Below are 57671 nucleotides of genomic sequence, written 5' to 3'. Positions count from 1 at the left end.
CAGGCTCGGGGTTGCCGCGTCCGTACCGCCCGGCGCGCTCGCGTCCGTACCGCCCGGCGTCTCCAGTACGTCGAGAAGCTCCACCCCGTCGGCGCCGGAGTCCGGCACCGCCAGGCACAGCGGTCCCAGCTCCCTGGCCACCCGGCGGCTCGTCTGGGGCGGCTGCACGGTGACGTCCCAGGTCTGCGGCCGGTACCAGGTGCTCGGCGCCGACTGGCCGAAGCGCAGCAGGAACCGCCAGGCGAGTTCGGGCACGGAGGTCCCGCTGCCCGAGAAGTAGGCCGCGTTGGTCAGATCCGTGTAGTCGAACAGGGTGCCGCGCCCGGGGTCCCGCACGTGCGGCAGGTCCGACGCCGCGAGCGGCGCCAGTCGGTCGGCCGCGATGCCCAGATGGACCGCGGCGTCCTCAAGGTCGGTGTCGTAGCTGGCCAGGTCCCCGGGAACGGGGCGAAAGCCCGTGCCCGTCAGCGTCCCGGCTGCCCGTGTGGCGGCCATGGCTGTCAGCCCTCCACCGGCTGGACGATATTGCGGGCCAGCTCGCGTGCCGTACCCGATTCGTACAGGACCTCGTCCGGCACCGCGATGCCGCACACCTCCTCGACCCGCACTACGACGCGCAGCAGCTTGACGGACTCCATGCCCGGCAGCCCCTTCAGCGGTGCCTCGACGTCGATGTCCGCGGTTTCGACGCCCAGCACCTCGGCCAGGGCGGTGACCACGGCCTGCTCGACCTCCGTGAGCCGGCCGGTGTCCGTCCGATCGGTCTGTGGGTTCATGCCTGTGCTCCTTCGATGCCCGCACGCTGAGGACCTGTGATCTGGCTTTGCACGTACATCTGCCGGGCCTGCTGCCGCTTCACCTTTCCGGAGCTGGTGAACGGGATGGACCGGGGAGCGACGGGGACGACCTCGATGTTGTCGAAGCCCAGCCGGTCCACGATCTCCGTCCGGATCCGGGCCACCAGCTGTGCGGCCTCGTCCGTGTCGAGGGACGTCTCGAACATGACGGCGATCCGCTCGTCGCCCTCGCCCGCTCCGGTCAGACCGAGGGCCGCGCAGTGCCTGCGGTCGACGCCGGGGATCTGCCGGACGATCTCCTCGACGTCCTCCGGGTAGTAGTTCTGACCGCGGATGACGATCATGTCCTTGAGCCGGCCGACGATGTAGAACTCGTCGTCCAGGGCGAACGCGAGGTCACCGGTGCGCAGCCATCCGTCGCCGGTGAACGGTTGCTCCGCCTCAGGCAGGTTGAGGTATCCCCGCATGACCGCGGGACCGTGCAGCTGGATCTCTCCGACGACCCCGTCGGCCAGCGGCAGGTCACCGTCGCCGACCCGGACCTCCAGGCCCGGGACCGCCTTCCCGACGCACACCACCGGGCGCGCCTCTGCAGCCTGTGCGGCGACCGGCCTGACCGTCTCGCCGAGACCGAGCGCGTACCGGTCGACCCGCAGGGTCCTGGGGCGGCTGTGCAGGTCCGCGTAGGTGGCCACCAGCGTCGCCTCGGCCATCCCGTACGCGGGAAGCATGGTCTGCGGCCGGAAACCGAAGGGCGTGAACGCCGCCTCGAACCGGTCGACGGTGCGCTGCTGGACCGGCTCGGCCGCGTTGTACGCCACCCGCCACTTCGACAGGTCAAGACCTTCGGGCGCCCCCTCGGCAACGGCGTCGACCATGTAGTCGAACGCGAAGTTGGGAGCGGGCATCGCGGTGGCCGCCGACGCCGAGAAGCTGACCAGCCACTTCCTGGTGTCGCGTACGAAGTCCGAGGGACGCCACAGACAGACGGACGAGCCCCGGGCGAACGCGCTCAGCATGAGGAACAGACCCATGTCGTGGAAGAGCGGAACCCACTGGCCCATCACGTCGTCCTCGGTGCTCCAGTCGACGCCGTCCGCCAGCGACGCCAGGCCCGCCCGCACGTTGGCGTGGGACAGCGCCACGCCCTTCGGCGCGGACGTACTGCCCGAGGTGTACTGGATCACCGCGAGGTCACCGCTGTCACCGGAGTCCCCGAGGTCCCGGGGCACCGGGCCGGTGGGCCGTTCGGTGATGTTCACGAACGGCAGCGCGGGCAACGCGGCCTGCAGCCGAGTGGCGATGCGGGCCGTGGTGTCGTCCACCAGGACGGCGTCGAGGGCGGCGTCGTCGGCGATCCGGCGGATGTGCGCCTGATAGGTGTCGAAACCCGGGAAGGCCACCGGCAGCGCGATGGGCACGGCCGCACCGCCCAGCCGTGCGGCGGCCAGCAGGCCGCGGACCCACGGCTCACCGTTGGCCATGAGCAGGCCGATCCGGGGTCTGACCGGCTGCCGCAGCGCGCTCAGCAGAGTGCCTGCCGTGCGTTCCGCGTCGCCGAGCACCCGCTCGAAGGGATGGTGGGTGGCGTCGCGGAGCGGAGTGTGCAGCACGGTCTCCGGCCGCACCACTCCGGTCAGATCGGTCCACAACGACTGTGTCATGACGGCTCCAACTCCGTGTTCTCCCTGAATTCGATCCGGGTTCCGACGCTCAGACCCAGTTCCGTGGCGGTCAGTTGCCGCCCGGCGGCGATGAGAACGTTGTAGTGATTGGGCGCGTGGCATTCGTCGAAGCCGACGACGGTGCCGACGACCCGGCCGTCCACGCAGAACGCGTCGCCCCGTTCGATGACGCCGGGCTCGTCGAAGGCCGCGAAGCCCAGGAACCCGACCCGGTCCACCTTCTCGCCGGTCCGCCGCGGTGACTCGAAAGTGGTCACGAGCTCGTGGACGGCCCCGGCGGAGACACAGCGCGAACCCCACGGGGACAGGTGCATCCCGCGGTCGTCGCGCGAGTGGTACATCAGCTTGACCATCCGCCCGGCGAACGGGCCCTTGCTCGGGTCCGCCATGCGCGGACGCTTCTCCTTGCGGCGGGCCGTGCGGTACGCCTCCTCGACGAGGGCGACGATCGCGCTCCCGTCGTCCCCGTGCGCTCCGCCGCGAGCGACGGAGCTCCGGAACTCCCGGAGGATCCCCCGGTATTCGTGGGACAGGGAGGACTTGAACGCGGTGTAGCCCGCCAGCATGTCCGCGGAGAGCACGCCGCCGTCCTTCAGACGCACCGTGACGTCCTTGGTCTCGCCCTCGGGCAGGGCCCAGTCGAGCTCCACGGTCACGGGCACACCGCCGTCGACGGCACGCAGCCGGAGGTCCCCCCAGTACTCCACACCGGAACGCAGGTTCCCGATGGTGGCGTCCTCCAGGACCAGGTCGCCGAGGAGGAAGCGGGCGGTGTCGAGCGCGTTGGGGCCGTTGTCGATGACGCTGCCGCCACCGCAGCGGGCGACGTCCAGGTACCACTGGTCGGAGCCCATGTGCTCCTCGATCTTCTCGTGGTACCGCAGCCGCACCGACGCGATGTGCGAGGCCGACGGCAACTGCTCCCGGAGGTCGCGGACATGGCGGTTGTAGCGGCGGTGGAAGGCGGTGAAGAGGGCCGCACCGGTACGCCGGGAAACCTGCTGAAGCCTGCGGGCGTCAGCGAGGGCGACGGTGAGCGGCTTCTCGCAGCACACGTGCACGCGCCGCTCCAGCGCCGCCTCGATGACGGGCGCGTGGAGATCGTTCGGCAGGGTGATGACCACCGCGTCGACAGTCCCGGAGTCCAGCAGTTCCTCGTACGAGGTGTGCACGCCCACGCCCCGCTCGGCGAACGCTGCCAGCTTGTCCCGGTCGAGGTCGCACACAGCCGTGAGGTCCCAGGCGGCGTCGGCCGCCACCGCCTCCAGGAAGAAGGGGGCGATGCTGCCGAGACCGATCACGCCCAGACGCATGGAGGTCATCCCCGGCCACCCGGGGAGGTACGGAAGGGCAGCGCCGCGAGGGACAACTCCCCGGTGATCTGCGCCAGTTCGGTGACGATGCCCTCCGCGACGGCGACGCCGTCCGCCTCGGCGGCGGTGGCGCGCTCGGCCTCGGGCAGGCCGGGGTAGGCCACACGGTCCACATAGCCGGCCGGCGGGCAGGCGAGAACCGTGCCGAGCAGTTCGTCCACACGGTTCTCGAAATCGGCACGGACGCCGAACGCCTCCGGGGACACCGCGATGAGCACATGGCCGATGTCGTCGTCGTCCTGCGGCCCGTCGAAGGCCGCCGGGTGCGGCCCGTGCCCCGCACCGGCGAGCGGACCGCACAGCAGGTCCACCAGCAGCCCGAGCCCGAAGCCCTTGGCGCCTCCGGTCCCGTGCAGGCCGCCGAGCCACAGCACGTCGGCGGTGCCCTGCGCGTACTCCTCGGGGTGGGTGGTGGAGGTTCCGTCCGGCCGTATCAGCCATCCCGGCGGAACCTGCTCACCCCGCTTGCGGGCCTGGTTGACCTTGCCCGTGGCCGCGACCGTGGTGCTCATGTCCAGCACGAAGGGGGCCCGTTCACCTCCGGGCACCGCCGCCCCCAGCGGGTTGGTGCCGAGCATCCTGACCGTGCCGCCCAACGGCGGAACCACGCCCTGACGGCCGCAGTTGGTCATCGCCAGGCCGATCATTCCGGCCTGGGCAGCCCGATGGGCGTACGCCCCGGTGGCTCCGAAGTGAGTGCTGTTGCGTACGGTCACGAAACCCACGCCCGACTCGGCGGCGATCTCGCACGCGAGGTCCATCGCCTCGGCGGCGCCGACCAGACCGAGGCCGCGGTTGCCGTCCGCGGCCACCGCCACGCCGGTGCGCCGGACCACCTCAAGCTTGGCCGACGGGTCGATGCGCCCGCTGCGCAGGCCAGGGACGTAGGAGTTGACGAGCTGGTTCAGACCGTGCGTCGGATACCCGCGGGTCTCCGCGTACACCAGGATGTCGGCTGCGGTCGATGCGGCTGACTCGGTCAGTCCGCAGGCCCGCAGGATCGACTCACAGCCGGCGTGCAGTTGCTGCACACCGATGAGGGCAGTCATCACTTTCTCCTTCAGGAGGACGTGTGGCTTGGCGGGTGGGCGGTGTCGGCGAACCGCAGGACGGTGCGGCACACGGCTTCGGCATAGGAATCGAGGTCGGCGAGCGACACGAACTCGCGGTCCGTGTGCGCCCCGTTGCGGTCCAGCCGTCCGGGACCGCAGACCGCGACGTAGCGGTCCGGTCCGCCGGCCCAGATCGCGTCGCAGGTGAACGGCGCCCCGTCGGTGTGCGGGGAGTGCCTGCGCAGCCCCGCGTCCCGCAGGACGGCCTCCATCGCCGGATCCCGGTTGGCCAGCGTCGGCAGGCCCTGCTTGAGCCAGTCGGTGCGTACGACGCGGTCCCAGTCGTCCGCCAGCCGCCGTGTCAGCGGATTGGCTCCGTGCCCGGCACGGAACGCCGCCCGCGCGGCGGCGAGCACCTCGCCGACCCGCCGCTGCATCCGGGCACCGGTGGCCGCGTCCGGGTAGGCGATGTTGAGCAGCAGCCGGCCGGAGCCGTAGACGCGGTTGTGCGCGGTGCCGGTGTGCAGCCCCGCGATCGTCACCCGGGCGCCGTCGGCGGCGGAACCTCCGCCCAGATCCTCGGCCAGACGAGTGGCGAGGAAGCCGAGCGCGACGGTGGCGTTGTGCCCCTGTTCCGGGTGGTCGTCCGTCGAGTCCTCGCCGTCCACGGTGACGCACAGCGTCATCGTGGCGGTCGAGGAGTCCAGGAACGTCCGGCCGGTGGGCTCGGCGAACAGCATCAGCCGCCCCACGTGCCCGAGCGAGGTCAGCCAGCGGGTGCCGAAGGAGCCCATGGCCCCGCCCTCCTCACCGGGGACCGAGCACACCCGCACCTCGACGGAGTCGGCGAGAGCGGGTTCCTGCGCGAAGGCGGCGGCCACCCCGGCCAGCGCGGCGACCCCGGGGCCCTTGTCGTCGACGGCCCCGCGCCCGTACAGCACGCCGTCCGCCAGCCGGGGCGGCACGTGCGGTCCGACGGTGTCCATGTGGAAGTTGATGACGATGCGCCGCTCCGCGGGGGCCCGCACCGCGCCCGCCGCGACGACCACGGAGGGCTGGGTGGCCAGCAGACCCGGCTTCTCTCCGAAGAACTCCCTTACCGCACAAGGGACTTGAGTCCCCTCAAGGACCTCGGTGCCGGGTGCGTCGGCGAGCAGCAGCCGAAAGCCACGAGCCTGCGCCTCGCGGGCGAAGAGCTCCTGGGCCAGCACCGTCTGCTTCGGTTCGCCGCCCTCCAGCGGCGAGACCGAGGGAATGTCCATCAGGCGGTGCAGCAGGTCGAGGTCCGCAGCACCGAACGTGCCGGTGAGCGCCGTCATCCGCGCACCTCCAACTGCCCGGCAAGGCGCGGCCACGCCGCGCGCAGGCCGGACACATAGGCGCGGTAGGAGGACTCCAGGGCCGCGCTGTCACCGGTGACGGCGAGATGAGGCATGTGGACCAGGTGCGGTTCGACGCTGTACCACCCGTCGTACCCGTGCGCCGTCAGGTACGCGATGCTGTCCCCGAGCCCGGCCGCTCCCGCCCCCGGCTCCGTGGCGGCCACCTCGCCGTCCGACCCCCGTACGGCATCCTTGATGTGTACGTGATCCACGTGGGGCAGCACCTGGCGGACCAGGTCGGCGCCCTCGTAGCCGTACCAGACACCGTTGCCCGCGTCGAAGAGCAGGCGCAGGTGGTCGCTGGCCACATGGTCCAGCATCCGCAGAACCCGCTCGGTACTCCGCGAGGCCCAGCCGTGGCAGTTCTCGTGCAGCAGCGTGACGCCCAGCAGCCCGGCCTCCCGAGCCAGCGCGCGCATCCGGTCCAGGGCCGCGCGCCGCCATTCCGGGTCGCCGCGCCCGTCGTTCGGGTAGGACATGACACGCAGTCGGGAGCAGCCGAGGCGCAGCGCCCGCGCGGCGGAGACCTCCAGCACCTTCAGCTCGTCCGCGAAGGGCGTGGCGACAGTGGTCGACCAGCCCCCCAGCGGGGTGTCCACCACGGGGACGGTCAACCCCGCGGCGCGCAACGCGACCCCGGCGCGGTCCACGGCGGCCCCGTCCCACTGGTGGATCCAGCGGCCGTCGACCGTACGCAACTCCAGTCCCGTCAGGCCGAGTTCACGATGGATGCGCACCTGGTCGTCGAGCCCGCCCGCCGCCTCGTCCCCGATGCCGCACAGCTTCTGCGGCACGGTGCTCGCGGCGCTCACGCGGTGCCCCCGTAGAAACGGGTGATCTCGGCCGCGATGCGATCCACCGTCTCCAGATCCATCTCCTCGTGGAGCGGCAGCGCCACCACGCTCCGCGCCAGCCGGTCGGCCACGGGGAAGTCGCCACGGGCGTGGCCCAGATGCCGGAAGGCGGGCTGGAGCGGCAGCGGCAGCGGGTAGTGGACCATCGTCTCCACGCCCCGCCCCAGCAGGTGGGCCCGCAGCGCGTCCCGGTCCTCGGCCCGTACCGCGTACGTGTACACGCTGCGCTCGCCGAACCCGTCCGGCGGTGTCCGCAGGGCGGGTGCCAAGGGGCGCAGCCGCTCCTGATAGCGCTGCGCCAGTTCGCGCCGGCGCCGCAGCACACCGGCGAACCGGTCCAGGCGCCGCAGCAGGAAGGCGGCGGTCACCTCGTCCATACGGGAGTTGACACCGAGCCGGTGGTAGAGGAAGCGCACCGCACGGTCCTGGCCGTGGTTGCGCAGTTCCCGCACCCGGCCGGCCACCTCCTCGTCGTCGGTGAGGACGATGCCGCCGTCCCCGATGCCGCCCAGCGGCTTGCCGGGGAAGAAGGAGTAGACACCGAGGTCGCCGACGCTGCCGGCCGGGCGGCCGTCGATCGTCGCCCCCAGGGCCACCGCACTGTCCTCGATCAGCAGGGTCCCGTGCTCCGTCGCCAGCGCACGGAGCGCCCGCATGTCCGCGAGGTTGCAGAACAGATGCGCGGGCAGCAGGGCGCGCACCGGCCGACCGCCCCCACGCAGGGCGGCCGCGACCGACTCCGGTGCGAGCGTCGCCGTTTCCTCGTCCACGTCGGCGAACACCGGCTCCGCGCCGGCCAGCGCGATGGTGCTGGCGGACGCGATGAACGAGTACGCGGGCGTGACCACCCGGTCACCGGGACCGATCCCGTGCGCGAGCAGCCCCAGCTGCAGCGCACCGGTTCCGCTGGCACAGGCGATCGCATGCCGTACCCCCGCCTCGGCGGCGATCCGTTCCTCCAGCCGTGCCACGTTGTCCTTGAGGATGAACGAGTCGCTCCGGCTGACTTCCGCCACCACGTCGAGCACATCACCGCGCCACGAACGCGTGCGCTCCGACCAACCGTGGTACGGCACTCGGACGTCCTGGCTCATGACGACGCTCCCCTGTAGAACGCGCGCACCGCGTCGACGACATGGTCGACCTGCGCCTCGGTGAGATCCGGATACATCGGCAGTCCGACGGCACGCCGCGCGCTCGCCTCCGCCACCGGAACCGGATGGCGTACGCCAGGACGTCCGGCCAGGACGGGCTGCTGGGTGAGCGGGCGGGGGTAGTAGACCTCGGTCCCCACTCCGCGCGTCTCCAGGAACTCGACCAGTTCGTCGCGGCGTTGGCACTCGGCGAGGTACACGTACCAGACCTGGTTTCCGGGCTGGACGGTGGGACGCAGCCAGGGCACCTGGACCTCGTCGATCCCCGACAGCCCCTCGGTGTAGCGCGCGGCGAGCACGGCCCGGCGTTCGATCTCCTCCTCCAGACGCTCCAGCCGGGTCAGCAGCACGCAGGCCTGGATCTCGTCCAACCGGCTGTTCCAGCCGATGAGTTCGTGTGCGCGAGTGCCGTCGGGGCTACGGCCGTGCACGGTCAGCATGCGGGCACTCCGCGCCAACTCCTCGTCGTCGGTGAGGAGCATGCCCGCGTCCCCGAGGGCGCCCAGGGTCTTGGTCGGAAAGAAGGAGAGGACACCGGCACGCCCCCAGAGCCCCGCATGGCGGCCCTGCACCCGCATGCCGATGGCCTCCGCGCTGTCCTCCAGGACGGTCAGGCCGTGGTCGGCGGCGACCTTGGTGAGGGCGACCATGTCGGCCATCTGACTGAACAGATGTACGGGCATGATGGCCCGGGTGCGCGAGGTGATCGCCCGCTCGACCGCCTCCGGATCCAGGGCGTACGAGCCGGGCTGGATGTCGACCAGCACCGGTTCGGCTCCCACGTGGATGACCGAGGAGGCCGAGGAGAAGAAGGTGTACGCGGGGACGATCACTTCGTCACCCGGCCCGATGCCCGCCGCCCGGAGCATGATCGCCAACGCGTCGCTGCCGTTGTTGCAGCCCACGGCGAAGCCGGCCCCGGTGTACCGGGCGATTCCCTCCTCAAGTTCGGCGACCGCCTGCCCCGCGGTGAACTCACCTCGGTGCAAGACGGATTCGAGCCGTTTCTCCAGACGGGGCCAGTCGCGTCGTGCGGCCCGCGCCCAGCTGTAGAACGGGACAGTCGTCTCACTGCTCACGCAATGGCCTCCTCATGCGCTTCGGACGTGGTCATCGGTGCAGGGGGTGCGTCGTCGATGCCTGCCGTACGTGCGGCGAGCGCCAGTACGGCGGTCGCGTGGACATGGAGATCGAGGTCCGTACCGGCGGGCGGGGTACCGGTGTCGCCCGCGAGGTAGCGATAGGTATCGGCCAGGAAGCGGGTCAGCGGCCGGTCGGGCAGCGCCACGGCGGACCGTTGCCGGGACGACTCGAACACGCCCTCCCGTGCGTCGGCACTGAGGGGGTAGTCGCCCCTGGCCCAGCCGTGGGAGGCCAGGGCCGTCAGACTCCGGCGCCGGTGGGAAACGGTGAAGTCCGAGACCAGCTCGCTCACGACACCGGAGCGGTGACGTACGACCAGCCGGGCGCCACCGAGCCGGGCCACGGCCGGGTCACCGCCCGGATACGGCTCCGTCTGCGCAGCGAGGACGTCCGAGACCGGCCCGGCGAGGTGCAGCGCCAGCAGCAGCTGATGCGGCATTTCGATGTCGAACGCACTGCGGTGGCCGACGCCCCCGTCACCGGCACGCGGGGGACGCGGCTTGCTCTGTTCCATGACCAGCCGCTGAAGAACGCCGAGCTCGCCGATCTCGCCGAGCTCCCTGCTCAACCGGTGGGTGACCGTGCTGGACGGCCACACCGCCACGGGCACGAGATGCGCACCGGCCGATGCGGCGGCCGCCCTCATCGCCAGTGCCTCGGAGCGGGTGGCCGCGAACGGCTTCTCCACCACGACGGCGCGAGCGCCGAGGTCCAACAGGGCGCGCAGGACGGGCAGTCGGGAGCCCGGCGGGGTGGCCAGGTGAAAGACGGTCCGGTCCATGTCGGCCGCGGGGTGCCGCGCGAGTTCCCGCACGTCTGCCAGCCAGTGGGTACGTTCCGGCAGCGAGGCGGGCCGACGGGGGTCCACCGCGATCACGTCGGGGGAGTGCAGACCGGCCGAGGCCGTGGTGGCCGCCTCGTTCATCGCCACATGGTGCAGTTCTCGACCGGCCCGCCCGTACCCCACGATGACGGTGCGCAGGGGGCCGCCGGCCAGTGGCCGGATCTGTCGGCAGGTCCCCATCGGCCGAGACGAGTCGTCGGCGCACATGCGAACGAATCCCCCCCCGTTATGAAAGGGCGCCTGGCGGTGCCCTGTTGAAAGATGAACCTCGGTGAGGTCGGCCACAAGGTATGAGGGAACAGGAGGTACGTGTCCATGCCTCATTGGAGGTATCGCCCCTTCCCTGGAGGGCACTGAATGCAGCCAAAGAGGCAGGAAAGGGGGCGCAGTCGGGAGGCGGGGGAGGGCAGGAGTACTTCCATCGGGTGCGCGGATCCCCGCCGGGAGACATGGAGTGCCTCCGTCCGCAGCGGGGCCGCACCCCCTTCCGTGCGTACGCCGAACCGCCCTGGAGGTACAACTGCCGTGCCACACGGGGCAGATGGGCACGGCGCCCGCTGGATCACTCGGTCCTGGATGTGTAATATCCAGAACATGCAGATGAGTGAGGGTGTCGAGTGGGCGCTTCACAGCTGCCTGAGCCTGACCTGGGCCGAGCAGGGGGAAGCGGTCACCGCGGCCAAGCTCGCCGCGCTCTACGAGCTGCCGACGGCCTACCTCAACAAGCAGCTCCAGGCCCTGGTCCGCGCCGGGATCCTCATATCCAGCTCCGGCCCGCGAGGCGGGTTCAAGCTCGCGTGCGACCCGGGCCAAGTCACCGTGCTCGACGTGGTGACCGCGATCGAGGGCCGACAAGAAGCCTTCCGCTGCCAGGAGATCGCCAGAAAGGGGCCGGGCGGGCGTGCGAACGTCAACTACCGCGAAGCCTGCGTCGCCTCGCAAGCCATGCGCCGGGCGGAGATGGCCTGGCGCCGGGAGCTTGCCGCCCAGACACTCGCCGACCTCAAGGGCCAGGTCGAGAGCAGACAGCCTCGAACACCCGAGCTGACCAGGCAACAGCTCGCGAAGCCGTAGCGCTCCCCGCGCACCACGTGGGGACAAGTCGCGATCAAATTCTAGCTATTTACTGTCTTGAATGTGGAGGACCTGATGCAGGCTCGAATGGCAAACGTGTACCGGCTGGCACCCGGTGGCTACCGGGCCCTGGCCGCGATGGAACGCTTCCTGGACGACAGCGGCGTTCCCCCGCACATCCTGGAACTCGTCAGACTGCGCACCGGCCAGATCAACGGGTGCGGGACCTGCGTGGATCTGCACGCGTACCGGGCCGACAAGGCGGGCGAAACCACCGAACGACTGTGGGCCGTCGCGGCCTGGCGCGACGCGCCGTTCTTCACACCTCAGGAACGGGCTGCCCTGGCCCTGGCAGAGGCAGCCACGCGCATCGCCGACAACCCCGACGGGGTGCCGGATGAGATCTGGCGCCAAGCCGCCGAACACTTCGACGAGTCGAGCCTGGCGGCCCTGGTGATGGCCATCGCCTCAGCCAATGCGTGGAACCGCATCAACGTGGCCACCAAGCAGGTGGCCGGCTCCTTCCGCTGACCGTGCGGACGGCGCCCCTCCTCGACCGAACCGGCCGCCGCCTTGAACACCGCGTCCACCAACTCACCCAGGAGCACCGCAAGCCCTAGCAATCTCCAGCAATCTCCTGCAACACCACCGCCAACACCCAACGACCCCGCTCCGGTGAAAACTCACTCACCGCCGGCAAGGCTGCCCGACACTGGTTGCTTCGACCTCTTCACCTGCATCGTTCACGACGCGAGGCTGCCATGATCCTGGCTGAGCAAGATCCCGACCCCGAGAATTTCTGGATCGCACTGACCGTGCTGACCAGTCTCCTCACCGGCTTCCTCGGAGGCTGGGCGACCCTGAGGGCCGCGAACCCCAGACGTCAGCTGGCCTACTGGATGCCCGCAGCCACGCGCTTGCTGCACACATCAGACGTCGTCGGAGACCTCGTAGTGACACGAGGGGGACAGACCTTGCGACATCCCCATGTCCTCGACGTCAGACTGATGAACCGCGGCCGCCGGGACGTGGCCAGCAGTCACTTCGACAACGGCATGCCCATCCGGCTCGATGTCGGGGCCCCCATCGTCGAAATCCTGGGCGTCACCTCCGAACCAGACTCGCTGCACACCCCCACGTCCGCCGTGGAAGGCACCGCAGTCACCATCACACCGAGCCTCATCGCCAAAGGACAGACGATCTGCTTCTCGGTCCTTGCCGACGGGCCGACCCCCCGCCTCACCTGCCAAGCATCCCTCATTGATGTCACGGTCCAAGAGAGGCGGGACCCCAACCGGCAGCATGGACGGGACATCAGTACGGGCATCGCCATTGGGGCGTCCTTCGGCCTGGCGGGCGTGGTGTTTCTGCTCTACCTGACGACCTTCGTCTCGCTGGGCCCAGTGGAGGAACTCTTCGAACTCAGTATCCCGCTGATCACTCTTCTGGCCGGCGGAGCCTTCCTCATGTGGTTGCGCCGACGGCGGCCCACGAGACGCCCTGACCCGCGCTGAATGAACGGGTCACGGCCAGCGTTCCACCTCACGACCTCGTGCGTGGCCGGCGCGGGGGAGTGTTGAGATCTTGGCCGGCGTGTTGATCGAGCTGGTGTGGCGACAAGGTGCACTCCTTGCATCGCAACCGCCGCTACCTGCGACGACGCCAGCTCAAGCACACCATCCCCGCCGTCACCGGCACCGTCACCGTCGCCTCGTTCTGACTCCGACTCTGACTCTGGCTCCGCCCGCGACCTCTCGCGGGTCTAGTCGCCGGTTGTGCCGTCGAGCATCTCGCGCAGGATGTCCAGGTGGCCGTTGTGCCGGGCCGTCTCCTCGGTGAGGTGGAGGAGGATCCAGCGCAGGTCGACGTGGAGGCCGTTGCGGATGGTTCGCCGGGCCTGCTTGTCCAGGCTGTTCCCGGCGACCAGTTCGCGGTAGTGGTCGCTCTGTTCGGCGTACTCGTCGAGCAACTGCGTGAGCGGGAAGTCGACGGCGATACGCATCTCGCGGTCGGGGTCCTCCTCGGTCCCGGGGCCCTGGTCTTCCTCGCCGAGGAAGACCGCTTGGAACCAGTAGTGCTCGACCCAGCGGAGGTGGTTGATCACTCCGCTCATGGTCATCAGCGGTGAGCCCGGCAGGAGTGCCTTGCGTGCGTTCTCCGCAGAGACGCCGTCACATTTGGCGCGGGCGGTGTTACGTGCGTAGTCGAGAAACGTGGTGAGCTGGGTGCGGTCGTCCCACGCAGACGGTGTGTCGTTGATTCTGGTCATCGCGCGAAGCGTCTCCGACCATCGCGACCGGTGTCGAGGCATTAATCGAGGGCCCCAACCTGTTGCACCCAGCTCCTTGCCCGGCGGGCCGATACGGCGATTCAGCACTGCTGGGCCGCCCGGCATGATCTGCCGGACAGGTCCTCAGCGGCCCGGGTGAAGTTGGTTGTGTGGGGCAGGCGCTCGTCGGGAGTTCAGCTTGCGGACTTCTGGCAGGGGAAGGTCTTGCGCAGTTCCGTGCTGCCCCACTGCAGACGCCACGCGAACGGGTAGCACCCCTGCAGGCTTCGCTCCACGGCGAACTTGAACACGGTGGACTCGCCCGGGGCGATCCTCACGTCGCAGGCCGTGATGTAGGGGTCGCCGTAGATGCGGGCTCGCTGGCAGCGAGGGTCCTTCGTGCGAGCGGCGCCGGTGTGGAGTTGCAGCTGGGCTCTGTTGATGGTGTTGCCCTGGGCGCGGGTCACGGTGATGGTGAGGTCGGTGTCCTGTCCGGGTGTCAGGTGGCCGGGGGTGAGGGCGACGCTGAACGGCATCCGGACGCGGGCGGTGGTGAGGGTGAAGGTCTTCTCGGTCGTGCCGGCCTGTGTGCTGTTGCCGATGTGGTCTCCACTGCCCACGGCAGTGACCGAGCTGATCACTTTGTAGGTGCCGGGTCCGACGTACGGCACCGGGGTGTCGATCTCTCCGGTGGCGACCTCGTTGCCGTTCCGGTACATCTTCCACGAGCCGTAAGTGGAACAGACCTTCTGTTTTTCGTAGCCGCCGATGATGGGCGTGAAGCAGTCGGCGGGGGCGGAGACCGTCATGAACTGACCGTTGGTCCGGACACAGGAGTTGACGTTGGCCTTGGCCCCCTCGATGCCCGGGAACTTGGTGGTGCCACCACAGTGCCGTTCGGCCGATGCGCCCGTGGGCGCGCTGAGGGGCAGGGCGGGGGCCGCGTAGCTCGCGGACGTGCCGACCACGCCGAGCAAGGCGGTGGTCAGGCCGAAAAGGAGAGTTCGTCGCATGACGGGGCTCGTCTCAACAGAAGGGGAAAGCGGGACGGCCGCGGTCTGCTGCCCGCCGCCGCGCCACGCCCGTGACCGGGGCACGCGCCGTCCTACTTCACCCGAACGCCGCCCGTACATCGGAGGGCACCCGCCCCCTGCCACGGCGCAGGCGCACGCCGTGCCCACTTGTTTCGGGAACGACTCCGGCTCGGTCTACCGGCTTGAAGTCTGGGGCCAGTTCTCCTCCGTCCAGCCAGCGGGGAAAGCAGCGCAGGGAAGCAACGCACTGGTCGACCCGCTCGGCGGCAGCCCTCGCCGGACTGTCGCAGACCACCGTCTCGAAAACCTGGCGGGCCTTCGGCCTCAGGCCCGGCCGTTCGTACGGCACGAAGCCGCCGATGAAGGCATGCAGGATCTGCCGGTGGGTGGTGCCTTAGCCGTGAGGGCCGGACCGGGATCGGATATTCGGTGTTCTGCCCGCCCATGAGGACACAAGATGATGCGCATGACTTTGGCCACCCCCGTACTGCATACCGCTCGCCTGCGGCTGCGCCCCTTCACCGACGCCGACGCGGACCGCCTGTTCGCGCTGCACAGCAGCACTTACGTGATGCGTTACTGGGACTCCCCGCCGTGGACCGAGCGGGCCCGCGCCGAGCGTTTCATCGGGATGTGCCGGACGATGGCGGACGAGGGCACCGGGGCACGGCTCGCCATCGACCGTGCTTCTGACGGGGCCTTCGTCGGCTGGTGCGGTCTGACCGGATGGAATCCGGACTACCGCAGCGCGTCGTTGGGCTATGTCTTCGACGAGGCGATGTGGGGCCACGGCTATGCGACGGAGGCCGCACACGCCGTGCTGCAGTGGGCATTCGACGCACTGGACCTGAATCGGGTTCAGGCCGAGACCGATACGCGCAACGTGGCTTCTGCCCGAGTCCTGGAGAAGGTCGGATTCGTGCGGGAAGGGACGTTGCGGGAAGACTGCGTGGTGAACGGAGAGGTGTCCGACTCATGGGTGTTCGGACTGATCAGGCGGGAGTGGCGGCCGCAGGCCGGGCCGGTTCCAGCCCGCGAAGTGCGGAGTTGAGTCCGCTTCTGGTGGAGGACCACGTTCGGGTTGAGTGGCGAAGTCCCTTCTTTGCGGGAGGCTTCGCGAAGGTCTGGCCACGCGCATGACGTGAAGGCCCGCACATCCACTCCTCTCACTCACAGGACTGATCCCTGATCTGCCCAGGGGCACGGGCCGGCACCGGTAGATGCCGCGCTGGCACCGCCCCTCGGTCACTTCTTGCTGAAGGCACTGGTGCGGCGTTCTTCCCGCTTGACGGCCACAGGCTTGATCTCGATCTCGCGCATGATGGACACCTCCTTCGGCTTTCTGGTCGTACGCAGTCCAAACGCACGCATCACTTCCCAAGAAGCAGGGAATGGCCCAACCGGCCCCTCGGCGGACCGCAGTTGCCCGAAAACCGCCGCCCACGGGGCAATCCAGCGATCTTGACCGAGAGGTGCCGGCGGAGACGTGCTTGACGTAGCCACACCGCTTCCATACCCGCCCTCGGGCCGACCCGCCCTGCCGGGCGGAATGATGAGGTGCAGCCCCGCAGCCCCGAACCCCACGCCATCGAACACGTCTGGCGTTGAGCCAAGTACGAGGACTACCCCCCACCGCGCCCCTACCCGCGTCAAAGCCCCCGCCTCTGCCGTAGACCGGGCAATGACCCACCAACGGAACCTCGTTCAGGGATCAGCAGCAGACTTCACAGAACCGCTGACGGCCTGGTGCGCAATTGCCTCGCGCATGAGCCGCCCCGCGATCTACCCTCGCGGCCATGACGTCACACGATGCGCCTGCAGGCCCCCGGATCGCGCCCGCTAGTAGGGCCAGGCCGGTGATCCGGCAAGAGACCGCTGAAGATCACCGAGAGGTGCGCGAGGTTCATGCGCGCGCCTTCGGTGACAGCGATCGGGTTCCCGGGCTCGTGGCGGCACTTCGCGTTGCGGAGGCCGCATGGGCGCCGATGTCCTTCGTCGCTGTCGTTGATGACCGGGTCGTCGGGCATGTCCTGCTGAGCGCGACGCGGTTGGACGCTCCGCGTCGGATCGTGGACGTCCTGTCGCTGTCACCGCTGGGCGTGGTCCCTGAGTTCCAGCGTCAGGGCATCGGTACGCAGCTCGTCGCCCACGCCCTTGAGGCGGCCGACAGCCAGGGTGTGCCGTTGGTGTTCCTGGAGGGTTCGCCGCACTACTACGGCACGCGCGGCTTCGAGGGCGCCAGTGCGGTGGGTTTCCGTTCGCCGTCGCTGCGTATCCCGGAAGCCGCGTTTCAGGTCGCCCGGTTGTCCGCTCACGAGCCGTGGATGACGGGCACCTTCGTCTACTCAGAGGCCTTCTGGGCCTTTGACTGCGTGGGCCTGCGGGACCCCGAGGCCTGACCCCGAGGCCTGAGGGGCTGCCCGACTCGACCTGATCTTCAGGACTGTCACAGTGGCGATGTTCGACTCGCCGTCGGGTTGCGTGTGATCAGCGAGGCGTCGGGCCGTCATGTGAACAGGGCCGTAGGGGTCATGGGACGTGTAGTCCCCGTGGCGCTGCCAGCATCGGCCTGATCGGCATGACGGCCCGCTACGCCCTGGCCGCCGGGTTGCACATGGTCGTCGAGGTCATCCTGTACGTCGACCGGCACGCCACGAAACCTGATCTGGCGTACCTGCGCCAGGTCACGGCGAGCACCTACGCAACTGGTATCGCACGCAGGGCCTCCTGCCCGGCGGTCTGGAGACCATCATCGAGGCTGGCAGCGCCCTGGATGACACGGTGAAGCGCATCCTGCGCGAAACGGGCCTCGACGAAGTGTCGGCCGTCGATCGCCGAGCCGACACCGGACGGAGCCCAGCGGCCGCAGCGTGGGCATCGACCGCTGTGCACTCCGCGGGCCCCATGCTTCTTCCGTCTTCTCGCGTCCTGGCCAGGTGGGCTTGCCGGGGACGGGGACGGGGACAGGCCGGAGCGAGGGTTCGTGACCTGCATTGGTGCCGTCGCCTGCGGACCCGCTGGGAGATACGCGACGACAGCATGGTTGGCGCTCTACCAGGGGATGTTGCCGTCGCGGTCGGTGAAGGTGGAGGTCGGGCCGTCGGTGTCGATCTGTGCGGCGCGGACGATGGCCTCGGCGCCTTCGGCAACGGTCTGGATGCCCGTGTTGCCGTTGAAGTCGGTGGCGGTGAAGCCGGGGTCGACGACGTTGATCCGCATGTTCGGGTAGATCTTGGCGTACTGGACGGTGAGCATCGACACCGCGGCCTTGGAGGCGTTGTAGGCGGGGGCGGCGAACTGGCCCTCCATGCGCGAGAGGTCGGTGGTGCGGCCGAAGGAGCCCAGGCCGCTGCCCACGTTCACGACCACGCCCTTGCCGGCCTGAAGCAGCGGCACGAAGGCGTGCATCATGCGGACGATGCCGACCACGTTGGTGTCCAGGACGGTGAGCATGTCCGACCCGGTCGGGCCGTCGTCGTCCGAGGGGTCGGCGATGCCGGCGTTGTTCACCAGCACGTCCAGCGCCCCGCTCTCGGTCCCGACCTGCTGGGCCGCCGCTTTCACGGAGGCGTCGTCGGTGATGTCGATGACCAGTGGGCGGGCGTTCGACCCGAGTTCTTGGGCGGCCTGCTCAGCCTTGGCCTGGGAGCGGGCCCCGATGTAGACGGTGTGACCGGCCGCGAGCAGCTGGCGGGCGGTCTCAAGGCCCAGGCCCTTGTTGGCCCCGGTGATCAGTGTCGTCGTGCTCATGGCTGTGCTCCTTGAGTGCCGGCCCTGCGGGGCCGGCACGGCCGTCGTCTCCCGCGCAGTGCGCCGACAGGTGACCGAAAGAGTCACTCTCAGCTATGAAAGTAGGTGCTCCTGTTGCTCTGCGCGCTCACAAAGACCACCGTAGGAGTCATCTAGGTCAGATGATGTCCGCTTTGCGGCTGGGCGCAGGGCCGGAGTAGAGCCCCTGAAGATCATTTCGTGAGGGGTTCGGAGAGAGGCGGTTCCGACGGGGGTGGCCGGACGGCCGGAGCGGGGCGCTCGACCCCTTGGACGGACTCGACGCGCTCGCTCAGTTCGGCGCGCACCCGCCTCCTGGCCCCGGCCGCGCCACCATCTCGGCCCCGGCACACCCGACGACGGCCCGCCCCGTCCCCGTACCGTCCCGCCCTGACACAGCCCGTCGAACCGGTCTCCCACCCGCTTCGCCGTCGTACCGCAGGGTTGCCCGCCCGCGCGATCCGCGCAGTCAGAAACGGGACTTGCTCGCCGGGAGTCGAGCTAGAGGCGGAGGGTGGCGCGGACTTCCCGGGAGACCGCGTCGTCACCAAGGAGTTCGTTGTGGTCGAGACAACCGACGGCGTTGTTGACGGCACCGGTCAGCGGCACACTGTCGTCGGGGTTGATGACCTCGTCGCAGTTCGACCACCAGGTGGCGTAGTGCACGGCCCCGGGTGTCTCGTCGCCCTCCGCGAGCCGCTTCTGGACGTAGGAGCCGGGAGTCATGTCGCGGCACGCCTGGTCCCACAGGGCACAGGCCCAAGCAGTGCTGGTGCCGTGGTTGGGACCGGCAAGGGAAACCCAGTGCGCCACGGACGACTGGCCGGCGGGGTCGAACTTCGCGTACCAACGGGTGACGAGGCTGCCGAAGGAATGGGCGACGAGATCGACGCGGCTCGCTCCGGTCTGCTGCTTGACGCTCTGGACGTACGCGGCGAGTTCGCCGGACAGGGCTTCGTTGACCGACTGGTGGGTGTCGTAGCCGAAGGAGAAGAGCTCGGCCTCGGTGTACCCGTCGGCCTTGAAGTCCTCCCGCAGGGCGCCCCATACGCCGGGGTCGGCGTTGTAGCCGTGGACGAAGACCACCGGGATGCGGGTGGCGTCCGTGCTTCGCGCCGGCGCCTGCGCATGGACAGTGGCGGCCGGCAGGAACAGGGCCACGACGACGGCGAGCAGCGGAACGGCGATCCTGCCGCCGAACCGGGAGCCGGGCTTCAGCACACTTCCCCCTACGACCTGTTACGCACGAGTAGTCAGGAGCATGGTGGGGCCTGCGGGCGCGGATGAACAGCCCCGTGCACCGCTTCGCTGACCTACCGTCCGCACCGTGAACGGGCGGGTGAAGGAGCGCTTCGCGGCGATCGGCACCGCCGATCTCGGACTCAGCCATGTACCCACCGAGAAGGATGTCAACTGCACCAACTGTCTTGGCAGGGGCGGTTGATGACAGTTGAGCCGGACGGCATCAGCACCCGGCGTGCGCGCGGCTGTTGGGCGAAGGACGCGGCAATGCAGGTCTTGCCGGTTGCGGTCGTCGTGATGACCTGCGTCCGCAGCCCCCCGGACGGCAACGAACCGCCGGCGGGCACATGGAGGACCCCCCCCAACTCGGCGCGGGCGTACACGTCAGCTCGCGTGGCGAAGGTCCATCTCGTCGTCCGCCCACGGGAGTCCGAGGGCACTCAACTGTTGGAGTCGCTCCTCGTTGAGGTCGCTCCGTCGTTGGCGTGCGGTGTGGAGGCGTTGACGGAGCCGGACCATCACCCCGTCCACGCTCACGGTGTACGCGGGGTCGACGATGTGCCGCCCGCGTTCATCCACCAGGGGCCCGATCTGGTCGCGGTGGTGTTCGGCGGCTCGGACGAGGAGTTGGAAGCGCTCGCTGCGGCTGCGCCGCCGTACCACTGCCAGCAGCTCGCCCGGTGCCCCGTGCCCCGCGGAGTCCTTCTCCGCACCCGTGCCCGGAGCGGTGGCGGGTGCACGCCCGAGGCCGCGTTCGACTAGTCCCTGGCGCTGCTCCGGTTTCAGCTGGTACCACCGGTGGTGCTGCCCCGTCACCCACTTCCCGAGATCCTCGCCACCGTACCGACGTGACCCGCCCAGGAGCTCACCGACCGTGCCGCCCTCCCGCAGGTACCGGTCGATGAGTTCCAGATGACGCTGCCACGCGGCATCCCACGGCCCGATCACCCGCCAGGGCACCCCGAGCCCGTCAAGAGCCGCCACACGCCCCGGCCAGCGGACAGCGAAAGCCGGGCGCCGGCAATCGGTCATGATCCGCCCGATGCCCCGGTTCCGCCCCTCGACCTCGATGGTTTCCTCACGCCGGGGGAGGAGATGCCCCTGCCGCACCGCGTACGCACCGATGGCATCCCAGGCGGTGTTCCACGCATCGATACGGGGCGCCCACTGGATCCCCAGCCCTTCCAGCTCCCGGGTGAGGGCTCCGGCGAGTTCACCGGCGCGGTAGGCCTTGCGCCAGCTCTCCACCTGCACCCCCAGGAGAACCTCACCCTCCCGGTAATCACGCGGGACTCTCAGATGCCCGGAGCGCTGGTGGAAGCGGTGCGCGGCGGCCAGAGCGCGGGAGGCGTCCCCCTGCAGCCCCTCCCTGACCTTCAACTTGACCCACTGGGCGATCTCTCCGGCATCCCGCTCACCGAGCAGGAACCGCAGCACCCCCACCCGCTCCTCCTCAGCCGCATCCTCCGCATCGAGGAGCGTGTGCGGCTTCCGAGGACTGGTGAGCTGATCGATCAACGTTTCGCTGTGAGACCGCAACGCCCGCAGAAGAGCAACCACCGGCTCCCACGCCGGACCGTACAGATCAGTCCCGCTGCCCGGCCCGAGATGAACGACCGGCACCACGATCGTCGCCACCTTCTCCGGCAGCCCCGCCCCGGGTCCCACTCCACCCTCCCCGCCGCCCTGCTCCGCACGGGCCCGCTGCCCTGCGGGGATCCGCAGGGCCCGCCCGACACACTGGACCAGGTCGACGGCCCCGCCGCGCGGGTCGATGAAGGCCACCGCGTCGACGGCAGGCACGTCAACACCTTCGGACAGCAGGCGTACGGATGCCACTACCGCGCAGTCCACCGCCCGGCCCCGTTCGTCCAGACCCTGCACGAGCATCTCCCGCAGCACCAGGTGCCGCCGGGACACAGGATCCTTCGCGGACAGCACCGCCCCCGCCACCCGCCGCGGCACCGCCACCCCGGCCTCCCGCAACCGCACCGCCTGAGCCGCGAGACCGGAAGCGAACGCCTCCGCGTCCTGGACCCGATTCGCGTACGCCAGCACCCGCTTCAGCCGGTACTTCCGCGCCGCCTTCAACACCGCCGTCTGCTGCGCCGCGAGATACAGTCCCCGAACCCGCTCGCTCGTACGCCCTTCCAAGGCGACGGCCTCCTGCAGGACCGGGTCGTTGATCTCCGCGACCACGATCTGAAACCGCGCCGCCAACCCCGCAGCCTGAGCCGCCTGCAGAGACAGCTCGTACGCCACCGGCCCGAACCACGCCGGGTTGTCCATCGACGCCAGCGGACGCTCCACCCCGACCACCGGCACCCGCACACCCCGCACCGGAACCTCAAGCTGCGCCCTACCCGCCTCAACAGCCACTGCCTCAACGCTCTCGGATCCCGCTGCTACGCCCTCGTCGTCGGGCCAGGAGAGATCCGTTGTTGCCCCGCCGCCGTGGGGCAGAGTGCTCCAGATCCGGGGAGTGGCTGTCAGGGCGAGCCGCCGCACCGCGGGCAGCGCCGTCTGCTCGTTGACCAACGACCAGCTGGTGGTGCCGGCACTTCGATGCGCTTCGTCGGTGATGATCAAGTCCCAGGCGGGCAAAGGGCGGATGCCGGGGAGATCGAGGGCATGGGCGTCCACAATGGTCGGGATGGAGGCGTAGGTGGTGAACACCGTCCAGGTCCGATGCCCCTGCTTCTCCAACTGCTGCCACCACCAGGCCAGTTGAGCCGGAGACATAGTCGAGGGAACGTCGTACTGGACCAAAGCCTGATCGCCGGCCCCGAGGGAACACACGGCGGCCATCGCTCCGCGGCGCCCACCATCCCGCCGGAAGGCAACCAGGTTCTGCCGCACGAGTTCCAACGTGGGCTCCACCACGAGGACCCGTCCACCCCCGGCCACCCGGTTGGCCACCTCGGCCGCGAGCCGCGTCTTGCCCGTCCCGCACGCCATCCGCACCTGCGCCCGCAGACCACCGTCAGGGACGGTACCGGCCGGAGCCTCCAGGGCACGAACCACCGCCTCGACCCCCGTCGCCTGATGCGGCATCAACTTCTGCATCGAACCCTCGCTCCGCACCGCGGCCACGCGACTCAGGACAGCCACCCGCCCTCTGGGATCATCCGACACGACTCCATTGTCTTTCAGACAAGACTGCCTGGCTCGGCTGATCGGTGGGAACCGAACCCGCCGACACCCCGCGCGTCGCGCCAAATTCGGGATCGACGCACGGTGATGAGGAAACGGCGGGGCCGTTACTTTTGAACCTAGTCGTCAACTTCGGCAGAACTCACAAGCCGCCACGGCGGCTCTGGGACGGGGTGGCGGCCGAAATCGACAGGTGGTTCTGAGCGACGGCCGTTCCCGAGCCGCTATGGTGCCGCTGTGACTGGTGTTCGAACTCCCGGGCGTCTGCTGGCGGTCAGTGACCTGCATGCGTCGGTACGGGGGAACAAGGAACTCGTCGAGAACCTACGGCCTCAGTCTCCCGGCGACTGGCTCGTCGTGGCGGGCGACGTCGCGGAAACCGCCGAGGAGGTGCACCGCACCATGGCGATGCTCGCGGACCGGTTCGAGACGGTGGTCTGGACGCCCGGCAACCACGAGTTGTGGACCCTCCCCTCGGACGGACTCGGCCTGCGCGGCGAGGCGCGCTACCTGCATCTGGTGGAGATGCTCGGGGAACTCGGCGTCGTCACCCCCGAGGACCCCTACCCGGTGTTCCGCTCCGCGCACGGGCCGCGGCGGATAGCGCCGCTGTTCCTGCTCTACGACTACACCTGGCTGCCCGAGGGCGCGACGTCCAAGGCACAGGGCATGGCGGTGGCGAAGGAGACGGGGCTGGCGTTCAAGGACGAGGCCCTGCTGCATCCCGACCCGTACCCCAGCCGTGAGGCCTGGTGCTCCGCCCGGGTCGCCCACACGGAGCGCCGGCTCGCACAGGTGGACGACCCGGACGTTCCGCTGGTGCTCGTCAACCACTATCCGCTGGTCCGCGAGCCGACACGGGTGCTGCGTCACCCGCATCTGGCGATGTGGTGCGGTACCCGTCGCACCGAGTCGTGGCACCGGCGGTTCCATGTCGCCTGCGTGCTGTACGGACACCTGCACATCCCGCGCCGTACCGTCCACGACGGCGTGCCCTTCCACGAGGTCTCCATCGGCTACCCGCGGGAGTGGCAGCGGCACGGCCATCCGCACGGTGTGCTGCGCCGGATCGATCTCTCCGCGGCCACCGGGCTCCCCGCGGGCGTCGACCCCTCCGGCGGCATCGGCCCCTCCGGCGCCATCGGCCGCCCCTTGGAGGACGGCGGCCCCTCCCGGGGTGCCGGACGGGCGTGAGCCTGCTGGGTCCGCTCCTGCCGTCCTGCGTGCGGGTGGCCGAGTCCTTCGGGGACCCGGCGGCGGTGTTCCTCTTTCCCGAGGAGGAGAAGGCCGTAGAGCGGGCGACGGACCGCAGGCGCCGCGAGTTCGCGACGGTGCGGCACTGCGCGCACCGGGCGTTGACGGCTCTGGGGCGTACGGCAGAACCGTTGGTCCCCGGCCCGGCCGGAGAGCCGCGGTGGCCGCCGACGGTCGTGGGGTCCATGACCCACTGCGAGGGGTATCGCGCGGCGGCCGTCGCCCGCGGCGCCGAGGTGGACTCCCTGGGTATCGACGCGGAGCCGCACGCGCCGGTTTCCGCCGGACTGCTCGCGAGGACGGCGCTGCCGCGGGAGCGGCGGCTGGTGGCCCAACTGACCGACCACGCACCGCACATGCACTGGGACCGGCTGCTCTTCAGCGCCAAGGAGTCCGTCTACAAGGCGTGGTACCCGCTCACGGGCCAGTGGCTGGGCTTCACGGAGGCCGAATTGGACATCAGCCCCACCACAGGAACCTTCCGCGCCCGGCTGCTGCGTTTCGGACAAGGCTCTGCGGGAGAACCGCTGGACGTCTTCCACGGCCGCTGGAACATCACGCACGGCCTCGTCCTGACCGCCGTCGCCCACCTGCCCGGACTTCGCCCCGCGTGGAACACGGAGATCCCGGCGGAACACAAAGATCAATAGGGGGGAAAGATCCTTGCGGAGTCCGTCCTGAACTGCCCTTGACGCCCCGGCCCGGAAGAAGGCATTCTGTTCCGAATGTCGCCTCTGAGTAATCAGTGAGCAGGAGGGCACGAGTATGGATCACTTACCGGAACCACAACTTGGCGCCGATCTTTTCCTGTTACACGCGCCCAGCGTTTTCGACTTCCGCGAGCGCGACGACATGCTGTTCGCCTATCTGAGCGACAGCGACAGCGTTAATGTCACCTCGGTCTACGAGATCTACCCCATCGGCTGGTTCTCTATCAAACAGCGCCTGGCCGACAACGGGTTCGACACGAAAATCGTTAATGTCGCCTCGCTTATGCTCATGCATCCCGAACTGGATGTCAAGAAGCTGATCTCCCGCTTCGAGGCCCCGATTTTCGGATTTGATCTGCACTGGATGGCGCACTGTCAGGGATCGGTCGAACTCGCGGCCCTCGTGAAGGAAGTGCATCCCGAGGCGCTCACGATCTTCGGCGGCATCTCGGCGACCTACTACGCCGAGCAGCTCATCCAGTACCCGAGCGTGGACGTCGTGGTGCAGGGCTACGACACCCTCGACCCGGTCACCGAGCTGGTCACCAGGGTCCGGCAGGGCCGGAGGGACTTCCGCTCCATCCCCAACCTCCTGTACAAGACCGACGGCGAGGTGCAGACCACCGGCTTCTCGCACACGCCGGAGAAGAACTACAACAACGTGCGCAACGACTGGTCGTACTACCGCGACGTGACCGACGCGGGGCCGGAGGGCTCCAAGCTCATCATGACCCTGCCCAATACCGGCTGCGCGCACGACTGCGGCTGGTGCGGCGGGTCCAGGTTCGCCTACCGCAACATCATGGGCGTCCGCAGGACCCTGATCCAGAAGGACAACGACCTCGTCGTCGAAGAGCTCCGCACCATGAGCGAAGCGGCGAAGCGCACCTCGATCTACGCGCTCCAGTGCTATTCCGAGAACCGCACACGAATGCACCAGTATCTGGACGCCGTGAAGGAGCTCGGATACAAGAGCGTGCACTTCGAGCAGTTCAGCCTGACATCGCCCGACATCCTCAAGAAGATGGGCGAGTCAACGGATTCCTACATCATGCTCTCCCCGGAGTCCCACGATCTGCGGATCAGCAAGGCAGCAGGTCGCGGGAACTACACGATGGAGCAGATGGAGGAGTGGATTCCGCGCGCTCTCGATGCCGGTGTGAAAGGCATCATGATCTGGTACTTCATCGGGATGCCGTACCAGGACCGACAATCGGTCATGGACACGATTGCGTACTCCGAGCGACTCATCCGCAAGTTCGGCGGATGGGGAGCGCTTCCGCTGATCTGCCCGATGGTGCCTTTCCTCGACCCGGGTTCCCAGTTCTTCGAAGAACCGGAGAAGCACGGCTACACCATTCACCACCGGACGCTGGAAGAACACCGCCGGGCCATGGTCGAACCGCTGTGGCACCGGCGCCTGAACTATTCGACGAACTGGCTCGACAGGCGCCAGCTCCAGGACGTCTCCTACGAAGCGATCAGTCGTCTGGTGGAGATCAAGGGCGAGTACGGGGTGCTCCCCGCCGGTTTCTGCAAGGCCGTACTCAGGACCATCGACGAGACGCGGACGCTGCTCGGGGAAATGGAGCGGGCGCTGGAGCTCGACAAGAAGCTGCCTGCCGATCTGCGGGACCAGATCCGCGACTACAACCGCAAGGTCCTGTCGTACACGAACGACCAGATCATGCCCGTTCCCCGGCCCCTCGGCGGCCGTTGGTTCGACGATGCCACCGTCCCGCCGGAGCTGATCCAGGACGTGCTGGTGTCGTCGGCCGCCCCGTCGCAGGTCCGCGGGGCGTAAATGAGGATCGCTGTGATCGGTGGTGGTCCCGGCGGGCTGTACTTCGGCGTGCTGGCACGTCGGCTCGGCTTCGCCGACGAGGTGACCGTCTGGGAGCGGCACGAGCCCGACGAGACCTTCGGGTTCGGTGTGGTGCTGTCCGACCGGGCGCTGGACGGGATCGAGCGCGCCGACGCGGCCCTCGTGGCCGAGTTGCGGCCGATTCTCGCCCGCTGGGACGACATCGAGGTGCACTGCGCCGGCTCCACGTTCACGGCGGGCGGCAACAGGTTCACCGCGGTGAGCCGCACCGGCCTGCTCACCGCCCTGCAGCGGCGCTGTGCCCGGCTCGGCGTCCTCGTGCGCCACGGCGGCGAGATCACCGACGCGCAGGCCCTCGCCGCCGACCACGACGTCGTGGTGGCCGCCGACGGGGTCAACTCCCTGACCCGGCAACGACTTGCCGCGGCCTTCCGGCCCTCGGTGCGCACCGGCGCGTGCCGGTACATCTGGCTCGGCAGCAACATGGAGCTCGACTCGTTCAAGTTCTACGTCGTGGACACGCCGGGCGGGGCCTTGCTGGTGCACGCGTATCCCGACTCCGACCACTCCAGCACCCTGGTTCTGGAGATGTCCGAAACCGCCTGGCACGCGGCCGGGTTCGCCGACGTCGCTCCTGCGCAGCTCGCGCCCGGGGAAGGCGACGAACGGTCGATCGAGATCATCTCCGAGCTGTGCAAGGACATCCTGGGCGGGCACAAGCTCCACGGGAACAACTCGCGCTGGCTGCGCTTTCCCACGGTGCACTGCCAGAGCTGGCGGCATCGCAACATCGTGCTGATCGGTGACGCCGCCCACACGGCGCACTTCTCCATCGGCTCGGGCACCCAGCTCGCGATGGACGACGCGTCGGCCCTGGCCCAGTGCCTGCACGCACACCCGGACACGGAAGCAGCCCTGGCCGCGTACGAGGCCGAGCGCCGCCCCGCGGTCCTTTCCCTGCAACGCGCCGCGCGGGCCAGCCAGGAGTGGTTCGAGAACGTCGACCGGTACACCCGCCAGGCGCCGCAGCAGTTCGCGGTGAACCTGCTGACCCGCAGCCGCCGGGTCTCCTACGCCGGTCTGCGTCGGCGCGCCCCCGAGTTCGTCGGCCGGGCGGAGCGGTGGTTCGCCGAAGCGGCGGACGGCCGGGCGGGCCCGCCGATGCTCCAGCCGTTCACGCTCGCCGGGGTGGATCTGGTCAACCGCGTCGTGGCCGCCCCCGGCGAGGTGTTCTCCACGCGCCGCGGTGCGCCGGACGACTTCCACCTGGTGCACCTGGGCGGCGCGGCGCTGGGCGGGGCCGGACTGGTGCTGACGGGGCCGCTGTCCGTTTCCGCCACGGGCACGGCCGCCCCCGCTGGAGCCGGGCTGTACACCGGGGAGCAGGAGGCCGGGTGGCGGCGGGTGGTGGACTTCGTCCACGCGCACTCACCGGCGAAGGTCGGCGCGCAGCTCGGCCATTTCGGACCGGACGGCTCGGCCCCGCCGCCGGGCGAGCTGCGCCGCGCGTTCACCGCGGCGGCCCGGCGCGCCGTCGACGGGTTCGACCTGCTGGAACTGGACTGCGCCCACGGCGGTCTGCTCTCCTCGCTGCTGTCCCCGGCGGCCGACGGACGGGGCGGTGAGGGCCGTTCGCTGCGCGAGCGCCTCGCCTACCCGCTGGAGGTGTTCGGTGCGATCCGCGAGGTCTGGCCCGCGGAGCGGCCGATCAGCCTGCGCATCTCACCGGCACGGTGGTACCCGGACGGAGAGGGCGCCGATGAAGTGGCCGAGATCGCGGACGAGTTCGCCGCGCGCGGTGCGACGGCGCTGCACGTCTGCGCCGACAGCCAGAGCGACGCGGACAGGTACGCGGACCGGATCCGCAACCGGTCCGGACACGACAACGGGCTCGCCGTCATCGCGGCGGGCCCGATCTCCGCGGCGGACGTCAACACGATCGTCCTGGCCGGGCGGGCGGACCTGTGCGTCGTCGACGGGTCGCCGGTGAACTGGCCCTGGCACGCCGCGGACGGAACGTCTCCTCGCTCTGCCACACACGACCAGCCCTGACCGATCAGTCACCACCGAGAGGACACCGTGCTTCCTATCGCAGATCTTGGCCTCCTGCCGGAAAGCGCGGCGGAGGACCATGGTGAGACCACCCTGGCTGCGGACACCTCATGGGAATCGGCCTGCCGAACTCCGCACACGGTGAGCGACTTCGCCGTCGTGGTCGCGGACTATGCCGACCGGTTGTGGGCCGCGGGCGTGCGGCCGGGCGCGGTGGTCGCCCTGGTCAAGCCCAATCACTTCGACATCCAGGCCATTCAGTGCGCGGTCGTCCGCATCGGTGCGCTGCCCGCGCTGCTGTCGGTGCAGATGGAACCGGCCGATCTCGTGCGCTGTCTGGAGGACCTCCAGCAGCCCCATCTCGTGACCGACGCCGAGGGCGCCGCCCTCCTGCGGCCCTGGCAGGACCAGCTCGACAAGTGCGTCACCCGCGTCCTGCTGCTCACCGCCGACGCCGTGTGGGCGGGAGGGGTCCCGCTCGTTGACACGGCGCCCCACCGGGTCACCCGTCGTGCGGGCACGGATCCGGTTCTCGTCACGCACTCGTCCGGCACCACCGGGAAGCCCAAACTCCTCGTGCACACGGTGGACTCCCTGTTCGCCCACGTCGCCCCCCAGATCGGCGTGGTGCAGTCGCTGAGCTACTCCGGGACCAGCGCGAAGTGCCTGTCCTTCGTGCACGTGCGGATGTCGTCCGGGCTCCTGACGGTGCTCCACACGGGACTGCCCTTCCTCGGCATCTCCTCCCCCGAACAGGGGGCGGTGTCCGAGGCGCTCCTGCGGCACCGCCCGGAAACCCTCGAAGCCCAGCCGAACATGTTCCTGCGCTGGGAGCCCCTGGCGCGCGAAACACCGAACCCCTTCAGCTCGGTGGGGCGCTTCATCAGCAGCTTCGACGCCCTTCACCCGCGCACGCTGCGGACGCTGCTGGAGGCCTCGGACCATCCGAACCCGACGTTCGTCCAGGCGTACGGGCAGACCGAGACCGGCCCGGTCACGCTGCTGGTCACCACCCGTGCCGACGTCAGGGAACCGGGGCGGCTGGACTCCCGGGACGTGGGCGCGGCGTTCCCCGGCATGGAGATCCGCATCGTGGACGACGCCGGGGCGGAGCTTCCCGTCGGCACCCCGGGCCACATCGAGGTACGTACCCCCGCCCGCGCCGAATCGATGCTCGGACACGCGCCCCTGCCCGGCCGGGACACCTGGTGGCCCATGCGCGACATCGGCATGCTGCGGCCGGACGGGCACCTGGAGCTCTACGACCGGCAGGTGGACCAGGTACCCGGGGTGCCCAGCACCCTGCGCGCCGAGGACGTCCTGCTCGACGAACTGCCGGAGCTGGCCGAGGTGGTGATCACCTCCAGGGACGGTGCGGTCGCGGTGGTGGCGGCCACGGCCGACGGCAGGCCGTTGGAGGAGGAGCGCCGGCGGCGTGCGCTCGACAGGGCGGGGCTGCCGCAGGACACCAGGGTCGACCACCGGCGCTGGGAGGAACTTCCGTTCACCGGCACGATGAAGGTCCGCCGGCACCGGCTGCTGCCCCACGAGGCCCGCGGATGAGCGGTCCGGCCACGGAGGCGGAACCGGCGGCGCACCGGTTCCTGCCGTCGGAGAGGAAGGCCCTGGTACTCGTACTGGGCGCCGCCTTCATGCTGCTCGCCGACACCTCGATCGTGAACGTCGCCGTCCCGAGCCTCCAGCAGGACCTCGGGGCCACCGTGCCGGACGTGCAGCTCGTGGTCGCGGGGTACGTGGTGGCCTACGCGGTGATGCTCATCACCGGCGGGCGGCTGGGAGACCTGTACGGCAGACGGCGCATGTTCATGATCGGCGCGGTGTCCTTCACCCTGGCGAGCCTGGCCTGCGGACTGGCGCAGGGGCCGGGTGAGCTCATCGCCGCCCGTGTGTGGCAGGGCCTTTCCGCGTCCGTGCTGTATCCGCAGATCATCGCGACGGTGCACCTCACGGTGGCGGCGCAGCGGCGTGGGCGCGCGTTCGCGCTGCTCGGGGCGGTCATCAGCTGCGCCACGATCGCGGGCCCCCTCATCGCCGGTCTTCTCATCGCCGCGGATGTCGCCGGTCTGCAGTGGCGCCCGATCTTCCTGATCAACATCCCGGTCGGTGTCGTCCTGGTCGCGCTGGCACCGCGCATGGTGCCGGCGCACAGGGGACTGCGCCTGCGGCTCGACTACGCGGGCTCGTTCATCGTAGTCCTGATGCTGGTCACGCTGCTGGTGCCGCTCACGATCGGCCGCGATCAGGGCTGGCCGCTGTGGGGGTGGCTGCTGCTCGCCTGCGCGCCCGTGCTGGTGGCGGTGTTCCTCTGGCTGGAGGCGGCGCTGGAGCGGCAGGACAAGGTCCCCCTGCTGCGGCCGGGCCTGTGGGCCGATCCGACGTTCCGGCTGGCCCTGGCCCTGTACTTGGTGTACTTCTCCGCGGTGGTCCCGTTCTTCCTGTACTTCTCCATCACGCTTCAGTACGGCCTGGGTTACGGCGCGCTCGCCACGGCGGCGGCGATGGCGCCGTACGCGGTGGGAAGCACCCTCACGTCCCTGTGGTCGGCGCGCATCGTGCAGCGCTTCGACGCGCCGCGCACCATTCTCACGGGGTCCGTCGTCTGTGCCGCCGGCAGCGCTTTCATGATCGCCACCTTGTGGTGGAGCGGCTCGGGGGCGAACGTCGGGCTCGTGATGGTGCCCTCGATGGTGTTCACGGGACTGGGGCTCGGCCTGGTGCTCGGGCCGTTGCTGAACTTCGTCATCTCACGGGTGAGGCACGACGATTCCGGCGCGGCCTCGGGGGTGCTTTCCACCGCCCAGCAGATCGGTTCCTCGCTGGGCGTCGCCGTGATAGGCCTCGCCTTCTTCCGGGGCTTCCACGGAAACCTGACGGATCTGGGCTACCGGGAACTCCGGATCAACATGATGCTCGGTCTGGTCGTGGTGACGGTCGCGTTTCTTCTGGCTTCGGTGCTCGTCTGGCTCATCGCGCGACGGGGCCGCGGGGACGGTGTTGTTTCATGACAGGGAAGGTGGGAGCGTACGTGAATGCGTCATCGCCCTCGGGTGCCATGACGGTGCGGCAGAAGATGCTCGATGTGATCGCCGCCGGCAACACCCCGGTTCCGGCCTTCGTGGCGCGCCTCTCGCTCCAGGTCGTCTCGATGGAGTGGCGGACGGGTTCCGTCACGGTCGACTTCCACATTCCCGACGATCTCTGCGTGGATCCGAACGTCGTCTTCGGAGGCCATGTGTCGAGCATTCACGACCAGGCCGCCGGGTTCACCATGTACACCCTGCTGGGCGACGACCTGATGTTCGCCACGACCCGGCTCAACGTGGAGTACCTGACGGCGACCCGTCCCGGAGCCGTGCGCGCCGAGGCGAAGCTGGACACGATGGACGAGCGCTCCGCCGATGTGCGTGTCTCCCTGTGGCAGGAGGGCCGGGTGACGAGCGAGTCGGTCGTCACCGAAGCGATCCGGGAAGTCAAGAAATGAGGATGCGGTGCTGACCGACCAGTCCGTGCAGAAGTTGGTGGCAGATGTCCTGGAGATCGACGTCTGCGACGTCGGTGTCAACAAGTCGTTCTATGTGGATCTCGATATGGATTCCCTGCACAAGGCGGAGTTCATCGTGGCGCTGGAACGCGCCTGCGGCGCGGAGTTCGACCCGGCGGACGCCGCGGCGATGGACAGCGTGAATGATGTGATGCGGCTGCTCCGCAACCGGCATCAGGTGTCATGAACCCCGTTGCCGGGACGTCGAACCCGGTCGAGCTGCTGCTCCTCGACCGTCCCGGCGGCCGACGCTGCGCCACGGACCGCCGGGTGGGTGAGGTCACCTACGCGGACGTGCGGGCCGCGGTGACGCGGTACGCCGGGCGTCTGCGGGCCGCCGGGGTGCGGCCGGGCAGCCGGGCGGTCCTGGTGTCCGACGACTGCGTCGCGGCCGTCACCCGCGTACTCGCCCTGTGGTGGCACGGGTGCGTGCCCGTCGTCCTGCACCCGATGCTGCGGCCCGCGGAGATCGGTTTCGTCGTGCGCGACAGCGAGGCGGAGTTCGTCGAGCTGAACGTCGCCGCGGAGCACGAGTCGGCGTACCGGGCCGAGTTGGGTGCGATCGGCGCGGAGCGGCGGCGGGCCGGGACCGCCGGGCTGCTCACCGGCCTCGGCCCCGCGCGCGGGAGCCTGCCCACGCCGCCGCCCGCGGGTTTCCGCGACACCGATGAGCTGCTCGTTCAGTACACGTCCGGCAGTACGGGCAGGCCCAGGGGGGTGCGGCACTGTCTGCGGGCGGTGCACGCGGTCCTGCGCGGCATGGGCAGCCTGCTGGAGCTCACCCCGGACGACGTCGTGCTGTCCACGGCGAAACTGTCGTTCGGGTACGGATTCGGGAACTCGCTGCTGCACCCGTACGCGGCGGGCGCGAGCTCGGTACTGCTCGACGGGCAGGCCGATCCGTACGAAGTGGCGGCGGCGCTGGAGAAGTACCGGCCGACCGTGCTGTTCTCCGTGCCCCGTCTCTACGCGGGTCTGCTCGCACTCGTGGAGCAGGGCAAGGCGGTGCGGACCGGCTCGTTGCGGCTGGCCGTGGCGACCGGGGAGCACCTCCCTGACGAGCTGGCCGCCCGTATCTCCGACGTGCTCGACGTGCCGCTGATCAACGGGTACGGAGCGACCGAGGTCCTGCACACGGTCGTGGCGACGGCGGTGGGCCGGGGGAGGGCCACCGCTCCCGGGTCGATCGGCTTCCCGGTCCCCGGGGTGAGTGCCACCGTGCGGGACGAGGCCGGGGGGCCGGTCGAGGACGGAACTCCCGGACGGCTGCACCTCGCCACGGAGTCGGTCGGGCTCGGCTATCTCCACCGGCCCGACGACACCGCCCGCGTGTTCGCCGACGGCGGCGTCTACACGGGCGACATCGCCTACCGCACGGCCGGTGGCGCCCTGTGCCACGTGGGCCGGGCCGACGACATGCTGCTGCTCGGCGGATACAAGATCGCACCGGCCGAGATCGAGGGCGTGGTGCGCGGGGTCGCCGGGGTCGCCGACTGCGCGGTGGTGGGCAGCACGGACCCCGCGGGGCTCGAACAGGCCACGGTGTACGTCGTGGCGCGGGGCCCGGGGGGCCGCGACGCCGTGCGCAAGGCGGTGAAGGCGGTACTGCGCACCGAACTGGCCCCGTACAAAAGGCCCCACCGGGTCGAGGTCATCGACGCGCTGCCCGTCACCGCCAACGGGAAGCTGGCCCGCTTCCGCCTCGGCACGGGACCCGGCGCTCCCGGCGGCCCCGTCCTTCGTCCGGAGGGCGGGACATGAGCTGGGACATCATCGGGATGAGCGCGATGTGCGCGCTCGGGGACACCGTCGCCGACATCCACGGCGCGCTGTGTGCGGGACGCTCGGGACTGGGCCCGCTCGCCGCGTTCGACGCCGCCAAGTACCGGGCGGGGGCGGCGTACGAGGTGCGGGACCGGGTGCGCCCCGGTGTGGACGAGCCGCTGCGGGCGACTCGCTGGCTGGTGCGCGTCGTGCGCGAGGCCCTGTCCGACGCGGGGCTGTCGCGGCCGGAGCCGGGGACGCCGGTGATGGTCGGAACCACGCACCGGGAGATGCGGACCGCGGAGCTCTGGTGGAGCTACGGCGGCTCCCTCTCTCCCGCCGACCTTCACTTCACCTCGGCCCTGCGCTCCGCCTTCGGTCTGCACAACGTGCAGACCATCGCCAGTGCCTGCGCGGCCTCGCTGTGCGGGCTCGGGATGGCCACCGACCTGATCGCCCTCGAAGAGGCGGACACCGCGGTGGTGGCGGCCACCGACTCCCTGACCGAGAGCTCGTTCGGAGGGTTCGACCGGATCCAGTTCCCGCCGCCGGACACGATCCGCGCGTTCGACAGGTCGCGGCGCGGGATGATCATGGGCGAGGGTGCGGTGGCCGTGGTGCTGCGGCGCGCGGGTGAGCACCCCGGCCGGGTGTACGGCCGGGTCAGGGGCGTGAGCATGAACTGCGACGCGGCACATCCCACGGCGCCGGATTCCGCGGGCGTCGTCCGCGCGATCGAGGAGGCGCACGCGCGCGCGTCGCTCACCGCTGACGAGGTCGACCTGGTGATCGTGCACGGCAGCGGCACGTCGCAGAGCGACGTGGCGGAGGCGGTCGCGCTGCGGGAGGTCTTCAAGGCCGCCCGCCCCGGCCCGCTCGTGACCTCGATCAAGGGCGGCACGGGCCATGTCTCCGGTGGGGCCGGGCTGCTGAACCTCGTCGTGGCCCTGGAGGCCATCCGTACCCGGACCGTGCCGGCGGTCGGCGGGCTCACCGACCCGATCGAGGAAACCCGTGAACTGCGGGTCGTCTCCGGCGAGCCGGCCAGGGCGCCGTTGGACATCGCGCAGGTGCACGCCGTGGGTATGGGCGGGATCAACGCGGTGGCGATCGTGGAAGGGGTGGCCTCGTGACTGCTCGGGCTGCCGTGCGGACCGCGATCACCGGTGTGGGCTGGGCGGTTGCGGGGCCCGATTTCGACCCGGCGACCGAGCTGACCGGACGCGGCATGCGGCACAAGGACCGCTCGACGCGGTTCGCTCTGCGGGCGGCGCGGCGCACGCTGGAGGACGCCGGGCTGGTGGGCGCGCCGGAACTGGACGGGGCGGCCGTGATCGTCTCCAGCAACTTTGCGAACCTGGACCCGGTGTGCGACTCGGTCGCGACGCTCGCCGCCGGCCGCAGCGCGGATCTCGGCCCGATGCGCCTGCCGCAGTTGTCGGGTGCCGTCTCGGCGGCCTGGGTGGCCCTCGACCACGGCATGCGCGGCCCGAACCTGACGCTGAGCAACGGTGCTTCGAGCGGGCTCGACGCCGTGGCTTCGGCACGGAACCTGATCGCGGCGGGCCGGACCACGACGGTGCTGGTGATAGGCGTCGAGCCGGACAGCCCGTCGGTGGCCAGGCTGCACAGGGAGAGCGCCGGTACGCGGTGGATCGACGGGGCCGTCGGCCTGGTGGTCGAGTCCGTGCCGCACGCCGTGGGCCGCGGTGCGCGGATCCGCGCGGAGATCGCCGGATACGGCAGGGCGGACGACGAGTGGTCCGCCGTACGGGCGGCGGGCGCCACGGGGGTCCGGCGGCTGGGCAAGGAGCCGACGGCACGGTTCGGCCGGTGCTCGGGCGCACTGGGTGTGGTGCAGTGCGCGTCGATCGTGGAGCAGATCAGCAACGAGCCGGCACTCGCCGTCGCGGGCGCCGGCAGCGGGGAGAGCGACGGGACGTCGGTCTCGGCGCTCGTACTCACACCCCCCAGCGGGAGGGACACATGAACGCGTTCGACGGCGACCGACGTGTCGTGATCACCGGTCTGGCCGCGATATCCAGCCTGGGCACCGGGGTCACCGCGCACTGGGACGGCCTGCTCGCGGGCGGAGCGGAGCCTGCCGAGATTCCGCTGCCGCATCTGAACATGCGCACGAAGAAGATGTATCTGGTCGACCGGTCGCAGGTGCCCGGCGAACCGACCCACTACGCCGGGGTGGAGCTGGGCAGCAGCCCGCGCCTGGCGGTCGCCGCGGCCGAGCAGGCGCTCTTGGACGCCGGTCTGGACCGTGAGGCGTGCCGGGCCCTCCCCGTGATACTCGGGGTGGAGCTGGGCAACTCCGACATGCAGGAGCTCCAGCGCAGCGCGGGGCGCACGACGTGGACGACCCTGACGCCCACGGCCTCGGTCGTGGGCGCGGCCATCGGTTCGCGGACGGCACTGACGAGCGTGGGAAACGCCTGCTCGGCCAGTGGTTACGCGCTCACGATCGCCCTGGACATGATCCGCGCGGGTGAGGCGGACACGGTCCTGGTCGGCGGGGCCGAAGGCGCCACCCGGGCCGGTATGGGTGCCTTCAACCGGTTGGGGGCCGCCGATCCGGTGCGCTGCCGGCCGTTCGACCGGCACCGGGCGGGCACCATGTTCGCCGACGGCGCGGCCATGGTCGTACTCGAAGCCGACGGGCACGCCAGGAGGCGTGGCGCCGAGCCGTACGCCGAGCTGGCCGGTGCCGCCTGGAGCTGCGACGCGTACCATCCGACGGCCCCCGAACCCTCGGGCGAACAGATCGTCCGCGCGATGACCGACGCGCTGGCCGACGCGAAACTGAGCAGTTCGGATGTGGGCTGCGTCATTCCCCACGGGACGGGCACACCGCTCAACGACCTGGTGGAGAGCCAGGCGCTGCGAAGGATGTTCGGCCCGCGGATCCGTTCGCTGCCGCTCTTCTCGCTCAAGGCGATGATCGGTCACACGACCAGTGCGGCGGGCGCGTTCGGCTGCCTGACGGCGACGCTCATGCTGCGCCGCCGCACGTGTCCGGCGAACGCCCCGATCGATCAGGATCCGGAGTGCGACGTCTGGCTGCCGCAGGAGCGTGCCGTGCCGTTGGAGGCGCCCGTGGTGCTGGTCAACACCTATGCGTTCGGCGGCAACAACACGTCGTTCGTGGTCAGGGACGTCAAGGGGGAGGACGCGCGGTGGTCACGGTGAGCGGCGGGGAGCTGGCCGTCGTCGGCCTGGGGATCGTGGCGCCGGGTGTCCTGGGGCCGGGGGGCGCGCTGGCGGCGGCCGGGGAGCCCGTCTCCGGGTGGTTCCGGGCCGAGGTGGCGCTGCCCGGACGGGGCTACCGGCGGCTCCCCGACGCGTGCAAGTACCTCCTCGCCGCGTCGAGGCTGGCGGTGGGCGACGCCGGGGACCGGCTCGCGAGAACCGAACCGAACCACCGGGCGGCGGTGGTGGGCATCAACCACACGGGCGCCGCGCTGCTGGAGGAGCTGGACCACACGATCATCCGTGAAGGCGCCGACGCGATGTCGCCGTCCGCCAGCCCGTTCATCGCCATGAGCTCGTTCGCCAGTCGGCTGTCCATGGAGCACGGCATCACCGGCTTCAACCTCACCGTCAACTCGCCGGTCACCGCCGGACTTGAGGCGCTGCAGATAGCGGCCCGTGCCGTCGCCGCCGGCCGGGCACGGACGGTGCTGGTGGGCGCGGTGGAGGAGGCGCTGTCGCCTTCCCAGACGTTGCCGCCCGCCCGGCCGACCGCCCCTCGCTCGGAGGCGGGCGCCGTCGTACTGCACTGCGAGCCCGTCGTGGGGGACAACGCGCGTTACGGCACGTGCGGGGCGCGCGGCGCCTTCCTGGCGCACCATGCCGCGGCGGGCGCCGCCGCCGCCGTACTCGCCTCGTTGCTGGGCGACGATCCGCCGGACCGGATCGACGCGGTGCTGGACGACTCCGCGGTGGGTACGGCCGTTGCCCGGTGGCTGGGGCGGCTGTGCGACGAGGTCGTCCTCGTCCCCGCCCCTGCGCAGGCCGGCTGCCTCCTCCCCCTGCAACGCGTCCTGGGCCTGTTCGCACAGGAGCACGCCGTCCCCACCCGACGTGCTGTTCTCGCGGCGTCCGCCCAGGGCTCGATCGCACTTGCCGACATGACCGTGGCCCCCCGTCACACCGCCCCGTCCGAGGGCGGGGGAGCCCTCGTCGTGTGAACCGGGAGTCGCCGTACGCATCCGGAGAAGAAAGGAGCCGCACCGTGTCGGGGAACCATCAACCAGACCGTCTCCGCGCCCGCGCGCCGCGGATGAAGCTCGCTCTCAGCTGCCCCTCGGACTGCCGGGACGTCCGTGCGATCGCCGCGGAGGCCGAGCGGCGCGGTGTCGACCGGTTCACCATGGCGGAGACGGCGGGGAGCCCGTTCCTGCAACTGGCCCGTGCCGCCGACGCCACCTCCTCCATCGAGCTCGGCACCGGCGTGGCGATCGCCCTCGCCCGCACCCCGATGACCATGGCCTACGACGCCTGGGGACTTCACGAGATCTCTCGGGGCCGCGCGGCGCTCGGCCTCGGCTCCCAGGTCAAGGCACACGTCACGCGTCGTTTCGGCATGCCGTGGGACAGGCCGGCCGCCCGGATGCGGGAGTTCGTTCAGGCCGTGCGGGCCGTCTGGCACAGCTGGGAGACCGGGGAGCGGCTGCGCTTCCGGGGCGACTTCTACCGCCACACCCTGATGAGCCCCGCGTTCACGCCGCGGCGGGTGGCCGCGCCCTCCCCGCCCATCCTGCTGGCCGGTGTCGGCCCGCGGATGGTGCGCAGCGCCGGGGCCGTCGCCGACGGCTTCGTCAGCCACGCCTTCACCACCGCGGACTATCTGCGGCAACGGGTGCTGCCGGTGCTCGCCGAAGCCCGGACCGGGGCCGAGGCACAGGGCGCGGCATGGACGGCGCGGCCGTTCGAGGTCGTGGGGAACGTGCTCACCGCGACCGGCCGCAGCGAGGAGGAGCTGAAGCGCAGCATCGGCGGGGTGCGGGAGAGGATCGCGTTCTACGGTTCCACACCGGCCTACCGCATGGTCCTGGAGCAGCACGGCTGGGGCGAGCTGCACCGCGAACTGCACTCCTTGTCGCTGCGGGGCCGCTGGGGCGAGATGACCGATCTCGTCGACGACGAGGTGTTCGCGACGTTCGCGGTCGCGGGCAGCCCGGCGGAGGTCGCCAGGGAGATCCACCGCCGTTACCGCGATGTGTTCACCACCCTGTGCGTCAGCGCGGAACCGGCGACCGACCCGGAGCCGGCGCTGGACGTGCTCACCGAGCTAAGGGCCCTCAACTGACCGTTCCGGCACCTACCAGCAGGGAGAGATCCGATGTTCGTTCCTCTCAAGGGTTCCTGGGCCTTGATCTTCGGCGTCTCCAGCGGCATGGGAAAGGCGACCGCGCGGGCGCTGGCCGAAGCGGGCTGCCATGTCATCGGTGTGCACTTCGACCTGGCCGAGGGACAGCGGCAGGCGGAGGAATTCGCCAAGAGCCTCGGCGAACTCGGTGTCGAAGCGCGTTTCTTCAACGTCAACGTCGCGGCCAAGCAGGCCCGCACGGAACTCGTCCCCGTCATCCAGGACCTCACCTCCGGCGCCGGCCTCCGCATCGTCCTGCACTCGGTCGCCTACGGGACACTGACGTCGCTCCTCCCGGCACAGGACGGTCAAGGCGGTGAGCACGGCCCCGACGGACAGGAGGAAGGGACCGGGGCGGTCACCCCGAAGCAGCTCACGATGACCGTCGAGGTCATGGGACACAGCATCGTCCACTGGACCCAGGACCTGGTGAAGGCGGCGTTGCTGCCGCGCGGGGCGAAGGTCTTCGCCATGACCAGCGCGGGCGGGACCCGGGTACTGCCCGGCTACGCGCCCGTGGCAGCGGCGAAGGCGGTGCTGGAGTCCCACGTCCGCAACCTCGCGGTGGAACTCGCTCCCCGGGGCGTGGCGGTGAACGCCATCCGGGCGGGCACCACGATCACCCCGGCGCTGGCGAAGATCCCCGGCAGCGAGAAGCTGATCGCCCATTGCCGGGACATCAACCCGGGCGGCCGGCTGACCCGCGCCGAGGACGTCGCCGAGGCGATCGTCGCCCTGTCCGCCACCGATTCGTCATGGCTCACCGGAAACGTCATCGGCGTCGACGGTGGAGAGGCACTCGTCGTCTGAACCGAGAGCCGCTGTCCGACCGCAGGGACAAACCGCCCACCCCGGAGACAAGCCGTCCTACCCCCCCCCAGAGACAAGAGGAGCCGCACCGTGTCGGGAAACCAGCAAGCCCGCGTCGACCTCGAAGACCTGCGCGCACTCATCGCCGAGGAACTCGAACTCCCCGTCGACGAAGTCACCGACAAAGCCCACCTCAAGAACGACCTCGACGTGGACTCCCTCACCGCGATGGAAGTCGCCGTACAGCTGGAGAAGAAGTACCGCATCAAGATCGCCGAGGAGGAAATCCCGCTGCTCACCTCGCTGGAGATCATCCACGAGATCGTCTCCGCCAAGACGGCGGCGGCCTCATGACCGACGGGGACAGGACCGTCGCCCTCGTCACCGGGGGTTCGCGCGGCATCGGTCGGGCCGCCGTGCTCCGTCTGGCGGCCGACGGCTTCGACGTGGCGTTCTGCTACCACTCCCACAAGGAGCAGGCCGACGAGGTGGCTGCCGAGGCACGCCGTGCGGGCGCCGGGGTGCTGGCCCTCCAGGCCGATGTCTCGGTCGCGGGCCGGGCCGAGGAGCTCGTGTCCGCGGCCGAGGCCGCACTCGGCCCGGTGGGGGTGGTGGTGGCCAACGCCGGTGTCGTGCGCGACGGCCCCTTCGCCGGGATGGCCCAGGAGGACTGGGACACCGTGCTCCGCACCAATCTGGACGGCACCTACCACGTCTGCCGTGCCGCGGCGCGCTCCCTCATGCGGCACGACCACGGGGCCATCGTCACCATCTCCTCCGTGGCGGGCGTCCACGGCAGCGTCGGACAGGCGAACTACGCGGCGTCCAAGGCCGGGATCATCGGATTCACCAAGTCGATCGCGAAGGAGCTCGGCCGGTTCGGCGTACGGGTCAACTGTGTCGCGCCCGGCATGATCACCACGGAGATGACCGACGGCCTCAGCGAGAAGAACCGCAAGGAACAGCTGGCGAGGATTCCGCTCCGTCGGCCGGGGACCCCGGAGGAGGTGGCCGATCTCGTCTCCTTCCTGGTTTCCGGCCGTGCCTCCTACATCACGGGACAGGTCCTGGGAGTGGACGGCGGCTTCGCCGCGTGAGGTCCCGGCGCCATGATCCGTGTCCCCGTCCCCTTCTCTTCAGGGCCTCCGCCCAGGACGGGGACACGGTTGTCACCGGGTGCAGCGGCGGATGCGGTAGCGCAGCCCGGACGTCGAGGACCGCCAGCCCTCGTCCTCGGCGGCTCGCCACATCGCGTCCACGGTCGGGGCGTAGGTGTCGCCGCCCACGGTCGTGTCGATCTCGGTCACCGAGAGCGTCACGGCGTGCTCCGGGGCGGCACGGTAGATCTCCCCGCCGCCGATCACCCACGTCTCGGCGGGTGCGACCGACTCCGGCGACCCGGCCGCGAGTCCCAGCGCCTCGGCGACGGATCCGGCGCGCTGGAGGTGGTCGGCACCGTACGGCTGGGCGGCCGACGGAGGCTCCAGCAGTCCCGACTGTCAGTTCTGGGCATGCGCGTACGTCGGAGAAGACAGGTGCCCCGTACGGCACTTGCCGCACGGGGCGTCGTGTTGTCCGGGGTCGGGCTGTTGTCTATCTGTGGCGTATGACGGTGTGGTCGGGGGTCGGGCCGGGGGTGAGGGTGGGGGCGCAGGTGGGGCAGGCGTGGGGGTTGTTCCGGGGCCGCTGTTGCTCTGTATGTCGTGGACGGGGACGGCTGCTGTGGTGAGGCGGTGGCAGCTGATGCGAGTATCCGCCGTATCATCTTTGGCTGGCCGTCCACCCCATCGTCGACGACGTTCCGATCCTCGGCCGCCTCGAAGGACGACCGCCACCGGTGATCGACTGCCGGGCGACGGTGGGCATGCTGTGGTTGCGATCCTCGGCCACCCCGGTGGGCGACCGCCACAGGCTGGCCAGGTGGGCAACGCGCCCCAGTGCAACGTTGTTGCGATCCCTCAGTCGTCCCAAAGGGCGACCGCCACTGCTTGGTGTTCTTCCCTGTCGGCGGCGGGTCGATGTTGCGATCCCCGGTCGTCCCGAAGGGCGACCGCCACTGGGACTCGGGCTCGTCCCTGTCCTCGACTGTAAGCCGTTGCGATCCTCGGTCACCTCGGAAGGCGACCGCCACATGCAGGTCGTCGCATGTGATGCGGTCTTGTTCGATGTTGCGATCCTCGGCCGTCCCGGAGGACGACCGCCAGCGCCGTGCCTTCACCGGTGATCGTCGGCATCTCGGCGTTGCGATCCTCGGTCACCTCGAAGGGCGACTGCTCATCCCACAGGAACCGGCGTTACCTGCGCAGATGCCAGATCAACCACACCATTCCCGAACGAAGAACCCAGCAAGTCAAGCGCCGACGTCGCGGAAGTGCAGGCGGCCGACCCCCAGGCTTCGACCGCGGACAATATGCCCGGCGAAGCGAAGTGGAACGAACCATCCTGGTGCTCAAGGGTTTCCGCGCTGTGGCAACCAGGTACGAGAAGCGGGCGGGCGTACGTCTTTCACGGCTGCCGCGGTTCGGCTGTGGCTCCGCTCATGATCCGAGCGTGGGAACCGCTGTCATAGCTGGCCTATACGCTGCGACCGATCTACGACCAGCTGATCGGAAGGCACGATGACACGCACCCGCAGACCGTCGATCGATTCGATATTCGCTGTGCTTCCCGAACTTGTCCCCTACGCGCGCGACGCTGTCGTGCTCCACCCCGAGCGGGCAGAGCCAGACTGCCGCAACAGTTCGATCGGCGGTCCACTGCTGTGGCCGAGTGATGAACCGTGGCCCGAATGCTCATTGCCGGACGAGGACAGCCCTGACGGCGTGCCTTCCACGGCCATGGTGCCGGTCGCTCAGATCTTCCAACACGACGCGCCGGGGCCCTGGTGGCCTGCTGGCATCGACCTCTTGCAGGTCCTTTGGTGTCCAAATGAACACTGGGATCCTCCGGTCCAGCAGGCCGACGTCAGCCCTGTGATCGATGTTCGATGGCGTCGAGCTGCTGACGTGACCAGCCAGTTGGTGAACCAGCCGTCGCCCTCACGGTATGACGAGGACAGCTACCTGCCCGAGACGTGCGCCATCACCGTCGAGCACGTGACCGACTTCCCATTCCGCGAGGAGCTGCCTGCAGAACTTCGTCCGCGATTGGAGGAACTGGTCCGCGAGACCGGCGACGGAGGCGACGTCATCACCCGCCTCGCCGGCTGGAAACTCGGCGGCTGGCCAACCTGGCACCTGACGCAGCCGACAGTCATTTCCTGCGAGAACTGCGGTACGGCCATGACGCTGTTGTTCACCGTGGCCAGCTGCGAAGAGACAGGAGTTGTCGTCGGCCGATGGGGAGACTTGCGCATCTTCACCTGCCCCGCCGACCACCGTCACGCCTTTCAGGTAGACCTGCATTGACCTCGGGCTCACCAACCGCAGCACGACCCATCAGACAGGCACTAGCGATCCTCGGCCGTCCCGAAGGGCGACCGCCACAGTGTGGCCGACGCTGGCATCGGTGATGCCGATCTGGCTGCGATCCTCGGCCGTTCCAAAGGACGACCGCCGCTCCGACGTCGTCAAACGATACGGGTGGGACCGGGGTTGCGATCCTCAGCCACCTCGAAAGGTGACTGCCACTCGCGAATCCAGCTCGTCCATGTCGTGTCGAGAGCGTCGTTGCGACCCTCGGTCACCCCGGAAGGCGACCGCCACGCTGGTTGACCAGCGGAAAGAGTCTACTAACCATCCCAGAGAGGCAGGGCTGCGTGGGGCAAATGGGAACCCAAGGACATCTGGCTTAGGTGCGATATGCGTGTCGTGTGAGGGTTTGGGGTTCCGAAGCAGCACAGAACGAGGGTTTCGCGCAAGGGCTGGAGTGGGGCAGCCGCAAGAGTCTGGACTGCTTCTAAGCCACCGTAAGGGAGACGGCAGATACGGGTGTTTTCCGTGCCGATGTTGATGAGGTCGTCAAGTTCGGCCAGAGGTTACCTCACGACGACGTCGCCGCAAGTCTGCCTAGCGACTGGTTGCGATCCTCAGTCCCCCCGGAAGGCGACCGCCACCGCAGGCCCGGCCCTCACCGTCCTCCCGAAACGCACAGCGTCCTGCCCGGAGACCGGGCTCGGACCGCTGTCGCGCGAGCCTGAACACCGCATACCGTGCCCACGTGATCGGTTCTACGCTGCCTCTTCTCTTTCTCGATGTCGATGGCCCACTCATTCCCTTCGGGGCAACCCGGCAACAGCTTCCAGACGGATACCCGACCTACAAGACCGGGCGCCACGTACCAGGAGCAGACACGAATCCGCTGATCACCAGGGTCAATCCGGCACACGGCCCCCGGCTGATGGCGCTGCCGTGCGAGCTGGTGTGGGCCACCACGTGGATGTCCGATGCGAACGAATGCCTCGCCCCATGGCTGGGCCTGCCGGAACTGCCCGTCGTGACCTGGCTCGAGCCGTCCGACGAAGACGAGCAGGACGGGCTCCACTGGAAGACCCGCGACCTTCACCGCTGGGCCGCTGGACGCCCCTTCGCCTGGCTCGATGACGAAATCACGGACACCGACAGGACCTGGATCGAGGCACACCACCCGGGCCAGGCCCTCCTGCATCGCGTCGATGCCCGGCACGGCATCGCCGACGAAGACTTCGCCACACTCGACCACTGGTTGCGGCTACACCAGGGCTAATTGCCCCTTCCGCCCGCTCGACGAGCTCCCTGCGGAAGAGCTACACCCAATCCGGACAGTGCGATTCTGATCTGATCTGGACTGGCGTGCGAGGCGGTGCTGGGTGGGGTTCTCGTGAGATGGCAACGGAACCTGGCTCTGGGGTGTGGGCTGTCTAGTTCCACAACACACTTGATCGGAGGCCCCGTTGGTGCACGTAAGTACAGCCGAGCCGGTCACGCCGGGCAAGTTTCCTGGTCACGGCTGCACCTGTCTGGTGCATCGGGCGGGGAACGCGGCCGACGGCACGCAGCGGGAGCGTGCCTACTCGTCAGCGGCAATGGGCGGGCGCTCCGGCTCCATGCTTCGTGGTGGTCCCGCCAGTGACCACTCCGCTTCGGCGTCCGTGCCCGCGTGTACGGACGTCCCCCTCAGCGGAAGTCCGCCGCGTGGTCCACCGCCCACTCCTGGAAGGACCGGGCCGGGGTGCCCGTGATGCGCTCCACTTCATCGTTGACCGGCTCCGGACGGGCGAGCATCTCCGCCTGGGCCGGCACGATAGCCTCCACCAGCTCCGCCGGGTAGCCGACGGCCCTCATCTGCTCGGCGGCCTCGTCCAGCGTGATCTCCTCGAACCGCACCGGGCACCCGATCGCCTCGCTGATCAGCGCCACCTGCCGCTCCTGGGTGACCAGTTCGGGGCCGGTGATCAGGGGGCGGGCGCCGAGCAGGGCATCGGTCGTCAGTGCCTCGACGGCGACCGCCGCCATGTCCGCCTCGTGGATCAGCGGGCGGGCCAGCCTTGCCAGCGGCGCCCGTACCGCACCGGTGGTGCGGAGCTCTTCCGCCCAGCCCAGCGTGTTGCTCGCGAACCCGGTGGGCCGCAGTGCCGTCCACTCCAGGCCCGATGCCTCGATCAGCCGCTCCAGCTCCGTGTGGAACATGGTGATCGCCTCGCCGGGCTCCTCCTGCTCGTTCCCGACCCCGGCGGACGACAGGTACACCACCCGTCGAGCGTGCTTCCCGATCGCGTCGATCACGTCCGACGCGCCCTCGGCGCTCAGGAACGGCCACACCAGGAAGACCGTATCGACGCCCTCCAGTGCCGTGCCCAGCGACGCGGGATCACCGAGATCGCCGCGTACCGCCTGCACGCCCTCAGGGAAGTTTGCCTCCCCTCGCACCAATGCCCGTACGGGCACGCCCGCCGAGTGCAGTTGGGCCACCACCGCGCCGCCGACCTTTCCCGTCGCGCCGGTCACCAGGATTGTGGGCTGTGTCATCGGAAACTCCTCGTCTCGCCGTTCGATGACACGACTCTCGTACATCAACCGAGGTTCAGGTCAAGCACGGGCCGAAGCGAGAGCGGGCTGCGGGTTCCCAAGTGTGGTCACAGAGCGCGGAGTTGATGTGCTACTGGGGTCGCGTCAGCACTCTGTGCGTACGGTACGCAGGGTGGCCGTCGCTTGGTGATTAGACCCCTTCGCGAAGCCGGATAGTGCGGGTCTGATCCGGGCCGGCCCCCGTCCAGGGGCGACCACCGAGGGACGTTTCCCGGTGGAGCTCGGTCGGTCCGAGCCCCGAGTCAGCGGTAGCTGGACAGCAGCCAGGCCATAAGGATGGCGGTGAATGCGAGCTGGGCTGCGGCCGCACCCCAGAACCGTCCCAGGGCCAGGGTCAAGGCCACAGCGACGAGTACGCCGCCGGATACGGCCAGTTCCCACACCGGCACGGACGGCTCGCGTCCGTTGTCGTTGTCCGCCCAGCCGCCGAACGCGACAACCAGCCAGGCGTAACCGGCTGGAAGGGTGTTGAACAGCATCACGACAAGGAACATGCCGAGATTGGCCAGGCCACCACGTGGTTCACGGGCGGTGTGGAGATCCGTCATGCCTCCACCGTGCGCAGATGACCACCTTCAGGGGATGAGTATGCGTACTCACCGTCCATGAGTCAGATTCCGCAGTCCCGCACACACCCAGGCCGCCCGCGAAAGCCCTTTTGGCGATGTTCGACGGCATCACGGTGTGTGCGACGACGGGCACGCGAGCGGAACCGGCAGTCGGCCTGGTCCCGCTCGCGCGTGTCACGGTGCGTCAGCAGCGATTGCTGGGGTCCGTCGAACCGCCGTCGTCCAGGCTGGGGTTGTAGACCCAGCCGTTGATCTGGGTCCCTGATATGCGGACGTGGGTCCACTTGTTGCCTGCCGAGTTGGTCACCCAGCAGTGGTAGTACAGCGTCACGGCAGTGCCGACAGTGGCAGTCACCGGGCAGTCCTTATTGGGCCCGGTACGCACCGTGGCACTGGTGCCCTTGGCGGTGCCCTCGCCTCCCGACTTGTTGGACCAGGACGGGTGGGTACAGGCGTCGGCACCGGTAGTTCCGGTAGTTGCTGCACTGGCCTGCGGCGCCGTGACCGCGAGTGCCGCCGACGCCGCCAGCAGCGGCGTCACGACCGCCGTCACAAGCTTCGCCTTCGATCTGGTCGCACGCATAAATGCCCCCTCTGCTCGGTGGGCAGCCTGTGCAGCCGCCTCACGTTCGTTCGAGGATGCGGCAGAAACACGTGAGGACAACCATGTACTGACCATCTGACTGAAACATGACACATGCGTTGAGCAGGGACAACTGTCCAGCCCGCGGATGGAGTTGACATGCCCACCAACGGTGACGACCTGCGGATCCGGTCCGGCCCGGCGGAGATCTCGCGCAGCACCGCGAACGGCCCTCAGCTTGACCGGATCCCAATGCTGTTGCACCACCCGGCGGGACACCGTCCGGACACCCGCACCACACCTCAACGTCAAGGTGTGCCAGCACATGGCCGAGCTGGCGGCGGGCGAGCTTCCCATGACTCGGAGACTCGCTCGTGCCCGCTCCTTCGAGGACGTATCGGCCTCCTAGTGTGTGAGGTAGACCCACCCGACCACCAGGGAGCACTAGTACTGCAACGGTGCTTGTCGTGACTGTTGGCCAGGTCGGTCGTTGGTGTGGTTATGGGTGGGGACCTTGCTGGTGTCAGGTTGTGGGCGGGTGAACTGGACGCTCTGCATGAGCGGTTCGTGCACAGGTTCAACCGGGAGGAGCCGCGTCAGTCGGCGCTGGCGTACATGCGGGGGCTGGTGGCACCGCTACAGCGCAAGAACGGCTGGACGCTGGCGGAGGAAGCCGGGCACACGGGTCCCGATCGCATCCACCGGCTGCTGAACCGGATCGAGTGGGACGCCGACGAGGTTCTGGACGACGTGCGTGATTACGTCGTCGAACATCTCGGAGACCGGGATGCCGTCCTGATCGTCGATGACACTGGCTTCCTCAAGAAGGGCGCCCGCTCGGCCGGGGTGCAAAGGCAGTACTCGGGTACCGCCGGCCGCACCGAGAACAGCCAGATCGGGGTGTTCCTCGCCTACGCAACAGATCGCGGACGCACGCTCATCGACCGGCGGTTGTATCTGCCCACGTCCTGGACGGACGACCGGGAACGGTGCCGGCGGGCGGGCATCGACGACACGGTCGGCTTCGAGACGAAGGTGGCCATGGCCAAGGTGATGGTCCGCCGGGCCATCGCCGACCGGATCCCGTTCGGATGGGTGACGGCGGACGCTGCCTACGGCTTCAGCAAGGGCTGGCGGTTCGAGCTGGAGCAGGCGGACGTCTTCCACGTCATGGCCACCACCCGGCACGACACGGTCGTCACCCGCTGGTCCATCGACCACCCCGTCCACGACCTGTTTCCCGGCCTGTCGCGGCAGAAGTGGAAGCGTCGTTCCTGCGGCGCGGGAGCTCACGGCCGGCGGATCTTCGACTGGGCTCGTGTCGAAGTGAGGCCCTGGCATCGAGAGGACCGTCAGCACTGGGTTCTCGCCCGCCGCAGTGTCAGCCGGCCCGAGGAAATCTCCTACTACATCGCCTACTGCCCGGCCCGGACCACGCTGGACGAGCTGATCCGCATCGCGGGCAGCCGATGGGCGGTCGAGGAATGCTTCCAGACTGCGAAGCAGGAATGCGGCCTGGACGACTACCAGGTCCGCCGCTACCCCGGCTGGCACCGCCACATGACCCTGGCCATGGCTGCCCATGCCTGCCTCAGCGTCCTGCGGGCGCGGGAGCTGGACACGGAGAAAGCAGAAACGGATCCTCCCAGTTCATCCACCTCAGCCTCGCCGAGATCCGACGGCTGATCACCCGCCTCACCGACCGCCGCCCCACCCCGGTCGACGACATTCTCCACTGGTCGCACTGGCGACGACGACGCCAACACCAAGCCCGCATCAGCCACTACAAACGACGCGGGCACAGTCCCTGAAACTGCCCTGCAATCAGAACAAGCACCGTTGCAGTATTAGGCCGTGAACGTCGACATTCTCCCGCACATACGCGCGACCGCGAACGAGCTTGGCATCGGCGTTCCCTACGCCCTCAAGGTCTTGGCCGGTCAACTTGCTGACAACCCGGACCTTGGCCAGCCCTCCCCGGCTGGCGTTTGCACCGTGACGATCGACGGTGAACTGTTCGAGGACTGCCCTCCTCTGGTCCTTGGCTACCTCCGCGAATCCTCTCGGATCGAGGTCCAGTACCTCACCGCGCTGCCATCGGGGGAGCCCCTGGTAGCCCCCGAGCAGGAGCCAGCCGTCGACTTCGCCACCATGGCCGTTGCGCAACGCCAGACCAACGAAGCTTGGAGTCGCATCGCCAATTGGCTGGGGCGCCATGCCCCTTTGTCACACGCCGCGTTGAGGGCTGGCCTGAGCACTGAGGCCATCGCAGCCCTGGAAGACGACCTCCACATGCAGGTGCCCGCTGAACTGCGGGCATTGTGGATGCTGACCGGAGGAGACGACGGCGTGGACGGTGCAGGCTGCTTGCCCGGCAACCAGGCACTGATGGCGCCGGACGCCGTGGTCGACTGGTACCGACAGCAAATGGACTCCCAAGCCCGCCAGGACGCCCTGAACGCACGCTGTCCGGACGACGACCGGATCACGGTGTGGAACGCGTCATGGATACCGATTGCCGCCTACGGTCCGACCGACCACACCTCCGGCCTGTACCTGGACACCGCTACCGGCCACCTCGGCCGCTGGTCCCGGTACAACGAAGGCCCCGGTGACAGCGTCGAGACGCTGACCTCGTACTTGGAAGACATCGCGGACACCCTCGAAGCGCCTGCGCTGGCTGTTCGGGACAAGCCTGGCCTGCTCGACGGAGTTCTTGTGTGGGGCAGCCGGCTCGACCCCTCGCAGGAAGAGCGGTGGAGCCCATTGGCCCCCTGACCACGTGGGCAGGGGGCCAACCCTTCCGGGCTCGCCCCTGCCCTGCATCGATCATCGATGGCTGGCTCTTGGCGTACTCAGGTGATCTTGTGCCAAGCGCAGGTAGTCGTCGGGGCCTTGCCGCAGTGATCGAACCCGGGCAGAGCCAGGAGGAATCCGTCACCGTCCAGCATCCGCCACGATGGCGCGGGGAATCCGCTGAATGCTTGCTGGTTCTGCACGCTGGGAATGGCCGCACGTCCACAAAGTTCCTTCGTGGGCACCGGACCGTCCGTCTTGGCGCGAGTGTCGGCGAGGAGCCCAAAGTTGGCGGAGCCGTCTCCCATCTTGTCGGTGTACAACTGGGCTAACTCAGTACCGGACTTGACCTTGTTCACGCTCTTCGGATAGGCCCCCGACTCATGGGTCGAAGCCATCGCGTGTGAATGGTCGGTGTTGTGGCGGTGGGTTGGCCGGCAGTGAGTCTTGATGTGGTGGATGGCCTGCTGGCCTGCACTATGGACGGCATGGCGCGCTGGATCTGGGCTGTCATGGGATGACTAACTGGCTGCTACAAGATGAGAGTTCGGCCCAGCACACTCAGTCGTGGGCTGTTGCGGGGATGACTATTCCTGTGTTCTTGATCAGGGGTGGGGTGTGAGCTGGTTGGTATGACAGCTGATGCGCCGTCTTCGTCACTACCGTTGCCTCTGCGTGAGGTGGGGAGCGAGGGGCCGGGGGACGGCACCAGAGCGCGGGAACGGACCGTGCTGCGGTCCGTGGTGGTACGCCGTCTTCTGACGCTCGATACAGCGGGAACGCTTCAGACGGTGCATGTACGGATCGCGGCACAGACCGCCGGGGTATCCGCGCGTACGGTATGGCGCTGGCTCGCCACCGAGCGGGAGTCAGGGCATGTGGAACCTGCCCCGCGGCGGGCCGCGTTCACGCTCACCGAGGTGTTGTGGGCCCGGCTGTCGGATGCGGGCGGGAACGTGGCGACGTTGCACCGCTGGATGACTGACCATGCCGATGAAGTCCTGCCCACGCTGGAGCGGAACGCGCTGCCGTCGCTGGCGACGCTGCACCTGGCAGTGCGCCGCGAGCGGAGCGCGGGCCGCGTTCTTCAGGTGACGCGCCCTCGGTACGCCCGGGTGGATCCGGCCGCTTATGACCGGGCGTTGGCCGAGCTTGCCCTGCCGGGCACCGTGGACGAGTCCGGCCGGCACACTCCCTCTTCCCCGCCACCTGCTCCCGCCCCCGGTTCCAGTTCCCCAACCCTTGCGCCCCCGATCAGCTCGCCGGTCACCGACGGGGTGCGCTTGTACGTGCCCGGCGCGCATCTGGTCTCCCCCCGCCAGCTCGGCGACGTCACCGAAGCACTCGCCCACACTGTTGCCGCCCGTGGAGTGCTCTGTCTCTACGGGGACCCCGGCCACGGGAAGACGGTCGCGCTCAGCCAGGCGCTGCGTCTGCTCCCTCGCAGGCTGCCCGTCCACTGGGCCCAGCCCGCGGTCAGACCGGCCCTGCCACAGTTACGGGCCGCGCTGCTGACCGCGTTCGGTCTGCCTGCCACGGCGTTGACGAACCGCACGGACGCCGCCGACCGCGCCCTGCTGGAGGCATTCCGGGAACCCGGTGTGCTGGTGATCGATGACGTACAGCGCATCGCCGCGCCCGAGCTGGACTACCTGCGCCTGCTCATCGACGCTCCGATGACACAGACCTGCCTGGTCCTGTGCGGGGCCGGCGCCGAGAAGAGTCCGCAGCGGGCCCCGGCCATGGCCTCCAGGGTGCTGACGTGGCATCCCCTCCCTCGCCTGGAAGCAGCTCAAGTCCCCGGTGTGCTCCGGTTTGTTCCACCCGCTGTGGGACGCCGCCGAGGACGCCGATCTGCTGCACGCGGACACGACGTGCGCCCGCGGGAACTTCCGGAACTGGGCGAAGATCACCTCCGACGCGTACGCGGCCCTCGCCCGTGACCCCGCCGCCACGGTGGACCGCGCCCTGCTGGCACGCGCCTGTTCCCGCCTCGGCCCTACCCCCTGACCAAACCCCCACCCAAGGGCCGAAGGACATTCCCATGACCGCGACCACCCCTGACGACGACACCCCGCCACCACCACCAATGCCCGAGCCGGTGCTGGACCTCGCGTCGCTGAACGCCCTGCGCGCCCCGGCCGTACGCCAGTTGCTCGCCCTGCGCGCCGCACGCCGCCTCACCCGCGCCCACGTCCACGTCCACACCACCGCCCTATGCCTGAACGTCTCGGAGCGCACCGTGTGGCGGTGGCTTGCCGAAGCGACCGCCACCCCCCAGACTGCGGACCGCCCGGGCGCCCGCCGCACCACCCGCTTCGAGATCACCCCGCAGGTGCGGGTGCTGCTGGCGTACTGGCGCGGTAACGCCTCCGCAGTCCACCGCGAGCTCCTCGCCCGCGCCCACCAGGCCCCAGCCGAGCCCTCACCAGACACTGGAACCTCCGATCCAGGACCGGGCGCGCCACCACCCCATCCGTCCCGCAGCGCGCTCCCGGCCGGCGCCCCGCCCACCGCTGTGCCGCTGTTCGGCCTGGTGTTGTCGCTGGCGATGTTCCTGCGCGCGATCCGCCGGGATCTGACCGTGGGGGAGCGGGCCGGTTACCGCCACGGCCCAAAGGCCGCCCGCGCCCACGACGTGTTCGCCCAACGCCCCCGTACCTGGCGCAACGAGGTGTGGGAGGCCGACCACGTCCAGGCCCCGCTGCGCGTGGACGCCGACGGCACCCTGCTCCACCCGTACGTCACCTGGTTCATCGACTGCGCCACCAAAGCCGTCACCGGCGTCGCGGTCACTCCGGGCTTCCCCACCCGGGCCTCGGTCCTGGCCGCGCTGCGCTCCGCGATCGTGCGAACTGACCCGTACGGGCCGTTCGGCGGGCTGCCCGAGCATCTGCGGTTCGACCGCGGCCGTGACTTCCTCTCCCGTACCGTCACCACCGCCCTGACCACTCTGAACGCCGATCTCACCGTCCTGCCCCCGTACAGCCCGCACCTCAAGGGCAGCATCGAGAACCTCAACCACAGCGCCACCGTGATGCTCTTCGCCGCCCTGCCCGACTACACCCCCAAACCCCGTAAGCCCCCCACCAGGCCCCTGCGCAAGCGTCCCGCCCCTCCTCCCGCCGGCCCGCTCATGACCTTCCAGGACTTCACCGCGGAGCTCCTGTCCTGGGTGAGGTGGCGGAACACCGAACACCACCCCGACGCGCTGAACGGCACCACCCCGCTGCAGGACTGGCAGGCCGACCCGACCCCGCTGCGCGAGGCCCCCCGCCGAGGACCTGTGGTCCTTCACCCTCGAAGACGACGGCCGCACCCGCACCCTCACCAGTCACGGCATCCGCTTCAGGAACCGTGACTACCTCGCCGCCTGGATGACCGGACAAGCCGGCCGCAAGGTCACCGTGCGCTTCATGCCCCACCACACCCACGAGATCGAAGTCTGCGACCTCCACGGCCGTCATCTGGGCACCGCTCACCTCGCCGGCCAAGCCACCGACGAGCAGCGCACCGCCCTGCGCCACGCCCGCAACCAGCGCGCCCGCAACCAGCGCGCCGACGCGAAGGCCGCCGAACGACTCCGCCACGAACGCTTCGCCCCCGCCACCACACCCACCCCGGCCCAGCGCCTGGACGCGATCACCACCACCGAAGCCACCCGGGAACTCGCCCGCTACGAGGACGGCGACCTCACCGCGCTGGCACTGCCCGACCTGATCCCGCCCCCGCCACCGTTCGATGGCTGGGCCACCCCCGCCAGCCTCAAAGCCCGCACCCGGCCCACCACACCCGATCCCACCACCGCCCCCGACCACCACCGCGACGACGAGGACACCCCATGAGCCGCCTGCCGCCCGCACCCACCGACCAGTACGTCTCCCTGCCCGACACACGCCTGGTCACCACCCGCGCCCTGCTCACCGCCCGCGAGAACCTCACCAACACCCTCAACGCCCGCGCCATGATGTGCCTCTACGGCGGCGCCGGCTTCGGCAAGACCGTCGCCGCCACCAGCTGCCTGCGCGCCCTCGAAGCCGACGAGGACATCCGCCGCATCACCTTCCACGCCCGCGCCACCACCCGCGCCGTACGCCACGAACTCTTCGCCACCCTGGAACTCCCGGGACAGCCCCCGCGCTACGCCACCGAGTTCGACCACCTCCTCAAGACCACCCTCGCCACCCACCCACGCACCCTCGTCCTGGACGAAGCCCAGTGGCTCCAGAGCGACCAGCTGGAGTACGTCCGATACCTCTGGGACGACCCCCACACCCAGCCCGCCGTCATCTTCGTCGGCGGCGAAGGCTGCTACCACGCGCTGCGCAAAGAACCGATGCTGTCCTCCCGCATCTTCATCTGGCAGCACTTCACCCGCCTCACCCCCGACGAAGTCCTCGACGTCATCCCGCTCTGCCACCCCTTCTGGGCCGACGCCGACCCCGACGACATCACCTTCGCCGACAGCCGCGCCGCCCACGGCAACTTCCGCAACTGGGCCCGCCTCACCGCCCACACACAAACCGCCCTGCACCGCACCGGACGAACCCGCATCGACCAAGAAGTCCTCCGCTGGGCCTTCAGCCGCCTCAGCAGCACCTGACCACCCCATCCAGTCCGTAGTCCGTACTGGCCTGCGCCCTGCGGGAAGATGGGACATGCCCGTTGCCGCCGTGAGCCGAGGTTGTCCGTGATGCCCCCTGCCACCGAGCCCACCACCGCGGCGCCCACACCCACCGCCTCCGCTACTCGTCGTGTGCTGCGCCCTGATCAGCAGCAGGCGGTGGACAGCGGAGCCCGCGGGCTCAAGAGGCCGGGTTCGCGGGGGCACATGGTCTCCGCGTGCGGCACCGGCAAGACCCTGATCGCGCTGCGTACCGCCGAAGCCCTCAGCGCCCGCCATCTGCTGATCGCGGTGCCGTCGTTGGACCTGATCGGCCAATGGGCGGCCGCGGCCCGCGCGGACGGCCACACAGAGCCGCTGATGGCAGTCTCCTCACTGAGCGCGGACAAGCACCCCCTGCTCGCCGCCGCGGGCGCGGTGGCCACCGGCTCGGGGGAGTACCTGGCCTACTGGCTCGGCCAGCACACCAAACGCCACGAGAAAGCGATCGTGTTCGTCACCCTCGATTCCCTCCCCAGGATCGAGGAGACCCAGCACTCCGTCTTCCCCGCACCCACTTTCGACCTGTTGATCGTGGACGAGGCACACCGCACCGCGGGCAGCTGGGACAAACGCTGGACCGTCCTGCACGACAACCAGCGCATCCCCGCTCACCGCCGCCTGTACCTGACCGCCACCCCGTACGAGTGGGAAGCCCCCCGCCTGACCGAGGCCCCGGACACGCGTCCGCAGCCCAAGCGCACCGCGGCCACCGCCCCCGTCTGGCAAACCCCCTCCCAGGTCGCCTCGATGGACGACCCGAAAGTCTTCGGCAAGCGCCTGCACACCTACCCTCACGCGACCGCGATCGAGGACGGCGTCCTCGCGGACTACCAGCTCCTGATCCCCACGATCACCGACACCGACCTGCGCAGCGTTCTCACCGACACCGACACACCCAGCGGGTCCGGCACGACAGCCCGCCGAACGAGTGCGCTGCACCTGGCCGTCCTCAAGGCCATGACCGAGCACGACCTCCACCATGTGATCGTCTACTTCCAGCAGATCGCGGACGCCGCCGACTTCGCCCGCCAGTTCCCCCACACCCTGCGCACCCTCCCCGAGCACCAACGCCCCGCCTGGGAAGCCGACCTGAGCGTGCAGTCGATCAACGGCACCCACACCCCCGACCAGCGCCAAACGATCCAGAACCGCTTCATCGCCGCCCACCGCGGCATCCTCACCAACGCACAGGTCCTGGGCGAGGGCGTCGACCTGCCAGCCGTGGACGCGATCGTGTTCGCGGACCGCACCGCCAGCGTGCGCCGCATCGTCCAGGCCCTCGGCCGCGCGCTACGCAAACCCCCCGCCCTCGACCACAAGACAGCGAGCCTGGTCATCCCCGCCTACACCCCGCCCGACGCCGACCCCACCGACCTCCTCGGCACCCCCTACGAAGCACTGTGGCTCGTCACCGCAGCACTGCGCCACCACGACCAGACCATCGCCGCCCGCGCCCCACGCAAGAACACCAAACGCCGCCTGGAGACCAACACCCACCAACTGCTCGCACGCCGCTTCCACTTCGACTTCACCCTCGACACCGACCACATCGCCCGCGCAATGGACCTGATCGCCTGGCCCGCAGCAGGCGCCGTTCTATCCGCGCCCCGCCGCGCCGGTCTCGCAGCCGCCGTCCGCTACCACGCCGAGCACAGTCACCTGCACGTCCCGACCAACTACGAAGACGCCTACGGCTACCGCCTCGGCTCGTTCATCGACGGGCAGCGCACCGCCTACCACCAAGGCGCACTCACCGCCGATTGGATCGCCGAGCTCGAAGACCTGGGCATGATCTGGGACGCCCACGAGGCCGCCTGGCAGGGCCACATGGCCACCATCGAAGCCTTCCACACCACCTACGGCCACCTCGCCGTCCCCGCAACCGACCCCGGCGGACAATTCCTCGTCGACCAGCGCGCCCTGACCCGCAAAGGCCACCTCGACCCCACACGCGAAACTCAACTCACGGCCCTCGACGCCGACTGGACGCTCCCTCACGGCCCCGACTGGCACCGCAAATACCACGTGCTGCGCCGCCACATCGAAGCCGGCCACGACCCCGCCACGCTGCACCGCGACCTGGTGATCGACGGCGTGAAGGCCGGCGGCTGGCTGCACCGCCAGCTCACCACCTGGCCCCGCCTCGAAGACCGCCAACGCACCCTCCTCACCCGCCTAGGCCTGACCCCCGATCAAGTCCCGCTCCCCGCAAGGAGCACAAGCGCCACGCCCGGCCCCCGGACCCGCCGCTCCTTCCACCAGACCGCCGAGCTCCTGCGTCTGTTCGTCGAGCGCTGGGGCCGCCCGCCCAGTGCTCGGGAGTGGATGGAGGTCGACGGTGAGCGCATCATGATCGGCCCATGGCTCTGCAAGGTGCGCACCAAACAGAATCTGCACCAACTCACCCACAAACAAAGCCAGTTGATGACGAGGATCCTCAAGGACGACTGGACCACGACAGACCGCGAACCCTCCACAGAAGCTTCCCCTCAAGTCTCGGAGATCCCATAGTTTTTTGCTTCCATAAGGAGCACCAAGCCGCGCTAAGGTAGAAGCCCACCTATCCGCTGACGAAGGCTGGGACAGTGAGCGCGGTGAAGGGAAGTCACCTTTCCACCGGTCGATGGCATGAGTATCCCGGAGACAGAACCCGGCGTACAGTCCCACCTGCCGCCCCCAACCACCGGTTCTAGCTGCTGTATTCAGGAATCCGCGGAGCGGATTGCGCCAGGCCGGATCGCGGAGCGATCCGAGCCGCGGACAACGGAGTTGGCCGCACCGGCCACGGAGTGGCCGGCCCGACGCGCGGAGCGCGTCGATTCTTCCGCCGCGTAGCGGCGGCGCGTCGTGTCTGCGGAGCAGACCGCGCGC

The 57671-nt window shown here is 69.5% G+C and carries 51 protein-coding genes and 2 pseudogenes (1 of these 53 running past the window's edge); 32 read left to right on the top strand and 21 right to left on the bottom strand.

Features of this window, described 5'->3' with window-relative positions; translation table 11 throughout:
- The 10 genes in view from ACH4SP_RS27585 to ACH4SP_RS27540 are tightly spaced (at most 11 nt apart) and all read right to left on the bottom strand, a layout consistent with a single transcriptional unit that may run on beyond the window.
- Window positions 1-495: the 5' end (the start) of a transglutaminase domain-containing protein gene (locus ACH4SP_RS27585; RefSeq protein WP_398418493.1), read on the bottom strand. The gene continues 618 nt to the left of window position 1, outside the view; the window shows 495 of its 1113 coding nt (coding positions 1-495); the start codon lies at window positions 493-495; its stop codon lies beyond the left edge, outside the window.
- A gap of 5 nt (window positions 496-500) precedes the next feature.
- Entirely contained in the window at window positions 501-776 is a 276-nt protein-coding gene (locus ACH4SP_RS27580; protein ID WP_398418492.1) for an acyl carrier protein, read from the bottom strand.
- The gene (locus ACH4SP_RS27575) at window positions 773-2461 is read right to left on the bottom strand and encodes an AMP-binding protein (protein ID WP_398418490.1); all 1689 of its coding nucleotides are present in this window, start codon (window positions 2459-2461) and stop codon (window positions 773-775) included. Before ACH4SP_RS27575 ends, ACH4SP_RS27580 begins: the two co-directional genes overlap by 4 nt.
- Window positions 2458-3804, bottom strand: coding sequence for a Gfo/Idh/MocA family protein (locus tag ACH4SP_RS27570; protein WP_398418488.1), 1347 nt, complete (start codon window positions 3802-3804; stop codon window positions 2458-2460). Before ACH4SP_RS27570 ends, ACH4SP_RS27575 begins: the two co-directional genes overlap by 4 nt.
- Window positions 3801-4904: an Ldh family oxidoreductase gene (locus ACH4SP_RS27565; RefSeq protein ID WP_398418486.1), complete on the bottom strand. Its 1104-nt coding sequence runs from the start codon at window positions 4902-4904 to the stop codon at window positions 3801-3803. The genes ACH4SP_RS27570 and ACH4SP_RS27565 overlap by 4 nt, the downstream gene beginning before the upstream one ends.
- A gap of 11 nt (window positions 4905-4915) precedes the next feature.
- Window positions 4916-6226, bottom strand: a complete 1311-nt coding sequence (locus ACH4SP_RS27560; RefSeq protein WP_398418484.1) for a M20/M25/M40 family metallo-hydrolase — start codon at window positions 6224-6226, stop codon at window positions 4916-4918.
- A complete protein-coding gene (locus ACH4SP_RS27555) occupies window positions 6223-7101 on the bottom strand; it encodes a sugar phosphate isomerase/epimerase family protein (RefSeq protein ID WP_398418482.1) in 879 nt (292 codons plus the stop codon). Before ACH4SP_RS27555 ends, ACH4SP_RS27560 begins: the two co-directional genes overlap by 4 nt.
- Complete coding sequence (locus ACH4SP_RS27550; protein ID WP_398418481.1) at window positions 7098-8237, bottom strand: DegT/DnrJ/EryC1/StrS family aminotransferase; 1140 nt, start codon at window positions 8235-8237, stop codon at window positions 7098-7100. The genes ACH4SP_RS27555 and ACH4SP_RS27550 overlap by 4 nt, the downstream gene beginning before the upstream one ends.
- Window positions 8234-9376 carry a DegT/DnrJ/EryC1/StrS family aminotransferase gene (locus tag ACH4SP_RS27545; RefSeq protein ID WP_398418480.1) on the bottom strand — a complete coding sequence of 381 codons (1143 nt, stop codon included), beginning with the start codon at window positions 9374-9376 and terminating at the stop codon, window positions 8234-8236. The genes ACH4SP_RS27550 and ACH4SP_RS27545 overlap by 4 nt, the downstream gene beginning before the upstream one ends.
- A complete protein-coding gene (locus tag ACH4SP_RS27540) occupies window positions 9373-10464 on the bottom strand; it encodes a Gfo/Idh/MocA family oxidoreductase (RefSeq protein WP_398418478.1) in 1092 nt (363 codons plus the stop codon). Before ACH4SP_RS27540 ends, ACH4SP_RS27545 begins: the two co-directional genes overlap by 4 nt.
- A 414-nt stretch (window positions 10465-10878) precedes the next feature.
- Between ACH4SP_RS27540 and ACH4SP_RS27535 the strand changes: the two genes are divergently transcribed.
- The 3 genes from ACH4SP_RS27535 (at window position 10879) to ACH4SP_RS27525 (ending at window position 12872) form a co-directional block, all read left to right on the top strand.
- Complete coding sequence (locus ACH4SP_RS27535; RefSeq protein WP_398418477.1) at window positions 10879-11358, top strand: RrF2 family transcriptional regulator; 480 nt, start codon at window positions 10879-10881, stop codon at window positions 11356-11358.
- Between the two features lie 63 nt (window positions 11359-11421).
- Entirely contained in the window at window positions 11422-11889 is a 468-nt protein-coding gene (locus ACH4SP_RS27530) for a carboxymuconolactone decarboxylase family protein (RefSeq protein WP_398418475.1), read from the top strand.
- Window positions 11890-12119: 230 nt separating this feature from the next.
- Entirely contained in the window at window positions 12120-12872 is a 753-nt protein-coding gene (locus ACH4SP_RS27525; protein ID WP_398418473.1) for a hypothetical protein, read from the top strand.
- A gap of 248 nt (window positions 12873-13120) precedes the next feature.
- On the opposite strand, the gene ACH4SP_RS27520 is transcribed toward ACH4SP_RS27525, so the two are convergent.
- On the bottom strand, window positions 13121-13627 hold the full coding sequence (locus ACH4SP_RS27520; RefSeq protein WP_398418471.1) for a DinB family protein: 507 nt from the start codon (window positions 13625-13627) through the stop codon (window positions 13121-13123).
- Window positions 13628-13821: 194 nt separating this feature from the next.
- Window positions 13822-14640, bottom strand: coding sequence for a hypothetical protein (locus tag ACH4SP_RS27515; RefSeq protein ID WP_398418470.1), 819 nt, complete (start codon window positions 14638-14640; stop codon window positions 13822-13824).
- A 487-nt stretch (window positions 14641-15127) separates the two neighbouring features.
- Here ACH4SP_RS27515 and ACH4SP_RS27510 point away from each other — a divergent pair, with 487 nt between their 5' ends.
- The gene (locus ACH4SP_RS27510; RefSeq protein ID WP_398418468.1) at window positions 15128-15712 is read left to right on the top strand and encodes a GNAT family N-acetyltransferase; all 585 of its coding nucleotides are present in this window, start codon (window positions 15128-15130) and stop codon (window positions 15710-15712) included.
- 194 nt (window positions 15713-15906) lie between these two features.
- On the opposite strand, the gene ACH4SP_RS27505 is transcribed toward ACH4SP_RS27510, so the two are convergent.
- A complete protein-coding gene (locus ACH4SP_RS27505; RefSeq protein ID WP_398418466.1) occupies window positions 15907-16032 on the bottom strand; it encodes a hypothetical protein in 126 nt (41 codons plus the stop codon).
- A gap of 485 nt (window positions 16033-16517) precedes the next feature.
- Between ACH4SP_RS27505 and ACH4SP_RS27500 the strand changes: the two genes are divergently transcribed.
- Both ACH4SP_RS27500 and ACH4SP_RS27495 read left to right on the top strand, forming a co-directional pair.
- Window positions 16518-17060: a GNAT family N-acetyltransferase gene (locus ACH4SP_RS27500; protein ID WP_398419130.1), complete on the top strand. Its 543-nt coding sequence runs from the start codon at window positions 16518-16520 to the stop codon at window positions 17058-17060.
- A 179-nt stretch (window positions 17061-17239) separates the two neighbouring features.
- On the top strand, window positions 17240-17446 hold the full coding sequence (locus tag ACH4SP_RS27495; RefSeq protein WP_398418464.1) for a hypothetical protein: 207 nt from the start codon (window positions 17240-17242) through the stop codon (window positions 17444-17446).
- A 266-nt stretch (window positions 17447-17712) separates the two neighbouring features.
- On the opposite strand, the gene ACH4SP_RS27490 is transcribed toward ACH4SP_RS27495, so the two are convergent.
- The 3 genes from ACH4SP_RS27490 to ACH4SP_RS27480 form a co-directional block, all read right to left on the bottom strand.
- Entirely contained in the window at window positions 17713-18411 is a 699-nt protein-coding gene (locus ACH4SP_RS27490; protein WP_398418462.1) for an SDR family NAD(P)-dependent oxidoreductase, read from the bottom strand.
- Window positions 18412-18930: 519 nt separating this feature from the next.
- Window positions 18931-19650 (bottom strand): esterase/lipase family protein, encoded by a 720-nt coding sequence (locus ACH4SP_RS27485; RefSeq protein WP_398418460.1) that lies wholly within the window; start codon window positions 19648-19650, stop codon window positions 18931-18933.
- A gap of 405 nt (window positions 19651-20055) precedes the next feature.
- Entirely contained in the window at window positions 20056-22737 is a 2682-nt protein-coding gene (locus ACH4SP_RS27480; protein WP_398418458.1) for a Helicase associated domain protein, read from the bottom strand.
- A 324-nt stretch (window positions 22738-23061) separates the two neighbouring features.
- Here ACH4SP_RS27480 and ACH4SP_RS27475 point away from each other — a divergent pair, with 324 nt between their 5' ends.
- The 17 genes from ACH4SP_RS27475 (at window position 23062) to fabG (ending at window position 41278) form a co-directional block, all read left to right on the top strand.
- Window positions 23062-24018, top strand: coding sequence for a metallophosphoesterase family protein (locus ACH4SP_RS27475; protein WP_398418456.1), 957 nt, complete (start codon window positions 23062-23064; stop codon window positions 24016-24018).
- Window positions 24015-24728 carry a 4'-phosphopantetheinyl transferase gene (locus tag ACH4SP_RS27470; RefSeq protein WP_398418454.1) on the top strand — a complete coding sequence of 238 codons (714 nt, stop codon included), beginning with the start codon at window positions 24015-24017 and terminating at the stop codon, window positions 24726-24728. Before ACH4SP_RS27475 ends, ACH4SP_RS27470 begins: the two co-directional genes overlap by 4 nt.
- Window positions 24729-24843: 115 nt before the next feature.
- A complete protein-coding gene (locus ACH4SP_RS27465; RefSeq protein ID WP_398418453.1) occupies window positions 24844-26592 on the top strand; it encodes a cobalamin-dependent protein in 1749 nt (582 codons plus the stop codon).
- Window positions 26593-28665: an FAD-dependent monooxygenase gene (locus ACH4SP_RS27460; RefSeq protein WP_398418452.1), complete on the top strand. Its 2073-nt coding sequence runs from the start codon at window positions 26593-26595 to the stop codon at window positions 28663-28665. It abuts the gene before it with no gap.
- Window positions 28666-28806: 141 nt separating this feature from the next.
- Window positions 28807-30228: an AMP-binding protein gene (locus ACH4SP_RS27455; protein ID WP_398418450.1), complete on the top strand. Its 1422-nt coding sequence runs from the start codon at window positions 28807-28809 to the stop codon at window positions 30226-30228.
- On the top strand, window positions 30225-31691 hold the full coding sequence (locus ACH4SP_RS27450; RefSeq protein ID WP_398418448.1) for an MFS transporter: 1467 nt from the start codon (window positions 30225-30227) through the stop codon (window positions 31689-31691). The genes ACH4SP_RS27455 and ACH4SP_RS27450 overlap by 4 nt, the downstream gene beginning before the upstream one ends.
- A 20-nt stretch (window positions 31692-31711) precedes the next feature.
- Window positions 31712-32167 (top strand): PaaI family thioesterase, encoded by a 456-nt coding sequence (locus ACH4SP_RS27445; RefSeq protein ID WP_398418447.1) that lies wholly within the window; start codon window positions 31712-31714, stop codon window positions 32165-32167.
- 7 nt (window positions 32168-32174) lie between these two features.
- Window positions 32175-32414 (top strand): acyl carrier protein, encoded by a 240-nt coding sequence (locus ACH4SP_RS27440; protein WP_398418446.1) that lies wholly within the window; start codon window positions 32175-32177, stop codon window positions 32412-32414.
- Window positions 32411-33988: a class I adenylate-forming enzyme family protein gene (locus ACH4SP_RS27435; protein ID WP_398418445.1), complete on the top strand. Its 1578-nt coding sequence runs from the start codon at window positions 32411-32413 to the stop codon at window positions 33986-33988. The genes ACH4SP_RS27440 and ACH4SP_RS27435 overlap by 4 nt, the downstream gene beginning before the upstream one ends.
- Window positions 33985-35124: a beta-ketoacyl-[acyl-carrier-protein] synthase family protein gene (locus ACH4SP_RS27430; protein WP_398418444.1), complete on the top strand. Its 1140-nt coding sequence runs from the start codon at window positions 33985-33987 to the stop codon at window positions 35122-35124. The genes ACH4SP_RS27435 and ACH4SP_RS27430 overlap by 4 nt, the downstream gene beginning before the upstream one ends.
- The gene (locus tag ACH4SP_RS27425) at window positions 35121-35981 is read left to right on the top strand and encodes a beta-ketoacyl synthase N-terminal-like domain-containing protein (RefSeq protein WP_398418442.1); all 861 of its coding nucleotides are present in this window, start codon (window positions 35121-35123) and stop codon (window positions 35979-35981) included. The genes ACH4SP_RS27430 and ACH4SP_RS27425 overlap by 4 nt, the downstream gene beginning before the upstream one ends.
- The gene (locus ACH4SP_RS27420; RefSeq protein WP_398418441.1) at window positions 35978-37189 is read left to right on the top strand and encodes a beta-ketoacyl-[acyl-carrier-protein] synthase family protein; all 1212 of its coding nucleotides are present in this window, start codon (window positions 35978-35980) and stop codon (window positions 37187-37189) included. Before ACH4SP_RS27425 ends, ACH4SP_RS27420 begins: the two co-directional genes overlap by 4 nt.
- Entirely contained in the window at window positions 37177-38190 is a 1014-nt protein-coding gene (locus tag ACH4SP_RS27415; protein ID WP_398418439.1) for a beta-ketoacyl synthase N-terminal-like domain-containing protein, read from the top strand. The genes ACH4SP_RS27420 and ACH4SP_RS27415 overlap by 13 nt, the downstream gene beginning before the upstream one ends.
- A 44-nt stretch (window positions 38191-38234) precedes the next feature.
- Window positions 38235-39311 carry a TIGR03617 family F420-dependent LLM class oxidoreductase gene (locus tag ACH4SP_RS27410; protein ID WP_398418437.1) on the top strand — a complete coding sequence of 359 codons (1077 nt, stop codon included), beginning with the start codon at window positions 38235-38237 and terminating at the stop codon, window positions 39309-39311.
- A 33-nt stretch (window positions 39312-39344) separates the two neighbouring features.
- Window positions 39345-40181: an SDR family oxidoreductase gene (locus ACH4SP_RS27405; protein ID WP_398418435.1), complete on the top strand. Its 837-nt coding sequence runs from the start codon at window positions 39345-39347 to the stop codon at window positions 40179-40181.
- Between the two features lie 90 nt (window positions 40182-40271).
- Window positions 40272-40535 (top strand): acyl carrier protein, encoded by a 264-nt coding sequence (locus ACH4SP_RS27400; protein WP_398418433.1) that lies wholly within the window; start codon window positions 40272-40274, stop codon window positions 40533-40535.
- Window positions 40532-41278, top strand: coding sequence for a 3-oxoacyl-ACP reductase FabG (fabG, locus tag ACH4SP_RS27395; RefSeq protein WP_398418431.1), 747 nt, complete (start codon window positions 40532-40534; stop codon window positions 41276-41278). The genes ACH4SP_RS27400 and fabG overlap by 4 nt, the downstream gene beginning before the upstream one ends.
- Window positions 41279-41350: 72 nt before the next feature.
- On the opposite strand, the gene ACH4SP_RS27390 is transcribed toward fabG, so the two are convergent.
- Window positions 41351-41668 carry a dihydrofolate reductase gene (locus tag ACH4SP_RS27390; protein ID WP_398419128.1) on the bottom strand — a complete coding sequence of 106 codons (318 nt, stop codon included), beginning with the start codon at window positions 41666-41668 and terminating at the stop codon, window positions 41351-41353.
- A 787-nt stretch (window positions 41669-42455) separates the two neighbouring features.
- On the opposite strand from ACH4SP_RS27390, the pseudogene ACH4SP_RS27385 reads away from it, so the two are divergent.
- The 3 genes and pseudogenes from ACH4SP_RS27385 to ACH4SP_RS27375 form a co-directional block, all read left to right on the top strand.
- A pseudogene (locus tag ACH4SP_RS27385) lies at window positions 42456-42724 on the top strand (IS5/IS1182 family transposase); the annotation flags it as partial.
- A gap of 75 nt (window positions 42725-42799) precedes the next feature.
- A complete protein-coding gene (locus tag ACH4SP_RS27380) occupies window positions 42800-43588 on the top strand; it encodes a hypothetical protein (RefSeq protein ID WP_398418429.1) in 789 nt (262 codons plus the stop codon).
- Between the two features lie 751 nt (window positions 43589-44339).
- Window positions 44340-44864 carry an HAD domain-containing protein gene (locus ACH4SP_RS27375; RefSeq protein WP_398418427.1) on the top strand — a complete coding sequence of 175 codons (525 nt, stop codon included), beginning with the start codon at window positions 44340-44342 and terminating at the stop codon, window positions 44862-44864.
- A 410-nt stretch (window positions 44865-45274) separates the two neighbouring features.
- Here ACH4SP_RS27375 and ACH4SP_RS27370 read toward each other — a convergent pair whose 3' ends face one another.
- The 3 genes from ACH4SP_RS27370 to ACH4SP_RS27360 form a co-directional block, all read right to left on the bottom strand.
- Window positions 45275-46126, bottom strand: a complete 852-nt coding sequence (locus ACH4SP_RS27370; RefSeq protein WP_398418425.1) for an NAD(P)H-binding protein — start codon at window positions 46124-46126, stop codon at window positions 45275-45277.
- A 302-nt stretch (window positions 46127-46428) separates the two neighbouring features.
- Entirely contained in the window at window positions 46429-46734 is a 306-nt protein-coding gene (locus ACH4SP_RS27365; RefSeq protein ID WP_398418424.1) for a hypothetical protein, read from the bottom strand.
- A 205-nt stretch (window positions 46735-46939) separates the two neighbouring features.
- A complete protein-coding gene (locus tag ACH4SP_RS27360; RefSeq protein ID WP_398418422.1) occupies window positions 46940-47338 on the bottom strand; it encodes an SH3 domain-containing protein in 399 nt (132 codons plus the stop codon).
- A 501-nt stretch (window positions 47339-47839) separates the two neighbouring features.
- On the opposite strand from ACH4SP_RS27360, the gene ACH4SP_RS27355 reads away from it, so the two are divergent.
- Both ACH4SP_RS27355 and ACH4SP_RS27350 read left to right on the top strand, forming a co-directional pair.
- Window positions 47840-49024 carry an IS701 family transposase gene (locus tag ACH4SP_RS27355; protein ID WP_398419126.1) on the top strand — a complete coding sequence of 395 codons (1185 nt, stop codon included), beginning with the start codon at window positions 47840-47842 and terminating at the stop codon, window positions 49022-49024.
- A gap of 168 nt (window positions 49025-49192) precedes the next feature.
- Window positions 49193-50116 (top strand): SMI1/KNR4 family protein, encoded by a 924-nt coding sequence (locus ACH4SP_RS27350; protein WP_398418420.1) that lies wholly within the window; start codon window positions 49193-49195, stop codon window positions 50114-50116.
- A 77-nt stretch (window positions 50117-50193) separates the two neighbouring features.
- On the opposite strand, the gene ACH4SP_RS27345 is transcribed toward ACH4SP_RS27350, so the two are convergent.
- On the bottom strand, window positions 50194-50493 hold the full coding sequence (locus ACH4SP_RS27345; RefSeq protein WP_398418418.1) for a hypothetical protein: 300 nt from the start codon (window positions 50491-50493) through the stop codon (window positions 50194-50196).
- A gap of 519 nt (window positions 50494-51012) precedes the next feature.
- On the opposite strand from ACH4SP_RS27345, the gene ACH4SP_RS27340 reads away from it, so the two are divergent.
- The 4 genes and pseudogenes from ACH4SP_RS27340 to ACH4SP_RS27325 all read left to right on the top strand — a co-directional run bounded on the left by ACH4SP_RS27340 (window position 51013) and on the right by ACH4SP_RS27325 (window position 57311).
- Window positions 51013-52077 carry an ATP-binding protein gene (locus ACH4SP_RS27340; protein WP_398418416.1) on the top strand — a complete coding sequence of 355 codons (1065 nt, stop codon included), beginning with the start codon at window positions 51013-51015 and terminating at the stop codon, window positions 52075-52077.
- A 146-nt stretch (window positions 52078-52223) separates the two neighbouring features.
- A pseudogene (locus tag ACH4SP_RS27335) lies at window positions 52224-53979 on the top strand (Mu transposase C-terminal domain-containing protein).
- The gene (locus ACH4SP_RS27330; RefSeq protein WP_398418413.1) at window positions 53976-54737 is read left to right on the top strand and encodes an AAA family ATPase; all 762 of its coding nucleotides are present in this window, start codon (window positions 53976-53978) and stop codon (window positions 54735-54737) included. Before ACH4SP_RS27335 ends, ACH4SP_RS27330 begins: the two are co-directional and overlap by 4 nt.
- 90 nt (window positions 54738-54827) lie before the next feature.
- On the top strand, window positions 54828-57311 hold the full coding sequence (locus ACH4SP_RS27325) for a Helicase associated domain protein (RefSeq protein ID WP_398418411.1): 2484 nt from the start codon (window positions 54828-54830) through the stop codon (window positions 57309-57311).
- Window positions 57312-57671 lie beyond the last annotated feature (360 nt).

Origin of the sequence: Streptomyces sp. NPDC021093, from assembly GCF_044333135.1 — a bacterium.
Taxonomy (GTDB): domain Bacteria; phylum Actinomycetota; class Actinomycetes; order Streptomycetales; family Streptomycetaceae; genus Streptomyces.
Note: the sequence above shows the minus strand (reverse complement) of the source record. Positions and strands in the feature narration are given on the sequence as shown.

Excerpts from the sequence above, each read along its gene's own strand:
- ACH4SP_RS27580 (WP_398418492.1), bottom strand. The coding sequence starts at position 776 with ATGAACCCACAGACCGATCGGACGGACACCGGCCGGCTCACGGAGGTC.
- ACH4SP_RS27575 (WP_398418490.1), bottom strand. The coding sequence starts at position 2,461 with ATGACACAGTCGTTGTGGACCGATCTGACCGGAGTGGTGCGGCCGGAG.
- ACH4SP_RS27570 (WP_398418488.1), bottom strand. The coding sequence starts at position 3,804 with ATGACCTCCATGCGTCTGGGCGTGATCGGTCTCGGCAGCATCGCCCCC.
- ACH4SP_RS27565 (WP_398418486.1), bottom strand. The coding sequence starts at position 4,904 with ATGACTGCCCTCATCGGTGTGCAGCAACTGCACGCCGGCTGTGAGTCG.
- ACH4SP_RS27560 (WP_398418484.1), bottom strand. The coding sequence starts at position 6,226 with ATGACGGCGCTCACCGGCACGTTCGGTGCTGCGGACCTCGACCTGCTG.
- ACH4SP_RS27550 (WP_398418481.1), bottom strand. The coding sequence starts at position 8,237 with ATGAGCCAGGACGTCCGAGTGCCGTACCACGGTTGGTCGGAGCGCACG.
- ACH4SP_RS27540 (WP_398418478.1), bottom strand. The coding sequence starts at position 10,464 with ATGGGGACCTGCCGACAGATCCGGCCACTGGCCGGCGGCCCCCTGCGC.
- ACH4SP_RS27535 (WP_398418477.1), top strand. The coding sequence starts at position 10,879 with ATGCAGATGAGTGAGGGTGTCGAGTGGGCGCTTCACAGCTGCCTGAGC.
- ACH4SP_RS27525 (WP_398418473.1), top strand. The coding sequence starts at position 12,120 with ATGATCCTGGCTGAGCAAGATCCCGACCCCGAGAATTTCTGGATCGCA.
- ACH4SP_RS27520 (WP_398418471.1), bottom strand. The coding sequence starts at position 13,627 with ATGACCAGAATCAACGACACACCGTCTGCGTGGGACGACCGCACCCAG.
- ACH4SP_RS27515 (WP_398418470.1), bottom strand. The coding sequence starts at position 14,640 with ATGCGACGAACTCTCCTTTTCGGCCTGACCACCGCCTTGCTCGGCGTG.
- ACH4SP_RS27510 (WP_398418468.1), top strand. The coding sequence starts at position 15,128 with ATGACTTTGGCCACCCCCGTACTGCATACCGCTCGCCTGCGGCTGCGC.
- ACH4SP_RS27505 (WP_398418466.1), bottom strand. The coding sequence starts at position 16,032 with ATGCGTGCGTTTGGACTGCGTACGACCAGAAAGCCGAAGGAGGTGTCC.
- ACH4SP_RS27495 (WP_398418464.1), top strand. The coding sequence starts at position 17,240 with ATGACGGCCCGCTACGCCCTGGCCGCCGGGTTGCACATGGTCGTCGAG.
- ACH4SP_RS27490 (WP_398418462.1), bottom strand. The coding sequence starts at position 18,411 with ATGAGCACGACGACACTGATCACCGGGGCCAACAAGGGCCTGGGCCTT.
- ACH4SP_RS27480 (WP_398418458.1), bottom strand. The coding sequence starts at position 22,737 with ATGCAGAAGTTGATGCCGCATCAGGCGACGGGGGTCGAGGCGGTGGTT.
- ACH4SP_RS27465 (WP_398418453.1), top strand. The coding sequence starts at position 24,844 with ATGGATCACTTACCGGAACCACAACTTGGCGCCGATCTTTTCCTGTTA.
- ACH4SP_RS27460 (WP_398418452.1), top strand. The coding sequence starts at position 26,593 with ATGAGGATCGCTGTGATCGGTGGTGGTCCCGGCGGGCTGTACTTCGGC.
- ACH4SP_RS27450 (WP_398418448.1), top strand. The coding sequence starts at position 30,225 with ATGAGCGGTCCGGCCACGGAGGCGGAACCGGCGGCGCACCGGTTCCTG.
- ACH4SP_RS27435 (WP_398418445.1), top strand. The coding sequence starts at position 32,411 with ATGAACCCCGTTGCCGGGACGTCGAACCCGGTCGAGCTGCTGCTCCTC.
- ACH4SP_RS27430 (WP_398418444.1), top strand. The coding sequence starts at position 33,985 with ATGAGCTGGGACATCATCGGGATGAGCGCGATGTGCGCGCTCGGGGAC.
- ACH4SP_RS27420 (WP_398418441.1), top strand. The coding sequence starts at position 35,978 with ATGAACGCGTTCGACGGCGACCGACGTGTCGTGATCACCGGTCTGGCC.
- ACH4SP_RS27405 (WP_398418435.1), top strand. The coding sequence starts at position 39,345 with ATGTTCGTTCCTCTCAAGGGTTCCTGGGCCTTGATCTTCGGCGTCTCC.
- fabG (WP_398418431.1), top strand. The coding sequence starts at position 40,532 with ATGACCGACGGGGACAGGACCGTCGCCCTCGTCACCGGGGGTTCGCGC.
- ACH4SP_RS27380 (WP_398418429.1), top strand. The coding sequence starts at position 42,800 with ATGACACGCACCCGCAGACCGTCGATCGATTCGATATTCGCTGTGCTT.
- ACH4SP_RS27370 (WP_398418425.1), bottom strand. The coding sequence starts at position 46,126 with ATGACACAGCCCACAATCCTGGTGACCGGCGCGACGGGAAAGGTCGGC.
- ACH4SP_RS27365 (WP_398418424.1), bottom strand. The coding sequence starts at position 46,734 with ATGACGGATCTCCACACCGCCCGTGAACCACGTGGTGGCCTGGCCAAT.
- ACH4SP_RS27360 (WP_398418422.1), bottom strand. The coding sequence starts at position 47,338 with ATGCGTGCGACCAGATCGAAGGCGAAGCTTGTGACGGCGGTCGTGACG.
- ACH4SP_RS27355 (WP_398419126.1), top strand. The coding sequence starts at position 47,840 with ATGGGTGGGGACCTTGCTGGTGTCAGGTTGTGGGCGGGTGAACTGGAC.
- ACH4SP_RS27330 (WP_398418413.1), top strand. The coding sequence starts at position 53,976 with ATGAGCCGCCTGCCGCCCGCACCCACCGACCAGTACGTCTCCCTGCCC.
- ACH4SP_RS27325 (WP_398418411.1), top strand. The coding sequence starts at position 54,828 with ATGCCCCCTGCCACCGAGCCCACCACCGCGGCGCCCACACCCACCGCC.